The organism is Shewanella sp. LZH-2 (assembly GCF_016859145.1).
In the GTDB taxonomy this organism is placed as follows: domain Bacteria; phylum Pseudomonadota; class Gammaproteobacteria; order Enterobacterales; family Shewanellaceae; genus Shewanella; species Shewanella xiamenensis.
On sequence record NZ_CP069350.1, the window covers coordinates 345,770 to 403,219 of the forward strand.

Sequence of the window (57,450 nt, forward strand, 5' to 3'; positions counted from 1 at the left end):
AAGTTTTATCAAGATCCCGCCTATTTCTCCGAGGTATTTGCCCGTGCTTGGTTTAAGTTAACTCACCGCGATCTGGGGCCTAAGAGCCGTTATTTAGGGCCAGAAGTGCCGAGTGAAGAGCTGATTTGGCAAGACCCCATCCCAACCGTTGATTATCGTTTGGATGCCAGTGAGATTGTCGACCTGAAGGCGAAATTATTAGCCTCGGGACTCAGTGTTTCCGAATTGGTCGCAACCGCGTGGGACAGCGCGCGCACCTTCCGAGGCTCGGATTTCCGCGGTGGCGCCAATGGCGCACGGATCCGTTTAGCACCACAAAAAGATTGGCAGGCCAACGAACCCGAGCGTTTGCAAAAAGTATTGCAGGTGTTGAGCGCGTTGCAGGCAAGCTTAAGCAAAAAGGTCAGTATTGCCGACTTGATTGTCCTCGGTGGCGCTGCGGCGATTGAAAAGGCCGCCCACGCTGCGGGAGTCAATATCACAGTACCTTTCATGCCTGGCCGTGGTGATGCCACGCAGGAAATGACCGATGTGGAATCCTTTGCCGTACTTGAGCCTTTGCACGATGCGTATCGTAACTGGCAGAAAAAGGATTATATAGTTCAGCCCGAGGAGATGATGCTCGATCGCACTCAACTTATGGGGTTAACCGCCCATGAGATGACAGTGTTGGTTGGGGGAATGCGGGTGTTGGGCACTAACTATGGCGGTACACGCCACGGCGTGTTTACCGACAAAGTGGGTGTGTTAACTAATGATTTCTTTGTGAATCTTACCGACATGGCCTACAACTGGAAGCCTGCGGGTACTAATTTGTATGAGATAGTCGAGCGTAAAACTGGCGCAGTGAAGTGGACCGCTACCCGTGTCGATCTGGTGTTTGGCTCTAACTCGATTTTGCGCTCCTATGCTGAGGTTTATGCGCAGGATGATGCCAAAGAGAAGTTTGTGCATGACTTTGTGGCCGCTTGGACTAAGGTAATGAATGCCGACAGGTTCGATTTGGCTTAGTCACTGGCACTCAAGCTTATCGTGACCATAAAAGGTGCAGCTTAGACTGCACCTTTTTTATGTCTCTTATTAACAAATCAGAGAGTTAATGACCCACTCGGTCAATCACTTGGATAAGTTCCATGCGGATAGCGTCCGGTGTTTGGCTATGCCAGAACCCGGCTAAATAAGCGCCGAGTGGCAGGAGGAAGAGCGCCAATAATAACAAGACTAACAATCCTTTATGGCTAACTCTGTGACCCGATTTAAGGCCAAAACCGAGTGCCGCCGATTTAGGGCAGGCCGCCACACAGCGCATACAGGCTTGGCATTCGTCGCTGCGAACCGTGGTTTTGGTATGCACTATGATGTTGGCTGGGCAGGCGCGGGTGCATTTGTCGCACTTCATACCCTTGGTTTCGATCAGGCAATGCTGAGTATCGCGGCGGATTTTGAGTGGGCTGGCAAAACTTAACAGTCCGAGCATGGCACCATAGGGACACAAGTAGCGGCAAAAACCTTGGCGACGCCATGCGGCGAGGACGAGGATAAGAGCAAAGCAGGCTAAGGTAATAAGCCCTGGTGTGACAAAAAACAGTGCCATCTTAAGGTCGGCAATCTTGTGGTAGTTACCCTGCAGATAATAGGGAATCGACTCGCTTGGCATACCGATCACTACATAAAACAGTCCCAGCAGTAATAAGTATTTCAGCATCCGTAGTGGCCAGTCTAGCCATGCTGGGGGCGCAAGTTCTGCTTTGATAAAGCGTTTGCGTAAGGCGTAGAGGTATTCGCCGGCGAGTCCTAAGGGGCAGGCCCAGCCACAAAAGGCGCGTTTACAGAGTAGGCCTGTGAGTAGCACAGCGGCGAGCATCACTGCGGCGGCGGGATGGGTTTGGTCCCACAGGTTGAGCGTCAATATGGCTTTTAATTCAATCCCGCCGGCGATGGGCAAAAAGGCATCGACAACATCAGGGCGCATTAACCAAGGCGTGACCCCTTGTTTGAGTTGGATAGCATTAATGCAGTATTGGATGGCGACTAAAAACAACGAGAGTGCGAGCAGGTGTTGGCAACCTTCACGCAGGGCGTTGATTTTTATCTCGGCCTTATACTCCACCGGAGCAAACTTATGGGCAATAAGTGCAAGGGGCAAGGCAATGATTAGGGCGAGCGCCAAGGGCCAGTAGAGGCTAATCGCCACTGCGCCAACACTCAGGAGTAAGGTGGTCACTGCTCCCCATTTTTTACCGCTCCAATAGCTTAGGGAGGCGATATACATTAGGGCCAACATTAGGGTAAGGGATTCAATAAAGGTCATGTTAATACTGCAAATAGAATACACGTATTCAATCTGAGCAATCTTTTGTAGATAAGTTTATGAGCCTAAAGTGAATTTGTGCGTTAGATCCAATATTGATTGAATCATCACACTAAAGCGCGCCATCGCTCACAAAGCTAAAAATCTTAGCCTTGCACAAACGAAACTGGGAATGCAGGGAGGATAAAATCAACAGCAAACCGCCATCGCAGCTTGCCGAAGTGTTTAGAGGGTTAGAGCATCAGTGCTAAGCTGTTAATTCAGATTGGTTTGACGGAATTAACAGCCAGTTTGAGCAAGCTAAATGGCCTTACCCTTTTGAGTTCTCAAGGGCCTCGATAAATCGAGTAGACTCATTGATAGATTTATTCATTTCTTTGATTAAGCCTGAGATATCCGTTTGTAAGTTGGCAAATTCCCCTTTAATCGCGCCTATCGCTTGGGCATTTAAGTTATGCTTTAAATACAGCATATTGTCTTTCATGGCGGTGAGAATGGGCGGCATTTTAGATTCGGCGCGGCGCATGGTTTTAATCAGCTGCTCGTAGGAACGGCGGGTTTCCTTGAGCTTAGTTTCGCTGTTGCGGCGTAGGCTCGCTTTGCTGATCTCGCCGATTTCGGCTTGCCACTCATCGAATAGCGCCTCGGCAACATCTTCGACCTTGTTGATGCGATTACTTACATCATCGGCGGCACTTTGGGCTGACTCGTATTCATCTTTAGCCTTGTTATAGGCCTTTTCGAGGTTGCCACCATTGTGGTTGAGTAGGGCTTGCATCTCCTCGAGTGCTGAGCTGAACTCTTTTTGCGCATCCTCTTGGGATTCTTTCGCGGCTTTCACTCTGTCGACCATAATGTCGCGCTTGTGGTAGCCCACTTTTTCCATGGCACCGTAATAGGCACTCTGGCAGCCCGTCAGCAATAGCGTTGCCGCTATCAGACTAGAGGTGATCAATCTTTTCATTGGGTATTCCGTCACTGAGTCAGATGAAGTTAGTCGGCTTTAAAACGCGCCGCATCGATAATGCTCCAGAGGTGAAAGATAGCACCAATTACCGCGGGCACAATTAACCACCAAAGGGCGTAGCCGACTACAGTGACCACGAAGAATAGCAATGCTGCCAAAATTCGCCCTTGTAGCAGTTGGCCTAGGCCGGGGAAAAACAGACTAGCGATTGCGGCGATAACATTGCCAGTGGATCCTTGTTGTGACATCAATTCACTCCTTAGACTTGTAAATTAAGTGTTTATTGTACGAAGATAACGAGTCTATACCAACAGAATCAAGAGAAACCCGTGACTAAGAAGATAGATCTGGCACAAATTCGAGTCTTACTCCTTGGGATTTGGCACTTCCTGCTGCATTTACGCCAGCGCCTAGTAGAAGATCAAATCAATATTCGTGCGGGCCACTTGGCCTATGTCACCCTATTATCGCTCGTTCCTATGGTGGCGGTGACTATGTCTATGCTGTCGGCGTTTCCTGTGTTTAAGGGGATCCGCGGCCAAATTGAAGCCTTCGTTTACGAGAATTTTCTGCCCGCAGCGGGCGATACGGTACAAGTCTATATCAATGAATTTGTGGGTAATGCCTCTAAAGGCACAGCGGTGGGGATTGCGGCCTTAGTGGTGGTGGCGATTATGCTGATCTCCGCCATTGATAAGTCACTGAATAATATTTGGCGCACTAAGGAAAAACGTTCTGTGGTCGTGGCCTTTTCCATGTATTGGATGGTGATTACCTTAGGCCCTGTGCTGGTGGGGGCGAGCCTAGTCGCGACCTCCTATGTGGTGTCGTTAAAGCTGTTTGAGGGCGACACCTTATCTGGCGTAATGCCGCTGTTTATCGAACGTTTGCCGCTGTTATTTTCGGTGGCTGCGTTTTTACTGCTCTATATGGTGGTGCCGAATCAAAAGGTGAAGTTTTGGCACGCACTACTCGGTGCAGTGGTGGCGGCCTTGCTATTCGAGTTGGGGAAAAAAGGTTTTGCCTTGTATGTGACGAAATTTCCAAGTTATGAAGCCATTTATGGTGCGCTGGCGACCATTCCTATTCTATTTGTTTGGGTATATTTATCTTGGATGATCGTGCTGCTGGGCGCCGAAATTACCGCCGCCATGCCCGAGTATTTGGACTATGAGTCCAGTAGCGATATCAACGAAATTAACCTCGATGATCAGCCTTTAGCGGCGCAGGATACACCCGCCGCGCAGCCAGAAACCACATCCGCCCAATCAAACCAAGTGCTTGAGACGACAGGTGAACTTGCGGCAAACGCGCCTTCATCGACTACACTGGATAAGCCGTAGCTAAGTTATCATTCACCAAGACATTCAGCGAGCCTTATCCCACCTATGATCACTGATGCCCATCCGCTTGCTGCTTTTATCCGCCGTGATTGGCTGATGATGGGCAATGGGCAGCAGTTGCATCTCGCTCAATATGGTAATCCGCAGGGTATCCCGCTGCTTTATCTGCATGGTGGTCCTGGCGCAGGCGCTAGTGTGAGTGAGCTCAGTTTATTTAACCCCGAGCACTATTGGATTTTACTGTTAGATCAACGAGGTGCGGGGCAATCGCTGCCTGCTGGCGAGTTGGAACACAATCATTTAAATGGACTCATCAGCGATATTGAGGCGATTCGCATTCACTTAGGCATAGCGCGTTGGTGCTTAGCGGGTGGCTCATTTGGCGCCACCTTAGCCTTAATTTACAGTGGGTTATTTCCGCAGCGGGTAATAGCTCAAGTATTATGGGCGCTGTTTATTCCATCAAAAGAAGGGATTGAATGGCTCTATGCGCCCTCGGGCGCAGCGCAGTTATATCCACAGGCATACCGTGAATTTGCCGCGCCTTCTATTGGATTGGCGGATTTATTTACGCATTATCAGCTAGGATTTAACGCCCAAGATGAAGCAACTCGCCACGAATTTGCCCGCCGTTGGATCCAATGGGAATTAACCCTAGCGGGCGTACCAACTGGCCTACCTAAGCGGCTTGCGCCGCCGCTATTCGCCTTAGCTCAAATCGAGCTGCACTATGCGCAAAATGATTACTTCAATATGTTCAGTGTATTACAACGGGTGACATCTCAAGTCTCTGCGCGTACCCTGCTATTACAAGGCACGCAGGATGCCGTCTGTCCGGCACGCTTATTAGCCGCATTTGGGGCAAAAATTGATAACCCCAGGATACAAATCCACACTATTGTTGATGGCGGGCATTTGTTGAATAGTGAAATACTCTCACTTGCCGTCACACTCGAAATTCAAGCCATGTGGTCTTGGATAAAGCGACAGGAGTTTGCATGAAATTAGCTATGATTATTGCCGCCATTTTAGGATTAACGGCCTGCGCGGCCACCTCATCCTCAACCCCAGAACCTCAATCGTCATCTTTAGCTGTCGAGTCGACTGAGGCTCGCGCCCCTGTGGCGCCTAAAGTGGTGCAATTGGCTGGAATGACCAATGAGGTTGCTGCTGATGCTTTGTATCAGGCTTTCATCAATGCCAACTATTTAGCCACTAAAGTCGGGGCGGATAAGGTTGCGGTGCAATTTGGCAATAATGATTTTATGCTCGAACCCAGTATAAATGCTGCGGGGATTGACCGTATTCTGATGAACCGTTTTTATGCGGTGCATCCACAGTTGCAGGCCAGCCCCGAACTGCCTGCGGTGATTGGTGAGCTGAATGCCAAGCTCAATTTTGCTAAATTCGTGCTGCGTGAGCAGGGCGCAGTGGTCCAAATCCAAGGCACTGTGACCTTTGCCGATAAGGTCGAAATCGAGGAGCTTCGCCGTTTTATGCTGTGGACCGATGGCGGCTTGGCAGAAATCGCTAAGTCCTTGCCGGAGGGAATTGAGCAGTATCTGCGCCCAATTCCTTTGATGCCCGTTGTAAAGTCTTAATTTAAAGGAAAAGTTGTGATCGCTTTAATTCAAAGAGTCAGCCGCGCCAGTGTGGTTGTAGATAATCAAACCATAGGTGCAATCGATAAAGGCTTGTTAGTTTTACTTGGGGTTGAGCGGGAAGATAATCGCGAGAAGATGGAAAAGCTAGCTACTAAAGTAATGAGTTATCGAGTGTTTTCTGACGAAAATGGCAAAATGAATCTCAATTTGACTCAAGCGGGAGGCTCGCTTTTAGTGGTATCACAATTTACCTTGGCCGCCGATACGGAGCGTGGGCTAAGGCCGAGCTTTTCGGGTGCGGGCACACCAGAACAAGCGCTTGGCCTGTATGAAGAGTTTGTCGCCTTTTGCCGCGCCAAGGGCGTGACCACCGAAACAGGGCAATTTGCTGCTGATATGAAGGTTGAACTCGTCAACGATGGCCCAGTGACCTTCCATTTACAGGTTTAATCTCAATACGCTTGCACTAGTAAAGGAAAATGCCCATGGACGAATTATTAAACCAATTGCGCCAGACCTGGCACCGCACTATACCTGTGAGTGAGTTTATGCAGATCGCGCCGCTGTCATTTTCTGATGGTGAATTGAGCGTGAGTGCGCCACTCGCGCCGAATATCAATCTGCATCACACCATGTTTGCGGGCAGCATTTATACCCTTATGACGCTCACTGGTTGGGGCATGGTATGGCTGCAACAGCAACTCCTCAATGTGGATGGCGACATAGTGTTAGCCGATGCCCATATCCGTTACTTGGCGCCCATTCGCAATCAACCTATTGCACGCGTGGTATGGCAGGATGCCAGTTTAGCGGGCTTATCTATGGGGCGAAAAGCCAAAGTTCGACTTGTGGTTAAGCTTTACTGTGAAGATCTGCTCTGCGCTGAGTTTTCAGGCCTGTATATTAGCCTTCCAGGCATTAAGAAATAGTTGCGACTGTTTGATTTTTGTAAATTTTCATCGTTGATGTTGCCTTTAACTTGCAATAGAATCTTTGGCTTAATGCAACTTAAGTTGCATACGCCATGGTCCGTACGGTTATCACGTTTATGCTGTATGGCGCTATTTGCATTGATATTAAGGATAACCGATGCGATTTCTCTCCTGTGTGCTTATTGCTCTATTTTGTTTTCATCTCAGTGGTTGCGCCAATACCAAGTTAAATGCCAATAAATTACCAAAGGGTGTGGTGCTAAATAAAGCTATTACGCTCCCTGTGGATGTGAGTGTTGCTTATTATTTGCCCCATTCGCAGTTAAATAACCGTTTTTATTTAGAGAAATGGAATATTTGGGTCGATCTAGGAAAATCACTCAGTGATGGCGTGAAGGATGGTTTTGGTGCTTATTTTTCAAATGCTAAGTTATTAGACCGCACGCAAGCGAGTCAGTATGGACTGCTGATCGATATCGATCCTGAGTGGAAATTTGAGTCGGGTAAAGCAGAAATGATCATGAGCTATCGGGTATTTAATGGCTCCGATAAGCCCATTCGCGAAGGGCAAAAATCCTTTAAGGCAGATATTGGTTATTTAGGGGATGGTTTAGGTCTTTATAACGCCGCATTGCGTGCGACTCAATTAGTGATTGTCGATGTGCTAAACACGTTGACGCCGTCGGCTAGCTCCTATCCTGCACAGTATGCAATGAAGGATGTCTCGGCGAATTTGCTGGCAAATATGCAAAAGCCAGTCAGTACAGGAACAGGTTTTTATATTAATCCTCAGGGGCAAATTGTCACTGCGGCCCATGTACTCAAAAATTGCATGGTGACACAGGTGAATGTTGGCGGTAAATCCTTTGATGCGGCCGTAGAGGCTAGCTCGACCTTATTGGATTTAGCGGTCGTGAGTACGGGTACGCCAGTGGAGCAATACTTACCATTGCGTAAAGGTACAGAGATTTTCCTGGGCGAGGCGATTACCAATGTTGGCTATCCCTTGCAGGGATTATTGGCGGCCTCCCCCAATTTAACGCGCGGAAATATCAGCTCACGCGAGGCATTAAAGGGGGCGGTGGGGCAATTCCAGTTTTCGGCACCGATCCAGCCCGGCTCAAGTGGTGGCCCAGTTGTCTCTGACGGTGGGGAGCTATTAGGTATTACCGTCAGTACCTTAAATGTGACGAGTCTACGTGAATCGGGTGCATTGCCGCAGAATGTTAACTTTGCCCTTGATGCAAAATATGCTGCCCGCTTTTTAGATAAGCACCGCATTAGTTATCAGTCGGTTGAACCCAATATGAAGGGCGATATTCGAACGGCAAATGCGGCTGCACTTGGTGCTGTTGTTCAACTGAATTGCTATCAATAAGGATGTTTCCAATGCCATTTATGCTTCGTATTTTGATGCTGGGTTTGTTGCTCACTAGCCCGTTTGTTAAAGCGCAAACCACGGCACTTCCACCAGTATTTTTTATTAGTACCATTGATTCAACTGACTTTTATAACAAACTCAAGGGCACGCCATTATTTGAAAAAATGGATAAAGAGAATATCGGTAATCCATTGAAACTGATTGTGACCTATAAAATGGAACCTACAGCAGGGGGAGAAGCCGCGGGGCTAACCTCGGCGATTTTAGCCGGTGGCTCCCTAGGGTTGCTACCTATGGTGACTAATAATGATCTGGTGCTGACCTATGAGTTTAGGGTCCACAATGAGGTGGTTGCCAGCGTCAGCTACCGTGAGAATTTCACCAAGGCTCACAACATGTACTCCAATGAGGGAATGTATAGTCTAGATAAAGAGAGTTTGGCATGGGCGATGACCACGACTGATAAGTTTATGGTTGATATTCAAAACTCGCCTGAGCTTTCCCAGCTAATCAGTGAATACAACTATTATTTTGCTCAATAGTTCGAGTGATGCATCTCCATAAATGAAGGGCTAGCTTTGCTAGCCCTTCATTTAACCATTCTATTTTTTAGAAAGTAATCTCAAATTTTATCCGCTTTTTTTCTTTTTTATGGGCTAATAAACTAAGCCCATAGAGTCGAGAGCAAGCTGAAAGACTCTCAAGAATTTCAATTTTCGGAGCAGATTATGTCTAAAGTCCTAGTGTTAAAATCCAGTATTCTTGGCGGTTATTCACAATCTGCCTTGTTAGTTGACCACCTGATCGGTAAATGGGAAGACCAAGGCGCGACCATCACAGTTCGCGATTTAGCGGGTAAAGATGTGTTGCCAATGGTTGATGGCGAAATCGCCTCTGGCCTACGTGGCGGCGCTGAGTTAACTGCGCGTCAGCAAGAGATGCTCGACCTGTCGAACGCCTTAGTTGAAGAGTTAAAAGCGAACGACACTATCGTGATCACCGCGCCGATGTACAACTTCAACATTCCAACCCAACTGAAAAACTGGATTGATTTTGTGGCCCGTGCCGGTGTGACTTTCACTTATACCGAAAACGGTCCTAAAGGCTTAGTAGAAGGCAAACGCGCCGTGTTGATCACCACCCGTGGTGGCGCCCATAAAGATGGCCCAACCGATCACATTGTGCCTTTCTTAAAAACCTTCCTCGGCTTTATCGGTATCACCGACGTGGAAGTGGTATATGCTGAAGCGCTGAATATGGGCCCAGAAGCCAACCAAAAAGGTATCAGCGAAGCTAAAGCCAGTATCGATAAGTTAGCGGTTTAATCGTAAAGATAATAAAAAATGCCAGCGTAAATGCTGGCATTTTTGTTTACACAGAACGCGATTATTCGCACAGTTTGCAGCCAAGGTATATGGTGTTGGTTTCGATATAGCGAACCTTAGTGCTTGCTTGGCCACGGTTGCGGCTCACGCTGTAGCGGGTTTCGCGAACCACTTTGGACTGCGGCGGTTGTTCGCCGCTAGTTGGGCGCGGGCACTTTGTTGTCATCTGCACCTCCTCACGTATGGTTGCTTTGCTTAGGTTTTAGCTTGGCTGGCAGCAGACTAAATCTTTTAGCGAACCACCGTTGATCACACATTCAAAACCATTGGCCCTTAAAATATCGCAGCCCTTTTGGGCACGGATACCTGCGCCGCAGTAAAGCACAAACGGATGCTGTTTATTGTCAACCTGATGCAACCATTGGTCGAGTGTTGGCAGCGGCACGTTGATGGCCTGAGGCAAATGACCTGAGGCAAACTCCTCTGGTGAGCGCACATCGATAACGCGCGCACCTTGATCAATCAATTGCCAACATTTTTCACCGTTGCTGCTACCAGATAATTTAGCCAGTAAAGATTGAAACATAGCTTTGCCTCTATGATTAGAAAATTTTCAATAAGTTTATTCTAATGAATTGGTGAGCGCAAGCGGCAATCTGTTGGGTGCTTGGCTTGTCGGCGTTACTCGGTGGCAGGCGTTTCCCTGTGGTAATGGATAAGATCATGAAACACCACGGGTTGATCGCTTAAGTTGCGGTAACCGTGGGGTTTATCGGCGGCAAAGCGCACGGCTTCGCCCTGCTGTAATGGCTGCCACTGGCCATCGACTAACACTTCCATGGTGCCGCTCAGTACAATCACATGCTCGGTCACGCCCGCCTCATGGGGCTCGGAAAGGCGCTCATAGTGCGGTAATAGGGTGAGTTCAAACATCTCAAAACCAAAGCGTGGCTCAAAGGGAAATAGCGACGCCACTAACATACCATCGGTTGCAGGCTTTTGGCGTAATGCATCGGCGTTACGAAAGACCGCGCCTTGGCTCTCGGGTGTCGGTTCCAGAAAAGTTGAGAGTGAGGTATTAAAACCGCTAGCGATTTTCCACAGGGTGGCAATGGTGGGGCTAGATTCGCCGCGCTCAATCTGGCCTATCATGGCCTTGCTTACGCCTGTCTCGAGTGCCGCTTTATCTAAACTCCAACCCTTTTGGCTGCGCAGTTGTTTTAGGGTCGCGGCAAGATAGCTGTTGATGGTCTGCATTGTGGTCTGATGCTTAAAAAATTATTTGTACGTTATAACGCACAGGTGCTATCTTGTCCATCTTGTGCGTTATAGCGCACGGGCAATGGTGCGATGCTCGAGGCAAAGGTAGGAGTAGGGATGATGTGGCGCGAGGCTTTGGGACTATCAAAAATATCGGCGGGCTTTATTGCCGTGCTGGTGGGCTACAGTAGTTCTGCGGTGATTATCCTGCAGGCGGCGGATGCCGTGGGTGCGACATCGGCACAAATGAGTTCATGGCTGTGGGCTTTGGGGGTCGGCATGGGGCTCACCAGTATTGGCCTGTCTCTCTATTATAAAAATCCGGTGCTTACGGCATGGTCGACCCCCGGGGCGGCGCTAATGGTCACCAGCCTGGCGGGATTGAGTATCCACGAAGCCGTTGGTGCCTTCCTGATTAGCTCTTTGTTGATCGCCCTCTGCGGCTTGGCGGGCTGGATGGATAAGCTTATTCGTATCATGCCGCAGTCAGTCGCTTCGGCCATGTTAGCTGGGATTTTACTGCAGTTTGGTTTAGGACTGTTTCAAGCAATGCAGACTCAGCTGAGCTTAATCCTATTGATGTTATTAGTGTTTGTTGTGCTTAAGCCATGGGTGCCGCGCTACATTATGTTGCTCACCCTCGTTGCGGGAATAGGGATGAGTTATCAATTGGATCTACTGCAACTCGATAAGCTTGAACTGCAATTCGCGGCTCCCGTATGGATAGCGCCTGCGTTTTCGGTCACCAGCGTAGTGGGCGTGGCGCTGCCCTTATTTGTGGTGACTATGGCCTCACAAAATATGCCAGGGGTGGCAGCGCTGCACGGCCATGGTTATCGCCCGCCTATCTCGCCATTAATTACCGTGACGGGTCTGATGGGCGTATTGTTTGCCCCCTTTGGCGGTTTTGCCTTTAACTTATCCGCCATTACAGCGGCCATTTGCATGGGAAAAGAGGCTGACCTTAATCCTGCCACCCGTTACTGGGCGGCGGTATGGGGCGGTGTGTTTTACTTTATCACTGGCTTACTCGGCGCCACTGTAGTTGGGCTCTTCGCCGCGTTTCCGAAGGAGTTAGTGCTCGCGATTGCAGGATTAGCCCTGCTTGGCACCATAGGTAACAGTCTAACCGCAGCGCTCGCGGATAACGACGAGCGAGAAGTGGCGGTGATTACGTTTCTCGTCACCGCATCAGGGTTTAGTTTATTGGGGATTGGCAGTGCCTTCTGGGGATTATTACTCGGATTTTTAATGCATTATTGGCACAAGCATCGCGCCTTAACCACAACTAAACAGGCAAAAGCTTAGCTGTGGCTAGGTCTAGATTGAGGTTTGCTACCTTAGTGGATTGATGTGTGCAGAGGCCTAGAGCTTTTTGGTCATAAACAGGCTATTGGGGTCGAGCGTGTAATCGGCAAAGGGGCCACACAGCTCGAAGCCAAACTTAGCGTAGAGAGAACGTGCAGGCTGAAAAAAGGCCATCGAGCCGGTTTCTAAACTGAGGCGCTGCACGCCTGCGGCTTTGGCGTCATTGATCAAGTGCTGCAGAATCTGGGATGCCACGCCTTGTTGTTTGTAAGTCGCTGCGGTGCGCATCGATTTGATCTCCGCATGCTCGGAATCTAACCATTTTAGTGCACCGCAGCCCGTCAGATTTCGGCCATCCCACAGTGTCCAAAAGCGAATATTGGGTTGGCGCAGGCCATCCAAGTCTAATGCGTGCACACTTTCCGGCGGCGAGGTTGCTCGCATATCTTCAAGGTGCTCAGTTAAAAGTGCTGCAATTTCAGGCCCTTTTAGATCATCTAGTATTATTTTCATCGTTGCTCTCAAGATTAAAATTCCCTGTGTTGTCACTTATCCATCATAGCGTTAACGTGCTTGGTTGTTTTTAGGGTTAAAACGCAGCGGTGACTAAGCAAAGGGTAGGCCAAGAGTTTTTGCTAAAAGGGATGATGCTTCATCCCTTGGTTTGTATCGAGAGGCGAGCAAGAAAGCTTGTGCTTACTTTTGTTTGAAGGCAAGGCAAAAACATATTATGTTATTGTCTTATATTAAGCGTTTTAATTTTTACTAAAACTACAGGGATTGTTATGTTAAGGAAGATCGTTTTCTTTTTATTTGTTCTACTCGTTTTAATTTTTATTACATTGTATTTTTTTGAAAATAATAATGAAGCTAGTGTTAACGATACATCCTTTATGAAAGATAGCCATATCGTTTTGGTCGATGATTCTAACTCTGCTAATGTTAATTTTGATGTATCAACAAATATAAAAGAGCCACGAGCAAGTGATAGTTCCTTGCACTCTTTGACTGAGCATAAAATGGAGCTTAATGGAGGTTATGATACAGGGATAGTTAGTGATGACAATGTTGTTGATAGTACTAAGCTAAATTCAGTTTTGGCTTCAGCTAACTTTTACGAAATTATAGATGTTTTCTCGACGATGCCAGACAAGTCGTTTGAAACAATAGTTTTTGAGAACAGTATTAGTGAGTTTTTAAATAAGTCAAAATATAGTTCTATTCTAAATGAGTACCGTGTGTCATGTGATAATAAAATTTGTTTTGGATATTTTATATTTTCAGAGCAAGATGACTTTACTCATTTCTACAATGAGTTTAGCGTTAGTAATAATAGTCCAATGAATAAGTCTGGTTATGTAAACTATTTAATGGTTACAAACAATGCTAAAGGGGGAAATGAGTATAGGATATCATTTAATTCAGACCCTTTAGTTAAATCAATCACTGCACCGAAATAGTTGCACCATTGGCAAAATAGGACGGGCAGAATTGGATGGTGATTGGCGAGGCGACCGCCCCTGTATCCTCGGGAACTGAAAAAGTTATGCCTGTCCGATCTTATTCCTTGGTTCCTAACGCCTGCGTAATAGGCGCGAGCTTGCGAGCGTCCTAATTGACGCGCTTGTTAGCTGCTTAAACGACCTGAACATTTTGATATTGAGCCCTGGACGCATAAGCAATTGTATTTGGTGGCGTTGATGAAGTTGCCACCCATGTGAGCATATGGGTGAAAAGTGTAAATAAATTTTTATCGCTTTGATCTACAAAAGCCCAGTTGTTGTTTTGGTTGGCAGTGCTTATTTGTAAGGCAGGAAAAGACTTTAACCTCCATAGCACTCCTTTACCAAGGACTACGACCATATCTACAAGCTTGTCAGGTGAAACGTTATTTTGCTGAACGTAGTTCACTAGCCAATTCGCAACAGTACTCATATTCGCAGGCCCATCAAATGCCACTGCGTAGGATATTACTTCCTGAGGAGTTGATCCGACAGACATTCCAGAGAATGGCTGTCTAGTGAGCGACTTGTGGACGTTTGTGGCCCTGCAAGTGTTATCTAATTCAGCCTGCGTTAAAACAGACTTGCTCTCTATAACAGCCATTGCGCCCTCTACAAGATATGCAGAATCTGTTGAGGAGTAAGAAATTTTTGGCATATCACGTCGATACACTACAACATCTGCTTGAGGTCGATAGCTACCTCGAGGAGGGTTAGGTTGGGAATTAACATCAATAATTTCACCTTGCCCTATTTCCAAAGTGGAGGGTAAGTGACTGGAAAGAAAGTCTCTAATGAACCACTCTCTAGGTCCACCTCTTAGATTAGGGTGGCCAGCATTAGTCGCCGTTCTGCTTTGCGCTAATAGAACTTCCTCTATTGCATTTATATGAGAAATTAGCATATTACTCCTTGCAGCTAACAGTGTATTACCCGCACTTCTAATGAAACCCAAACCATAATGGACTCGAAGTTTGAGAAATAAGAGTAAATAATTCAAATGTGCCAGTAACTTAGCATCCATTACGGTGAGTTTCCAATCTTTTTTCATGCAGAAAAAGCGAGACTTTATATACCAAGAAGTATTTTGGCGCGGTATGTAAATCAGAAAACATGAAAAGACTAATATTTTTAGTTGCTTAATGTTTTTTTGAAATTAAAAAACGATACTCCTTTGGCTCGTTTTCCCCGAGGGTTGTCACTTTTCTATTATACCTGTACTTATACAGTCATAAGCGGGACGTAAATTGCATTTTTAAACAACTGAGAAAATCTAAAGCGGTAAAAATGATAAGAAATTCTAATGTAATTTAATCGGCCACCCACAGTTAATTCTTTTGGTACGCAGATATAACTACTTAAATTTCATGGTGTTATTTTGGTTTAGGCCGTATAAGCCAGCAGGTTACGCTGATGCTCGAAAGGCAAACCATGGTGATTGGCGAGACGACCGTCCGCCCCATGGACGGGGCGGTCGAGCATCCAAGGATGGACTGGCTGCGTGTCGTCGAGCCTATACCATGGTTGGCCTCACTCCGTGGCGTGTCGTCGAGTCACTACCATGGTTGGCCTCACTCCGTGGCGTGTCGTCGAGTCACTACCGTGGTTGGCCTCTCTCCGTGGAGTGTCGTTGAGTCAGTATCATGGTTGGTCTCACTCCCACGGAAAATACATCAGTTCTATAAAAAGAGTGAGCTATTTCAGATGATGTTGGGGTAGCTGTGGTTGACCTAACAGGGCAACGATGAGGATGAAGTCGTCTTCTTTGGTGAAGTAGGCGGTGTGTTTACCGATAGGAAAGTAGAAACCGTTGGGGTAAATATCGTTGCAGCTTCTGCCTAATCCGGGGTTATCGGCTAACATTTGCAAGCCGGATATTAGGCTTTCTTTGTATTTGTGCCACTGCGACTCAGAAAAGTGTTGAAGGGTGTAGTCTTTAATCTTTAGTAAGTGAGTCTGAGCTAACTTACTCAGTTTATAGCGTTTATTATTCATGTGAGCTGCTACAGGGCGCTAAGAAAATCTTCGCCATCAACCACATTGCCCTTTGCTAAATCTTCTTTGGCTGCGTTGAAACAGTGCTTCAGATAGTCGGCTTTCATCGCCTCAAGCTGTTCGTAATCGTGGATAGACATAACCACAACTGCATCTTTACTGTTTTTGCTGATCTTGATGGGTTCACGTTGAGCGTTTAGTAGCAACTCACCAAAATTTCGTTTGGCGTCATTGGCGGTTAAGGTTTGCATGAGTTAAGCCCCGTTTTGGAAAGACAGTGGCAGTATAGTTTATTGAGCGAAATGGTCAAAATGATTAAATCGTGCGATTTGTGCTAATGATGGGTTATCTTGATTCGCTTGATGGTGACTTGCCTACAAATGAGATCAACAAGCCGAGATGATTCTCGGCTTGTTGTTAACGCTTTTGCTCATCTAAAGTGGATTAGTAGTACTTCTTCAGATAGCTCTCGGCGTAGCTTTTCAGCTTTTTGTTTGGGTTGTTGTTGGCAATATTTTCAATCACTTCACGGTATTGGGGATTACCGGATGCGGCGAGGGCCTTGGCCATATTGGCGTAGGTGTCGATGGCTAACTTGTCGTTACTCATCAAACGTGGATTTTTCAGCTCAACGCTCAGGCATTCTAGCAAAAAGTCATCGTAGTTTTGATCGTCCATCATGCGTTTGGCTGCGAGGCGCATTAGCTCTAAATCATTGCTTTTAAAGGCGTTGGCATAGGCATTATTTTTAGTACTTTGCTCGGCCACATATTGGCTTTTATCGCCTAAAATAGCATTCCATTTTTTATACTGGTCAAGATTTTCAAGGGCTTGGGTGGCGTATTTTTTCAGCTTCTTATGGTAGTCGCCATTGATAATATTGTTGATGGTGCCGCTGTATTTATCGTTCCCTGAGTAAGCTAACCCTTTGACTAACCAAGCGCTGTAGTCGATAGCATTTTTCTCGGTGGCTTGTGGCAGCGATGCGATAAGTTTGGCCTCTAACACATCGTAAATGGCGGGATCGGATAATCCGGCAAGCGTCAGGGCTTCGATAGCTTGTTTTTGCTTAAATTGATTGTCGCCTTTAAAAATTTCTTGATAGGTTTCAACCGTATAATCCTGCGCCCACACCGGCGAGGCCAGTAAACTGATACCGAGTAAAATGCTTGCAACTAATGGTTTCATTGATATGTCCTTATGTCGTTTTCCAGCGTTTAAAAATCAGTGAGGTGTTGATACCACCAAAGGCGAAGTTATTGCTCATCACATAGTCGGTGTCGAGTGCACGTGGTTCGCCACGAATGTAATCGAGCGTGGCGCATTCTGGGTCGATATTGTCGAGATTGAGTGTCGGGGCAAACCAACCCGCATTCATCATCTCAATGCTGACCCAAGCCTCTAGCGCACCGCAGGCGCCTAAGGTATGGCCGGTGTAGCTTTTAAGGGATGAAATCGGCATATCCGCACCGAATACCGCGTGGGTCGCATGGCTTTCGGCAATATCACCGCGGTCGGTGGCGGTGCCGTGGGCATTGACATAACCAATGGCGTCGGGCGTGAGCGCCGCATCCTTAAGGGCTAAACGAATGGCGATTTCCATGGTATCGCTATTGGGCTGAGTCACATGCTGACCATCGGAGTTAGTGCCAAAGCCGACGATCTCGGCGTAAATTTTCGCGCCGCGCGCCACGGCGTGTTCTAACTCTTCAAGCACCAGCGTACAAGCGCCTTCGCCAATTACTAAACCATCGCGCTGGGCATCAAAAGGGCGTGGCGATAATTCTGGCGTGGTGTTTTTCGTGCTGGTCGCAAACAGCGTATCAAAGACTACGGCCTCGGTGGGGCAGAGTTCTTCGCCGCCACCCGCGAGCATTAAGGTTTGCTGGCCATATTTAATCGCTTCATAGGCGTAACCTATGCCTTGGCTACCTGAGGTGCAGGCGCTGCTGGTGGTATGAATGCGCCCTTTAAGGCCAAAGAAAACCCCCACGTTTACCGCTGTGGTGTGGGCCATCATGCGGATATAACTGGTGGCGGTAACGCCTGACATATCGCCAGTTTTCAGCATATCGCCAAAGGCGGTAATGGGATCGGTACTGCCCGTGGAAGATCCATAGGCAATACCCATCTCTCCCGAAGTGACGATAGGGTCGTCCAAGAGTCCTGCATCGATAAGTGCAAGTTCGCTGGCGCGAGTCGCCATAATCGAGACGCGTCCCATGGAGCGGATTTTTTTGCGCGAATAATGGCTTGGCACTTCAAAGTCGGTCACGGGGGCGGCAAGGCGAGTGTTTAGCCCGTCATATCTGTCCCAATCCGCCATCGTCACGACACAGTTTTTTTGTGCCTTAAGGCGGTTTGCGATACTCGGCCAGTCGTGACCTAAGGCGGTAATACCACCAATGCCGGTGACAACAACTCGTCTACCCAAGCGGGTCGGGTTTGTCGGCTCAGTCATTTAGATCATGCCTCCATTCACCGAAATCACTTGGCGCGTGATATAGGCAGCATCGTCCGACATTAAAAAGGTTGCTAAGGCGGCGATTTCATTGGGTTTGCCCATGCGGCGCATTGGCACTAACTGCTCGACCATATCCTTAGGAATATCCGCCACCATATCGGTTTCGATTAAACCTGGGGCGATACAGTTGACGGTGATCTTACGTTTGGCCAGCTCTAAGGATAGCGCCTTAGTCGCACCAATCAATCCGGCTTTAGAGGCGCTGTAATTAACCTGACCACGGTTACCCGCGATACCTGAAACGGAAGCCAAGGTGATAATTCGTCCGCCCTTGCGCGCTTGCACCATAGGCATAACGCAGGGATGAATCACATTATAAAAACCATCAAGGTTAGTGTGGATTACGCTATCCCATTCGGCTTCACTCATCGCCGGAAAAGCATTGTCACGGTTGATGCCCGCATTAAGCACCACGCCATAATAAGCGCCATTTGCCTCGATATCGGCCTCAAGGGCGGCTTTGACGGCAACGCGGTCGGCAACATCAAACTTTAGTAGGCTGACGTTAACCCCAAGGGCGCGAAGCTCTGCGGCGCTGGTATCGGCTGCGGCCTGATTGCTGTGATAATGCAGCGCGATATCATAACCTGCCGCAGCCAGTTTAAGGGCGATGGCTTTGCCAATACCGCGGCTCGAACCTGTGACTAATACTCTGTTATTCATCTTTATTTCTCCACCCGTGATGCTCGATGAGTTGTTTGTGCATCAAAGGGCTAAATCCTTTTGTGATAAGACTTGTTGCTGCCAAGCATGACTCTTGGCATTAAGCCTGCTGGCTTGAGGCGATATACGCTTGGGTGTCCTGGGGTTGGAACACATTCACATTGGCCTCGGCCACTAACAGTGGTGTTTGCTGCGCTCCCGCTTCGGGCAATAGATAAATCTGGCAATCAAATACCGCCAGTCCCGACTCTTCCTGATAGAGGCGTTTAACCTGAGTGCGGTAGCAGCGATTGAGTTCGTATTGCGCCGTGTGTAAGGCTAATTTACGCGATCCCAATAAAAATCCCACGCGGATTTTATCGTGACGCAGTTTAGCCTCAACGCCCGCTAAAGCGGCAATGCTCTGTGCCATATATTCGATACCCACATAATTGGGGACGGCTTGACGATGCTCGTCAAAATAAGCGCTCTGCGGAGTGATCAGCACTTCAGTTTCGAGCACATCCGGCTGATGGCTAATAATCTTATCAATCAAGATCATTGGCGCACGATGCGGAATAAAATCGGCAATATTCTGCTCGGTTAAGTGTTGCAGCCAAATCGGCTCGGCGGCTGAAATTGCGGTATCGATAGAACTGGACATCAATCTTAAGCCCCTTTACGGCAAAAAATCAGGCTGGCATTGCTGCCGCCAAAGGCGAAGGAGTTGCTCATCACATAGTTAAGCTTGCCATGCTCGGCAAATTGCATGGGCGCGACTAGCGCAATGCTTGGGTCCTGTGGATCTTGCTGCCCATCAAACCTATGGGGCGGCAGGGCAAAGCTGTGATTATGCTGTGATAGCAAAAGGTAACAAAATGCGGCTTCAATCGCGCCCGCAGCGCCTAAGGTATGGCCGACCAGCGGTTTGGTTGAGCTTGCAGGGGGCGGCGTGTCGCCAAATACCGAGAGTACGGCGCGGCTTTCCATTGCATCATTTTTAGGCGTTGCTGTGCCATGTAAGTTTATATAATCAATATCTTGCGCAGATATTTGTGCATCATCAAGCGCGGCCTGCATGGCGGCAATCGCCCCTGCGCCTTCAGGATGCGGCGCCGACATATGGTGCGCATCGCTCGACTCGCCAATACCAGCGAGTAATACGCAGGCTTCATTTGCTGTGTTGTCTGTCGCTAAGGTCAGGGTAAATAGCGCGGCGCCTTCACCGATATTGATGCCATCGCGATTGGTGCTGAAGGGATTGCAATGCCCCTTGGAAACCGACTCTAAGGCGTGAAAACCGTTAACTGTGAGTTGGCACAGGCTGTCGATACCGCCGACAATCACCATATCGCACAGCTTGGCCTCAAGTAGGCGTTTGGCGCTGGCAAACACTTTGGCGCTAGAGGAGCAGGCGGTCGAAATGGTGTAGCAGGGACCTTGGAGCGCAAATAACTGGCGCAAAAAATCGCTGGTGCTGCCAAGTTCCTGCTGGAAGTAATGGTAATCGGCGGGGAAGTGGCTGTGCTGATTGCGATAGGCCAAGGCAGCTTCGCCCTTCGAAATCCCCGAGGTACTGGTACCTAAGACCACGCCGATGCGGTCGGCGCCATATGTCTGTTTCGCCTGTTCGACCGTGTCGGTAATTTGCTGCGCGGCAGCAAGGAGTAACTGATTATTGCGACAATCGAATTGCGCCAGTGCGGCAGGTATTGTCGGTAATGGCTCAGTGACGGGCGCAACCAGTGTCGACTCCCCAAATAATAGGGTGTCATTGGTTTGCATGGCACTGGTATCGCCTGCAATTAAGCGGGCTAACACCTGCTCGGGCGTTTGCCCTAACGGGGTACACAATCCAATCTGTGTAATGGCGACTCTGTTATTCATTGTTGCTTGCTATACCTATTACCGAATCTGGGTGGTAAATATCAGTGGCTAATATGATTAGTTTTAAGTTTTATCTTTGATTGGCAGCCTATAACTTAACGCTTAAATGGGTTGTATCTCTAACTCAAACTTTGCCTGCGGCATGGTTAAATTAATATGTGCCTGCCAAAGGGAATCGTCGGTTTGGTGCTGATAACGAATTTGTATCACTTGGGTTTGGTTATCGTTGTAACTGATAAGCGTGTCTTGGCTATAAAACTGGCGGCAGGGGATGGCGTCACATAGCCCTGTCACTAAACTTCCACCTTCTAAATGACTACGAATACTCTGTTCTGGCCAATAGATAAGTTGCATCATCGCCATCAGATATTCGGCTTTAAACTCATTCCCGAGTAGCTGACTCTGCTCACTGCTGAGTGTATTCCCATCGTAAACCAAGGTAAACAACGCTTGCCCTAGCGGAGCGAGCCCAACCAGCGTCATGCGTTCCCCTTCAAGTTCAAGCTGGGTGAGCAGCTCATGGGTGTTATCGCCCACTTTTATGCTCACCTTCTGACTAAAAGATTGGGAGGATACCTTTGCTTTGCTGTCGCCTTGCTGACTCTGGTTCGAAGAGTCTGTGCCAGCTGGGTTTGCGGCTGGCGGATTGCTGCTTGGTTTAGCGGGCGGTTTATCCGTTGCGGGGCCAAAATGCTGTGGCAGTGGCGCTAAGCAATAACGCATATCTTTTGTGAATCCGACGCAGGTTTGCCGATAGAGCAGCTCACTGCAGCCCATCAAGCCGAGGCTTGAGAGCATTAGGCTTACTGTCACTATCGCTTTTGTGCGACCTTTGGCGTTAGGGCGACCTTTGGCGTTAAGGCTTAAGCGCATCGAATTACACCTCGGCTAATTCGCTAATGGCTGGTTCGGCGGTGATGAGTTCAGCATCCTGCCGACATAGCTCGACCACCATGTTTAGACGTCGCTCGGATTCTTTAACAAAGGGATTTTGCGCATCCCAAGCATAGCCCGCCAAAATCGAGCAAATCATCTGCTTGATTTTAGGATTCGGATTTTCATAAAAAATCACATCTTGGAAGCGGCCATCGTACCAAGCCTGCACATAGGTGCGGAAGGTGTTCACCCCTTGCATTAACGGCGCTGAGTACTCGGTAGGCCAATCCACTGTGTCACCATTAAGTTGTTTGGTCACGCATTTTGCTGCCATGGATGCCGACTGCATCGCGATAGTTACGCCCGATGAAAACACCGGATCGAGGAACTCGCCGGCATTGCCCAGCAACGCAAACTTATCGGTGGCGAGGCGTGACACGTTGGCGGAATAGCCCTTGAGCGTCGCACAAGGTTGGGCGACTTTGGCATTGGCAAGCAGTGCGTTAAGGCCGGGCTCTTCGTTGACTATGGTCATTAACTGCTGCTCTAAATCACCTTCGAGGCGCGCGAGTAATTGCGGCTCTGCCACGACGCCGAGCGAGCAGCGGCCATTGCTGAAGGGAATTAACCAGTACCAAATATCCTGATGCTGCGGATGCACGCTAATTAAAATCTTATTCCGGTCGAAGTTGGGATCGCTGATGTTATCTTCCACATGGGTGAAGATGGCGCTGCGGGTCGGCAGTGAGGACGGTGTTTCGAGGTCGAGCAGTCGTGGTAATACGCGGCCAAAACCGCTGGCATCGAGCACATATTTGGCCTCGACTTGATAAAGTTCGCCCTGCTCGTTACGCACAGTTAAACGTGGTGCGGCAGTTAACTCTATCGCCTCAACGGTTTCACCGTAACGGATCTCCACCCCAAAGCTTGCCGCAGTATCGGCGAGTAATTTATCGAAGTTTCCCCGTTGTACTTGAAAGGTTGTTCCCGGCCCTGGGGTAAATTTGTCGGTAAAGTCGAAGGTGGTATATACCCCATTACGGCGGAAGGCCGCGCCATTTTTATATTGGAATCCCGCGGCATTCAGCGCCTCTAACATGCCCGCTTCTTCAATAAATTGCATACAGCAGGGCAGCAAACTCTCACCAATCGAAAAGCGCGGAAAGTGTTGTTTTTCGAGCACGATGACACGTTTGCCTTGCTTATGTAGCAGGCTAGCGGCAATCGAGCCTGAAGGGCCCGCGCCAATAATGGCGACATCGACGCAAAGGGAGTGAGACGGTGTGGCGCTAGCCGCAGTAGATGTGGACATTTAAATAACATTCCTTGTAGGTATCGAGACCTTGTTGGTGGTTAAAACCTGACGAGTGGTCAAAATCAATGGCGAAAGTACAAAGGTAAAGCCTATGCCGAGGGATAGGGTTAATCCAAAGTAATGAATAGCTTGGGTTTGGCTAAAGGCGAGTAAGCCAAAGGCCAATAGCGTCGAGCAGGCGGACATAAACACCGCCATCATCACCGCCCTGCCATGTTGCGCTGCGGCGGCAAAAAACAAGCTGTAATCTATCCCAATCCCGAAGACTAAAATCAGCGCCAGCGCATGGAATAAGCTTAAGGGGGAGCCGACTAAGCCTAAAATGGCTAAGGTAAGTACCGCGGCGAGTGCTGGCACGGCGACAACCATAGTGGCCTTTTTGAGTCCAAAACTTAGGCTAAATAGCAAGAGTGCGATAACCAGTGCTAGCCCCAATAATTTAAGGGTGAGCAGGCGATAATGCCCCATCACGGTGGAGATATCCGCGACTTTATCGATAAGTTGTACCTGTGGATCTTTGGCAAAGCGCGCTTTGAGAGCCGCAATATCTTCAATACCACCGAGCAACACTATGGCGCCATGGCTGTCGCTTCCTCGCTGTGTATTATCTGGATTGGCCGTTGGCTCCGTTGAGTGTTCAAGCGGCGCTAATCCCATTGGTGCAAGCCAAAGTGGCGCTAGCTGTTTACCAAAGCCCAGTTCGAAAAAATCCGTCGGGGTGATATAGCTATCCTTGGCGCCAATATAGGCGGCAGAAAGGTTTGGCGCTAGGCTCTCATCAAGGCCAATGTTGCTTAGTACTGTGGTTAATTGCGACTGGTAAATCTCGCCCTGTAATTGATACGCTGCATCTTGCTTTTGCTTGCTCGGTAGGTAACGGCTGAGGCTGACATAATTGCCCAGCTCTTGCTGTTTTATGGCGGTATCGAGTTGTGGGCCTAGGGCTTCGAGCCGTTGCAATAAGGCTTCTTCACTCGATGCGCGCACCAATAAAAACTGGTTATCGGTACCGCCACTGAGGAGTTTTCTGAGCTTATCTTCAGGCTCTGTCACGCTCGCAGGGCTTTGTTGTAAATGGCGAATATCATCATCCACCTTAAGTTGGCTGATACCCAGCAGACAAACACCTACGAACACTAAGGTGAATAGACTCAATCCCCATGGCGACACCAGCTTGTTTGAGAATCCGGTGAGTTTTGTAAGATAGGCCTGTGCAAGATTTAGCGGACGCTCTCCCGAAGGCAACTTGCTGCCCGCTAAGAGTGGGTAAGCCAGCACTAACGTCAGGTAGGCACCGAGTAAACCAGAGGCGCAGAAAATCGCCACCTGCTGCATGCCGGGAAACGGCGCGAGGCCAATGCCGACATAGGCCAAGGCGCTGGTGATAAAGGCGAGCGACACTGTGGGGAAGATATAGGCCACGGTCGCCTGCGCGCTACGCTCATTATCGCTTAACCGCTCGCAGTAAAAGTGGAAACTGTAGTCGATGGCTATCCCAATCAGGCTGGTGCCAAAGACGAGAGTAAGTAAATGCAGTTCCCCGAACACGCTTAGGGTAAATGTCACCGCCAGCAGTAGGCCGCTGGATATTGTCACTATCGCCAGCAGCAGCGGCATGACGGAGCGAAACGCCAGCCAAACCAATAACACTACGCCGAGCAAAGAGGCGAGACCGAGGACAGAGATTTCACTCTTAGCGGTATTAGTTGCTTCTATAGCATGAAATAGCGCGCCCGCCTGTAACACTTGTATGCCGGCATATTGCTCAGTCACTGTGGTAAGTGCTTGTGTTAACGCTGCTTGCTGAATGAGTTGGGCATTGGGATTAAAGGCGCTGTCTTTGCCCTTTGCCATCACAATAGCGGCCACGCCTTCACTGCTATTAACACCTTGTTTGGGGTGAGCAAGTAAAATCCCTTGCTTGGCGCTCAGTTTCGAGCTGGGCGCGAGGGCGAGCAAATTGGCGGGAAATAACAGCAAAGGATCTTGAGTGAGCAGTTGGCTATTGGCGTAACTAAAGGCGTTGTAGAGCTGTTGTGTGGCCGAGGCAACTAAGCTATCGAGGCCATTATGGCTTAACGCATCGGCTTGCTCTGGGGTTAATAGTTTAAATCGATGGGGAAAATAATATTGGCCTAGGGCTTCACCCATTTGCATGTCGGCACTGCGAATATCGGTAAAGGCGGTATTTTGAGTCTTAAGCTGCTTAATCAAGAGTGTTGCCGCCGCAATTGCTTGCGTTTCATCCTTGGCAATCAGGGCAAGATACACTTGATCGGCAAGTGTTGACTCTACTTGCTCGAGGGCGCGCGCTGTGAGCGCATCCTGCTGCAGATGGGGTAACATGGCGAGAATATCGCTTTGAACCTTAGCTCCATTTTGCCACAGTTGCAGCGTCCATAGGCTCGCCGCCAGCATCAGACACAGCCAAATCGCAAGGCGTAATTTGCTTGATGTGTGCATCAGTCTGTGACCTATGCGCGTGGCAATCTTGGGCGCCATGATTTTGCCTTACTCCCTTGAACCCGCGTCTTTAGGACTCGTCTGGCTGATGGCATATTGGGCTAACTCAGCCTCGCTCAGTTTACCTTGGCGCAGCTCGCGAAAATCGATACGGGTGATATCCTGCGGACTCACGCTGGGTGCGGCGCTGAGCAGCACTAAGGCATGAAGAGTATCGCTGCCTTCGAGCACCATGTTAGCGATGGCTTTTTTCATTAGTGGATCTTTAGGGGTTAATCCTAGCTGCCAGTTTTCCTTAGCTAATTCGTTCGTTAACGTTTTTTGAGCTAAGAAATGCAGCTCAAAATGATTGCTTAAACCCGAAATATCACCGCCCAGCATGGCACTCACCAGACTTGGTAATAAATCCCCCATGGCTGCGGCACTTGCCGAAGCATCGGCGCTGCTGACTTGCACTCGTCCTTGGCTATCTCGCTGAATAAGTTGCTTATCTTTTAAAATCAGCAAGGACTCAAAGGGCGTAAGCTGCTGCCAAATCAGCCCTTGGTCTTTGTCGAACACAAACTGACCTTGGCTAATGAGGGGCTTTTTTAACACTTTAAGTTGGCGGGATTGCACAAAGTGGCCGCGTACTGTCTCGCCAAGGTTAAGCTTTTGGCTGAGGGCGAGTAATGCGGCGTTATCGGCTCCTTGGTTAAACAGGGGCTGATATTGGCTCGCTTCTGTAAGGTTAGGATTAGCAAGGTCTTGCGCCTGCACAGAGCCAAGCAGCATGCAGCTTAACAGTGCGCCTTGGCAGACGCATTGCACCCACTTAGCTCGCGACCAGGTTTTGAGGAGGACATTCATTCGTTATCAACCTTTGCCAGCAGCGGTGCGATTTTGCTGCGAAACACCTCTGGCGTCACAAAGCACATTTCTTGGCTCGTCATATCCACCGCCGCCTGAATGGTATAACCCTTAGTAATACGCTCGCCCGTTGCGGTATCACGGATTTGATAATTGATTTTTAGACGATTTTCCCACTCGACCAACTCGGCGCGCACGGTAATGTATTGCTCGAAGGTGCTGGGCTTAACGTATTTGATCTGCACATCAATAATCGGCCAAGCGTAGTTCGAGGCCTGCATTTGGCGATAGTTGTAGCCTAACTCGTCGAGCAATTTGCAGCGGGCAATCTCGAAATAACGCAGGTAATTACCATGCCAAGTGATCCCCATCGAATCCACATCGTGGAAGGGGACCTGCATGTCCATTTCTATGCAGAGCAAGGCTTTCATCGGCACACTTCCCATTCGCCCGCTTGGATTTTCGCAACGGTTTGGCGCAGCACGGCTTCGAGCGGCCTGTCTTCGACTAATGGCTCAAAGTCAGCGCGCACTTGGGCGAGCGTGGTCGCAAGCGATGGCGTCAGTGAAGCTTCGTCTAACTCGTTTTGTTTAACACGCAGACCAATGCCTTGGGTCATGGCGAGCAGGGCTGCGGCGGCGACTTGTTCTGTCAGCTGTAATACACGCATACAGTCACGGGCGGCGATAGTGCCCATGCTGACTTTATCTTGGTTATGGCATTCGGTTGAGCGTGAGAAAACGCTCGCGGGCATAGTGTGTTTCAGTGCTTCCGCCGTCCAAGCTGAAACGCCGATTTGCACCGCCTTAAAGCCATGGTTGATGGCGCGACGTGCACCAGTCGAACCCGAAAGGTTAGCGGGTAAACCGTTGTTAAATTTAGGGTCCATCACTAATGCCATTTGGCGATCAATCAGATCAGCGATATTGGCCACAGTATTTTTTAAGGAGTCCATCGCAAAGGCGATATGCCCGCCGTAAAAATGGCCGCCATGGAGAATATGCTCGCCTTCAGCATCGACAATCGGGTTGTCGTTGGCGCTGTTAACTTCGGTCTCGATAAATTGGCGCATAAAGGGCAGCGCGTCTTGCAACACGCCAATAATGTGCGGCGCGCAGCGGATGGAATATCTGTCCTGCAATCTGTCGGAATTGCGCGGGTGAACATGGTGGTTCAAATCTTCCCGTATCCAAGTGGCGATTTGGTTTTGCCCTGGATGGGGTTTGGCAGCAAACAAAATATCGTCGAAATGGTTCGAGTTGCCTTTGAGGGTTAACGACGCCATGGCGGTAATGCGGCTGGCTAAACGCGCTAAATATTGTGCGCGATCAAAGGCTAAACAGGCTAATGCTGTCATCACTGCCGTGCCATTCATCAGGGCTAAGCCTTCTTTGGGGCGCAGCACATGGGGCGTGATATTCAGCTCTCGGTAAACCTCTTGGGTGGCTCGGCGCTCGCCGTTATAAATCACTTCTCGCTCGCCAACTAGCACGGCGGCGAGATAAGACAGTGGCGTTAAATCGCCACTGGCACCGACTGAACCTTCCTCTGGGATCACTGGCACGATATTGAGATTAAGCAAAGTTTCGATGCGATTTAATAGCTCATATGTCACGCCGGATTTGCCAATGGCGAGGGAGTTTAAACGGCAAGCCATCACGGCGCGCGCCTGCATTACGCTTAAGACTTCGCCAAGGCCACAACCATGAAAACGGGATAAGTGCAGCGGCAGTTCGTGCACTAAGTCAAGACTCACATTTACTGTGCAAGAGTCGCCATAGCCGGTGGTGACGCCATAGACCACGCCTTCTTCGTGCAGCAAACTATCGATAAAGCGGGCGCCTTTTTGGATATATTCTTGATAATCGGCATCATCACAGAGTTTGACCTTGGCGCCCTTAGCCACGGCGACCACCTGCTCTAATGTGAGTAACTGAAGGCCAAATTCGATTGGCGACTCAACGGTTGTCGTGTGAGTAACTGCGTGGATCATAAATGCTCTGTCCTGTCTGTAGTGCGCTCCTGCTCCGGGAGTGCTGCTGTCGTTTTGTGGGCGGATGTCGCGCGGTTAACCTGGTTATCATCCCGCCAAAAATCAAAGAAGTTAAACCATTGCAAGGGCTCACGCCTTGCGTAGTGTTCGAGGCGTTCGCTGTAGCGAGAAACGGCCTGTTGGAGTCGTTCCATTCTGCCCGCTCGTGGGCCTTTAAGTGTCTCGGCGAAGCGCTCTAAATGCACTCGATAACGCCCTTGCTCACGCAGGCAGAACATCAGATAAACCGGGCAATCTAAGAGTCCGGCCAGAATAAATGGCCCCTGCGGGAAGGCAGCATCTTGACCCATAAATGGCGTGTACACGACTCGCCCTTGGGCGTGGGATGAGGTTCTATCCCCTGCAATCACCACTAACTCGCCGTCTTCAATTTTTTGTTGTAATAGCATGGAGGTGGCGGGATTTAGCTCGGTCACTTGGATCAAATTCAGCGTGCTATCAGGATTTAACTGCTTGAGTACATTATTAAAGTTTTCGGCATGGCTGGTTAACACCATGACATTGACTTTGACCTTGCGCTGGTGGATTGAAATCGCGCGGCACAGCTCGAGATTGCCTAAGTGGGACACCAGCAGCACGGCACCTTGGCCGCTTTCTAGCTGATCGGCCAGCACTTGGCGGTCAGGAAAATCCACTTGGTTTAATTGAATGCGATCGCACCAAGCATCGATTCTATCGAGCGCCGCATTACCAAAGGCGATAAAGTGGCTTAAGCTGTCGCGCCAGCCAACGGGCTGATTTAACTGAGGATGCCGTGGCTCGAGGCGCTGCACGCGGCGCAGAAAATCCAATGAGGCTTGGCGGCTGACTTTTCCGGTCAGGAAGAAATAGCAAATCACGGGATACATAATGGCGCGGCATAGCCAATGGCCACCAAAACGGTAGCTTTCGACTAACAGTTTGATGCCCCAATAACTGCCGCGCTCCTTCATGGCTGACCAATGGGTCGCAGTATGAGCAGATGACGTCGATTTCGCCGCTTGTTTACGGTGCAGCAACTGCGGCAGACGCTTTAACATGCCGAAAAATAACCGCGTGTGCAGCTTAGAGATACGCACATTGTCGGCCACACCTTGAAAGTGGCTGACGCCATTTTCGGGATAAATGACCTTGGTGGGGTGAAACAGAATTTCTACCCCTTGCCAGTAGAGTTTGACTAGGATTTCGATATCAAAATCCATCCGCTCTGTCAGTGCTTGCTGGCTGAAGAGACGCTCGGTGGCAGCTAGGGGATACACCCTAAATCCGCACATAGAATCTTGAATATCAAAGCTTAAGGTTTCGACCCATACCCAAAAGTGGGTCAGATAACGGCCGTAGAGTCGCCCCTTAGGGACGGACTCATCGTACTCGGGTTTACCCGAGATCAGTGCATCTGGCTTGGCCTGCGCTTTGGCGAGCATGGCGGGGATGTCACTCAAATTATGCTGGCCGTCGGCATCCACCTGTAGCGCATGGGTAAAGCCATCGCGATAGGCGCGGCGAAGCCCTGTCATCACCGCCGCACCCTTTCCACGGTTGTAGGGGTGTTGCAGCAAGGTCACCCAGTCGTGTTGCTCCGCTAAGGATTGCAGCAGATAGCGGGTCTCATCATGACTGCCATCGTCAATCAAATAGCAGGGCAGATTGAGGACAGCGAGCTCGGCCAAGGTCTGGGCGATCGCGGCACTGTGATTGTAATTGGGGATCACCAGTGCCAGCTTGATTGGGGCTGGGCACATCAAATCACTCGGTGGGGCTAACATTATGTCGTTCATACCGTCGCTCACTGAGCCGCTCCATCACCTTGCTTGCTGGCAAAGCTGATACGGCCTGAGGCATAGCGGTGGTCGCCATCGCTGTAGGCAAAGGTGAGTTTTTCCTTGGCGGCATTGTGACTGATAACTAAGGTCACTTCCTGCCCAGGCAGAATAAGTTGTTGAAACTTTAGTACTTCTAAATTAGCGACCGCAGCGTTGTAACCAAAATGCTCACAACCTAAGCGCACGGCCCAATCGAGTTGGGTCACGCCGGGGAGTACTGCTTGCTCAGGGAAATGGCCGTTAAAATACTCAAGATCGGCGGCGACCAGCAGGCGTAATTCAATGCTATCAGGGCCGATCTGCGACGTGAGTATCGGCGGTAAACTCGACTTAATCATGGTCAAATAACTCAACTAGCTGGGCGGCGACACGCTTACCCTGAGTGTTTAACGGTAAGGTGTCGGGATAACGCCAGCGGCGCGGTAAGGTTACTCGCTCAAACTGGGTCAGTAGATGCGCTTTTAAGGCATTGTTGATACTGAGTTTTCCCTGCTCTTGATGCACGCTGCGGCCCAATGGCGATAGCGTAATAACGGCTCCTAACTGGGATTTAAACTGGGGCAATACCACCAATGCCGCCTGCTCGACATAGGCATGACTACAGAGCAAGGTCTCCATTTGCGCCAGCGACAGGCGTTTTTCTTCAATCTTAACGATGCGATCGAGCCTGCCCTTGAGCCTGAATTGGCCATTGGTCGTCGGCTCAATTTTATCTTCGCAGCGTAACCATTGATCGTCGGCCAAATAGGGTGACTTAAGCAGCAGGGCGCCATCGTCAGCATCTTGGTCTATGGTAATTTGTTCAAACACTTGCCATGGTTCGTCGGCCTCATGTTGACGGCGATAGGCAATACCGCCGGTTTCGGTGCTACCAAAAATCTCTATGGGTAAATGGCCGTAACATTGGGCGACACCCTGGGCGGCGGTGAAACTTAAGGGGCCGCCAGAGCTAAAGACCAAGCTGGGTGAACGTAATTGGCGTTCATGCTCCAGTGCCTTCGGTAAACGGGATAATTGTGCTGGGCTACTGATGAGGCACAGGTTTGGTAACAAGGCGGTGTAGTAGCTTAAGGTCTCTGGGTATTCAATCTGCTCACTTAAAAAGGGTCTACTGGCGGCTAAGGGCCAGAGGATTTTAAACAGCAAGCCGTAGATATGCTGATGGGAAACGGTCGATACCACACTGCAATGGGGCAAATGTTCGGCGAAGGTGTGCTCGAGCACTGTTACTTCGGCATCGAGCTGCCTTAAGCTCTTGCGAATGGCCTTAGGCTCGCCACTGCTGCCCGAAGTAAACAGCACCAGTTCACCAAAGGTGTCGCTCTTGGGCCAAGATTTTGTGGGCAGACTCAGCTCTTTATTCAATAGGATAAAGGCGTGACTCTCGCACAATGGCTTGTCGGACAATATGCCTTCAAATTGGTGTGTTAATTCGCTCAAGGTGCCGGTTTGGGTGTTGGGCGGCAAAATAATTTCTTTACCCGCCAAGAGTGCGGCACATAGGCCAACGGCAAACAGATCGCTGGTATCACTCGCCAGTAGCCATTTTCGCTCAGGCGCTTGGCGCAGCTGCTCATAAAAATGGGTCACCTGATTGGTAAACAAGGTACCTGTGACTATGTCATGGTGGTTAAAGCTGATCAGTTGTTGGGCGAATGGCCCCTGGATTAACCAGTTTTTGAGTAGCTGTGTCATGTTTTCTTCAACCAAAAGCTGCGATATAACCATTCCCCACCGAGGAGCAGTCCCATGAGTAAGTATGCAATCAAACCGTTGTACAAGGTCCAAGTTGCTAAGCTGGTAAATGCGGCGGTATAGGCCGCCATTGAGCCATTAAGGATAAATAAGCCGCACCAAAGTAGGGTGACTTTTTTAAGGTAGCCTATGGCTTCATCCGGCAAGTCGGGTTCTTTTAACCGCGCGAGCCGCTCTATCATGCTTGGGCCTTGGTATAGCGAGTAGCTAAACAGGGCTAACATGGTGAGATTAATCACCACCGGGTAATACAACAGCCAGTCACTACGTTTTGCCGCAAAACTGCCAGCAGTGAGCGCGATCCCCACAAGCAAAGGCAAGGCTAATGTCTTAACTCTTTGCTTTTGCAGCATTAAACGCACTACTAACAACAGGCAAAGCACTAGGGCGATTGTGCCTGTGGGTAGATAGTTTAGCCCCAAATACACGGCAACTGGGTAGGCGATCAGCGCGAGTGCGGTGAGCACCTGTAGCAGGACGCGCATTAGTCTTTTACTAGGCCTTCAATGGCGTTGACCACATCATTGACGGTACGAACTGATTTAAATTCATCGGGTTGAATTTTTTTGCCTGTCAGTTGTTGCAGCTTAATCACCAGATCGACGGCATCAATACTGTCCAGATCTAACTCTTCGTAAAGATTGGCGTCAGGGGTAATCGCATCGGCATCGATTTCAAACTCATCCACTAAAATCGTGGTCAGCATAGCGAGGATTTGTTCACGGTTTTGCATCTTCCTCTCCTATGGGCGCTGTGATTCGATAAATTTAGCAAGGCTGGCCACACTGTAAAAATGTGCTTTAGTGCTATCCGAGTTGGCTTCGATTTTGACATCAAACTTTTTCTTGATGGCTAACCCTAACTCGAGGGCGTCGATAGAATCGAGTCCGAGTCCGTCACCAAATAGGGGGGCATCGGTTTCAATATCATCAATACTGACATCTTCTAGGTCGAGGCAGTCGATAATTAACTGTTTAATTTCGTTGTGTAAAGTCATAATTATTTTCGAGTTGTTGTTGATAATATTGTTCAAGGTCCCGAGTTAATTGTCGGGCCATTTTCGCATGCTCACCCAAAGGGGCTTGATAGGCTTGGTGAGGAATTGGATTGCCGATTTCGACGGCCATTCCCATGGTTTGCCTTGGGATCTCATACCAAGGCTGTTCCTTTGTCAAACCTCGTACATTGGTGCGCAAAACCACAGGTAAAATATCGGCTTGGGTACGAATGGCAATATTGGCGGCGCCCCGGGCAAACTCATTGATTATTGAGCCAAATACTGTGCGCGTACCTTCAGGGAAGATAATTAAATTAGTGCCTCTGGCGAGCACTTCGCTGCAATCTTCGAGCATCAACTCTGCGCCGCGATTCGGGATATAACCTGCGCAGGAAACCACACCACGTAAAAACGGATTACGCCAAAGGCCTTGTTTAACGATACAACCCGCATTGGGCATGAGACTGATCAACACCACCACATCGACGAGACTCGGGTGATTGGCTATGACGATCACCCCTTTGGCGCTATGTAACTGCTCGGCATTGTGGGTGCTAACGTTGATCACCCCAGCCCACGTCAACATAGCGACAAAGCCTTTAAACATAGTGTGCACGGCTTTTTGCACGCGGATAATCCTCGCCTCAGGTGTGCCGGGCCAAAAACGCAGTAACGGCAATATAGTGAGCGAACTTAACAGTCCACCTAAACCAAAGGCAATATAGCAACTGACGCCACCGAGCCAACGGGGAATATAGTTGATTCCCGTGCGGCGTTTTTCGGGCAGCGTATAAGCGACATTGAACTGTGCACCCTGTGGAGCGGGATTAGCCATGTTCTACGCTCCAGTGCCAATGGGATAAACAGCCAGCAATGTTTTGTGAGGTCGCTAGAGCATGGATCAACATGCCGTAGGACAGCGCAGGAGTAACTTGTTGCTGTGCTTGAGTCAGTTGGCTTAGCGTGAGCTTTACGGACGAGCGATGACAAGCGGGCGCGAGGGTAAAACCTAAGGCTAAGGGGAGTTCATACTCTTGGGTAAACTCATCGTATACCGGCGGCACAGGATCATCGCCAAAGATCAGTAATAACGGCTCTGCTGATTGATGTAGCTGGGCGAAAGCTTCCACCATGGCTTGGGAAAGGGTTTCAGTGCCTGCGGCAATTGAGGTCGAAGGAGCGGTGTTATTGTGTAAAATGCCAAAAATACCACTGCCAGTGTTATGCACGGATTGACTAAAACCCAAGGGAGAAAGCGGTTGCTTAGCGATAATATCTTCGAGTAAGCCAATAGTGCGATGCAGTTCGCCGTGGCGGGAAGCAAATATCGAACGGCAGTTTGGTGGCGTATCACATTGAAAACTGACATCCAGCATCATTTTTGTTAAACGGCTAAAGCGTCTACGCTGCATGGCTGGCACTTGGGGAAGTGCCGGAGATATGCTGTCAGTGGGTGAAGCCTCTTTGGTCGTTTCAGCCGAGTGCTTGCACCAAGTTTGCCAGTCATCATGCTGCTGATAGTTTGGAGCCCACGCCCCCCAAGAGAGGATGCTGAATCTGAGTTGCACTACTTTGCCTCGACACTATTTAAAGCTGTCTTAGTTATCCCTAACTAAGCGAAAACATTAATGAATTGACTGGCTTATCGCTGTTTGCTCGTTGGATGAACGAACACAATTCCCCCATTTATTGAACGGCACATTCTACACTAAGTCCTTAGTTTTAATGAAGTCATTTGCATATGCAAGGTTAATAAAATGCAATGAAATTTCGCTTTGTCACTGTTGGCTAACATAGTTTTCAGAACGGGATAAAGACAGGGAGTGTAGACTAAGTGGCTTAACCTCAGTTGAACAGGCTCTGATATCAATAGTAAACAGACGCTCGAGGCGCCTGTTTATTATTAATAATGCCACTATTGATTGAATATCAATCTATTGTGCGAGTTGGCTTTCCATTTTACGCAGTGCAGTTTTCACTTTACGAGTGTTCTCTGGTCCCATACGAACAAGCAGTTTTTGGGCACTGGGTAAGGCTTCCAAATTGGGATCAACGAAGCGATAGTTGACGCTAATTGAACTCAGCTCAATGGGCTCTTCAATAATTGGCGCTGCGAGCATTACCTTAATTGCTTGTAGCATTCTGTCATTGAATTTGGCATTGCTATAACCCAGTTCAGCGAAGGCTTCATCAAATAGCGGAGTGAGTTGCTTGTAGGTGTGCATTAAGCTTTGCTCATCCATATTGGCAATGACGGTCGCGTAGGCATCGTATCTGTGGTAACTCTCTGGATTTAAATACACTTTGTTAGTGATTTCCGCCACGGTAAAGAGTTTTTCAGGGCCCTTAATTGGGCTGACTTTGCGGGTCAATTCGCCCTGCGCCAAGTTATCCACGAAGACTACAAACTGACGGATCAAATCTTGTGTGACTAAGGATGAACCTACGACATTATTACTGATAAGTGCCAGTGCTTTTTGATGCACAAAAGCATCACTCTCAGGCAAGTTTGGCACCGTTTCTACGGGCGCTTGAGGCTCAACGGTGGTGGTTGAGTCAGTTTCCGTCGTGGTCGTTTGTGGTGTTACGTTTTCCACTGGAGTGGTTTCAGGCTCCGGGTTTGTTTCCAGAGTAAGTGGTTCTGACGATGGTGGCTCTGGTAGTACTATCGGTGCATTAGGAATGAGTTTGGGTGAGTCATCTTTACTATAGTAGTAATAACCTGCCGCAGAGAGCAGGATGACGAGCACAATCGCAATCAATGCAAAGCGATTACTGCTAGACGAGGTCTCTTGAGGTGTAATTCTATCATCTTGATTAACTTGCATTTTACATCCTTCGCTTCAGTGTCAAGGTAATGTGGTGAATATCATGCAGCTAACATTAAAGTGCAAGTGCCGCCTTTTAGGTTGCAAGTTCATTTTGCAAGTTTACACGCGCTTGTCCATAGCGGTTAGCTGAACAGGTTGAATTTATTTTACCTTGAAGGGGTTAGCTTAAGGTTTACGCTTGAACATATTGTTGCCTATGCCCAAGCCAACGATGAATAATGGCATCAACCGCATCGGGTGCTTGCGACATCACATGATTCGCAAGCTTTTGGATATGCGGTATAAGCGCTTGATCTCTAACTAAATCAGCTATCTTTAGTTCGGCTAGGCCAGTCTGTTTAGTGCCTAACACTTCACCGGGACCACGTATCTCTAAGTCTTTCTGTGCGATAACAAAACCATCATTACTCTGCCGCAGGACATTCAACCGCTGACTTGCGGTTTGACTCAGTGGCGCCTTGTAGAGTAACACACAATGACTGGCTACGGCACCGCGCCCTACTCGTCCTCGCAGTTGATGCAACTGTGCAAGTCCCAATCGTTCGGGGTTTTCGATTATCATCAGGCTAGAGTTAGGGACATCGACGCCGACCTCAATTACCGTTGTTGCCACCAATAAGTTGATGGTTCCCGCTTTAAAGTCCGCCATAATTTGTTGCTTTTCAGCACCTTTCATCCTGCCGTGGACTAAACCTATGGTCAGCTCCGGCAGCGATAGTCGTAATTCTTCGGCAGTATCTTCGGCGGCTTGGCACTCGAGGACTTCGGATTCTTCAATCAAGGTACAGACCCAATAGGCTTGGCGCTTGTCCGTGATCACGCTGTTGCGGACGCGCTCGAGTACTTCATTACGGCGCGAATCGGGTATGGCGACTGTGGTGACGGGTGTGCGCCCTGGGGGTAACTCATCGATAATCGAGGTGTCGAGATCGGCGTAGGCCGTCATGGCTAACGTCCGTGGGATCGGGGTTGCCGTCATAATCAACTGATGGGGATGAAACCCTTGATTGATACCTTTTTCCCTGAGTCCCATCCGCTGGTGGACACCAAATCGGTGCTGCTCGTCGATGATAATTAAGGCGAGCCTATGGAAGATAACCTGTTGCTGAAAAATGGCGTGGGTGCCGATCACCATTTGTGCCGCGCCAGATTCAATATCCGCTAAAGATTGCGCCCGAGCTTTACCTTTAAGCTTACCCGCAAGCCAACCGACTTTTAATCCAAGAGGTTCAAACCACGCGGCAAAGTTAGCTGCATGCTGCTCGGCGAGTAATTCGGTGGGCGCCATCATGGCGACTTGATAGCCGTTTTCAATCGCTTGAAGGGCGGCGAGGGCGGCGACTAAGGTTTTGCCTGAGCCGACATCCCCTTGCACTAAGCGCATCATGGGGTGCGGTTGTGCTAAATCTTTACCTATCTCGGCAACGACACGTTGCTGCGCGCCTGTGGGTTTAAAGGGCAGTGAGGCGAGAAAAGGCTTTAGTAATTGCCCCGTGGCATGCATGGTTACGGCGGCGTCGAGATTGCTGCGTTGTCTAAGGCGCAGCATGCTCAGGTTGTGGGCGAGTAATTCTTCCTGCACCAGTCGCTGCTGCGCGGGGTGTTGACCAAGCTCTAAATCAAATTGTGAAATCCCCGCATGGGGGCGATGCAGGGTTTGCAGCGCCTGTTTTAGGCTCATGTTGTTTGGCTGCAAATGGGCGGGTAATAACTCGGTCAAGCCGCCATCTTCTAATAATTCAAGTGCCTGTTCGGTGAGCTTAATCCAACTCGCCTGTTTTAAGCCCTCGGTGGTGGGATAAATCGGCGTAAGTGTATCGCTTAGGTGAATATCCTCACCCGGATAGACGATTTTATATTCGGGGTGCACGATTTCCGCTTGATGACTTCCGCGACGAATTTCGCCATAGGCACGGATCATTAATCCATTTTGCATCGCATTGCGCTGCGCCATTGAAAAGTTAAAAAAGCGTAGGCTCATGCTGCCAGTATCGTCACGCACATTGCAGACGAGCATGCGTTTACGGCCTTGAAGGATTTGAGTCGACTGGATTTCGGCCTCAATGGTGCCGTAATTTCCGGGCATGAGTGCGGCGATGGGATAGATTTGAGTGCGGTCTTCGTAGCGCAGGGGCAAGTGAAACAGCAGATCTTGTACTGTTGTGATGCCGAGTTTGGCGAGTTTTTCCGCGACTCTTTTGGCGACGCCCTTGAGTTCGGTGATCGGAACAAGATCCAATTGCTGCAAGTCGTTAGCACTCAATCACTGTTAATTTATACATATACTAACAGAGAATAAACGTAAGGCAATCTTGGGGGATAGACTGTGGTTAAGTGCGCTATGTAAAGAGGCTGAATGAGCAATATTGGAATTAAAAATAGCCTCTTATCTTATACGTCGAGTTATCTTATTAATATTAAATGAATATTCTATAATTTCGAGCCTAAAACAGGAGCAAAAATTAATATTCTTTATTATAAAGTACACTTTTTGTTATTTTGTGGTTTAATCGAAGTGTTGGTTGCCATTGAGTTGTTTTGGTAATTATGCGGTAACAAGGTTGTGAATCGATAATAATAAAGTGACCTCTGTGATGGATCACATGCGGGGAAACACGGTCGAGGAGTACTCGCCTTTGCATCTATTATGTTTACGTTGTTTATGGATAGGCATACTGTGTTTTGCTTTGCCTGCGTGGGCTAAATTGGATGTGGTTTTTTTTAATCCAGGCGCGGTTACGGATAGCTTTTGGGGTGATGTCGATAAATTAATGCAGGTGGCTTCATCAAAGCTTGATATTAATTTGCAAATCATACATTCAGATCGCAATCACTTTAAAATGATTGCTCAATTAGAAACGTTATTAAAATCTCACCCATCACTTCCTACTCATATTATTTTAGTGAATGAGAAGCAGTCTGCGATAAAAATGTTGCAGATCCTTTATCAATATCCAATATATGTTCAATTGATTTTAAATGATATTTCTGTCGCCGAGCGAGAACACTTATTGGCAGATCCACATTGGCAAACTTATTTATTACCAGCGATTATCCCAGATAACTATGCTATTGGTGCTGATACCGCTAAAAATTTGCTAAGTCGTTTAGAAAATAAAAAGGCTAAGGTTTTATTAATCTCGGGCGATAAATCTACGCCCGCATCAGTGTTAAGAACTCAAGGCGCTAATGATTATTTCTTTATGCAACCCAATGTTATTGTTACTCAAACGGTATATGGTCAATGGCGTGAAGATATTGCTTATGATCAAACATTAACCTTGCTCAGCCGTTATCCGGATTTAACCTTAATCTGGACGGCGAACGATAAAATGGCTATCGGAGTGGTAAAAGCACTCCGCGAAAAGGGCCTTGAACCTGGACGTGATGTACTGGTCAGTTCGATTAATACTTCCCCTGAGATTTTGTCGCTCTGCCAAGAACGTAAAGTGAGTGCTCTGGGAGGTGGGCATTTTTTAGCGGGTGCTTTAGGGTTAATTCAGCTCAAACAATACCAAGAGACCCAACGTTATTCCTCCTATGAGGAGATAGAACTCTTTAGGGTACTTAATCCCGATTCAGCTTTTTATCAGAAGTTAGTTGCAAGGGATTGGGCTGGGATTTTTAAGACACAAATAGTGGATAAGTTATCAAAACAGTAATTAATAGGTATTCATGAAGCATCGTAATCATTCCATCAGTCATAGAATGACGCTCACTATTATTGGGGTGAGCTCATTTTTTGCTGTCCTGACCATGCTGGTGCAGTTAGTCTGGAATTATCAAGAAAGCATTGATAATACAACTGCCGATATTCGTGAATATTCCGAATCGATCTTACCCACTATTGCTAAGTCACTTTGGGATGTGGACCATGGTCTGTTATCTGATTTGCTTTCAGGCTTGGGCATGATGCCGATGGTGTCGAGTGTCAATTTAGAGAGTATCGATGGCGTAGCCATGCAGTTGGGCAAGGCGATTCACGCTAAGGATTACCGACAAACCCTGTTTCGTTACCCGATTATGTATCAGGAACAACAGATTGGTATGCTGACTGTCGGGCTGGATACGGACAAACTCTATTACGAATTATGGCAACAATTGATCATTATTGTCTTAGGCAATGGCCTTAAAACCTTACTGATGATTTATCTTATCCTTACGCTGGTGCGTTTATTGGTGACCAATCGTTTATCGGAATTGGAGCGGTTTGCTAACCAGATAAATCTGAATGCATTACCTAAGTTAACCGTACCCGATAGTGTGGTGAGAAATCCTGATGAAATTGGTCATGTTGCTCAATCGCTTCAGGCTATGTATCAAAGAATTCGCAACGATCTCGCGGTTAATAAACGCCAAAAGCGTGCATTGCAGCAACAGCAAAGTCAGTTAGCACGTTTAGTTGATGAGCGGACTCAAGCGCTCAATTGGCAGTCCCAAGCTAGCCAACTGTTAGCTGAAATATCATTGCAATTTTTAACAGTGGAGACCCTTAATTTAGACAACAACCTCACTGAGGTTTGCCGTAAAATCGGGCTATTATTTGATGTCGAAAGGGTAAGCCTAATAGAGTTTAGCCAACGACAGGTAAATTACCGTTGCGTTTGGTCTAGTGAATCTAATGTATCTGAAATTATTAGTATTTCTGCGGATGTTGTTACTTTGCTGGCACAAAAATTTGAGCAGGAATCGACATTAGTTATCGAGAATGTCGACTCATTGAAGCAAACATCGCCTGAAGAATACGGGTTACTTCGAGGTATTGGTATTTGCTCTATTGCCGCATTTGCCATGAAAAATGCCGATGAAATTGTCGGGCTATTATCGCTCTCAATGGTTTCTCGACCACTAAATTGGACTAAACAAAAAAAAGTGATGTTGACTCAGTTTTCCGCAGCGCTGAACGAGTTATTGCTGCGTGAAGAAAAAGAGCGACAGATGCTTAACTTACAGCAAGCACTGGTAACGGTGAATACGCAACTCAGAGTTATGGCTGAAACCGATGAGTTAACTGGGCTGAGCAATCGACGCCCCTTTACACAAACACTCGACACATTACTCCATGGCAACACAGCAGTCGGTGTGTTGATGTTGGATATTGATTATTTTAAGAGTTACAACGACAACTACGGGCATATTGAAGGCGATGCTGTACTTAGGCGAGTGGCTCAGGATTTAAAAGGCTGTGAAATTTTACCACCCAATGCGCTGCTGGCGCGCATTGGTGGCGAAGAGTTTGCAGTTGTTTTAGCGAAAATAACACCAATCCAATTGGAGGCCATTGCTACCCAACTGTGCAATCAAGTCGCTGCATTGAATATTCCGCACTTGGGTGCACCTACCGGTAAGATTACTCTTAGTATTGGTGGAGTGTATTTACCGCCGGATGCATTAAATGAACTCACCATTTCGAATGTATTACGCCGTGCCGATATCTGCCTTTATCGCGCTAAAGAGCGTGGTCGCAATACAGTGGTGATGGAGTCGCCTCAAACAGCGCTAGCTCATTCTTGAGCTTGTATTAGTCAAGCCTTGGTTCCGTCTGTGACCACAGATTTATTTCTATTTGGGGCCTGTTATAATTGCCGCCCTTTATTGTTTATCTGAAGGTTTTGGTGTGTCAAAACGGAGCAAAAATACGGTAAATTCGGTATCGATTTTTAATATTGATGATTTATCAACTTGGCAAAAATATCGCAAAGGCCTGTGTGATACCTGCCATGCAACCTGTTGTACTTTGCCCGTTGAAGTGACCGTAAGTGACTTAGTGCGCATGGGTTTGGTGGATGACTTTGAAGCTGAAGGCGATCTTAAGGCGATTGCCAAGCGCCTGCAAAAAGCGCGTATTATTGACAACTATAACCATAAAACGGCGATTTTTACCCTTGCCCGTATGGCGAATGATGATTGCCTATATCTAGATGGTAAAACTCGCCGCTGTACTATTTATCACCAACGCCCTGAAACCTGTCGTAACCACCCACAAATTGGCCCTAAAGCGAATTACTGCCCTTATCGTCCCCGTGAGTAAGTTTTTGAATATGAAATTGATAGAGGGTTTCGAGTTGATGATTCTCCTGCATCGTTTTTACCTGCCGATTAAACTCATGAGCAATCAGCTCCTTATGGGCTGAATGTTTAGAAATCAGCATGTAAAACGCTTCTTGCTGAGCATTAGGAGAGATCTTTGATGCTAGTGCTTGAGGGAGTTGTGTAGCATGCGCCAAAGCTAGCGTGCCCGCCAGTATTTCTTTGCGGGCGAGAAAGAACTTACATCTTTGTTTTAGTAGCATTTCCGGTAAATGTCCTAGGGAATGTATTTCGCTAAGCGGAGTCTCTTTACGCCAGCCAAAATTATCGTAGTTGAATCCTTTAATGCCGCAAACCTTGCCAAAGTGAGCTAATTGATTGATATCATCGATATGAAACAGCGGGTCCAATTCAGCTTTTAAATAAAAATAACTTGGAGTGAGGTAATAATAAGCGATAGATGGGATATAATCAGTCGCTCTTTGTCGGTTGAGCGATGCGCTCATCGCAGCATCTATGCTGCCATTTTGGACGTCTTTTAAACAGCGGAGCCAAGGCAAAGCCAGTACTTCATAATCAATTCCAATGGGCTTAAAGGTGCGCTCTAGCAGGTCAATGTCGTAGCCGCTAAGCGTGGAAGTCTTAATACCATCTTGTCGAACAAAGTAATTAAATGGTGGATATTCAGTCTCTTCGACACAAAAGCGTAACCTAAATGGGGAAAGCTCATCGGCGCCATAGGTAACAGGCGAGAGCAGAATCACGCATAGTAAAGCGATTAGCGGATATAATGAACGCATCATACTCTTTAAGCTCAATGGCGATTATTAAAGTGTAGCAAAGGGTTATTTGCTGTACTGGCTCTTTATCGCGACATTCCAACCCTGTATCTGGGTAATATTTAACTGGCACGCGAAAATCACTGCGCGGGTTGGTGCAAGTAAGTCAAGTGTGAAATAAAAGGTGTTACATGAGTCTCTTAGATAACGTGATGATTATATTGTGTTTAATTGGTGCAAGTTGTTTCTTTTCCATGTCGGAAATTGCTTTGGCCGCATCACGGAAAATCCGTTTACGTCAGTTAGCCGATGAGGGCGATGCCAGAGCTGAAAAAGTGCTGCATTTACAGTCGTATCCCGGCAGCTTTTTTACTGTGGTTCAAATAGGCTTGAATGCTGTTGCCATCATGGGTGGTATTGTGGGTGAATCAGCATTTCGCCCCTATTTTTATCAATTCCTTTCACCTTGGTTGGCCGATCCTTGGCTGAGTCAGGTGAGCTTTGTGATGTCATTTGTGCTTGTTACCAGTGCTTTTATTTTGGTCGCGGATTTAATGCCTAAGCGTATTGCGATGGCGATGCCAGAGCAGGTTGCTTTGGCCGTTGTTGGCCCGATGAGTTTTTGTATTACCGTGTTAAGACCATTAGTTTGGTTTTTTAATGGTATGGCCAGCGCGATTTTTAAGCTGCTACAAATTCCAACGGCTCGAAATGATGAAATCACCTCCGATGATATTTATGCGGTAATGAACGCTGGTGCTGAAGCGGGGGTGCTCGACAAGGGCGAGCAACAAATGATGGAAAATGTGTTTGAAATGCAGACCGTTTCAGTCACTTCTGCCATGACAGCTCGGGAGAGCTTAGTGTATTTCTTGCTGCAAGATAGCGAGGAGGATATCAAGCGTAAAATTGCTGAAGATCCCCATACTAAGTTTTTGGTCTGCGATGGCCAATTGGATATGGTCAAAGGTTTTGTTGACGCAAAGGAGCTGTTGATCCGTGTGATTAACGGCGAAAAAATTACCTTAAAAGACACCAGCCTTGTTCATACTTCGTTGATTATTCCTGACACTTTAAGTCTTTCTGAGGCGATGGAATACTTCAAAAATAGCCGCGCCGATTTCGCCGTGGTGATGAATGAATACGCCCTTGTGGTTGGGATTGTGACCACCAACGATTTACAACGTGCGGTGATGGGCGCTTGGTCGCTACACGAAAGCGAAGAGCAAATTATTGCCCGCGATGGTAATTCTTGGTTAGTGGATGGGGTGACGCCGATTACCGACGTCATGCGCGCCTTCGGTATTGAAGAGTTTCCCCACAGTCAAAACTACGAAACCATTGCCGGCTTTATGATGTACATGCTGCGTAAGATCCCCAAGCGTACCGACTTTGTTAACTATGCTGGTTATAAGTTTGAAGTGGTTGATATCGACGCCTACAAGGTCGACCAGCTGTTGGTGACGCGTATTGAAGCCAACGATAAATTACAGTCGCCAGATACCTAATCTTATCAACACCATAAAAAACGGGACTCAGTCCCGTTTTTTATATCGCCACTAAATTTAGATCGCTTCTAAAAAGGCATTCACTATCGGATCGTCCAAGCGTTTGACCTTGCAGCAGCAGCCCAGCTCAAAGGGGGCAATTTTGACAGGCGAAGGTAACAACTGAATACGATCCCGTACTGGACTGTTATTGATCACCACCTCAGGGCTAATGCTCACGCCACAGCCAAGTGCCACCATAGATGCTATGGCTTCCTGTCCCGACACTTGGGCATAAATATTCGGACTAATCCCCATCTGTTTGAACCAATTATCGGCTCGGCGCCGCCCTGGTCCATGGTCAGGAATGATAAAAGGCACTCGTGACCAGTCTATCTGAGCTTGGTTAATCTGTTGCTGCACCGCACAGCGCATAGTGGGAGCGATTAATGAAAGCGGCACATCATCAATCTTGGCAAAATGCAGTGTGGCAGGAAAAGGATCCGGCAGCGCGGCAATGGCAATATCGGCACGATTTTGTTGTACCTCGGCCAGTGCATTAGCCGCATCTCCCGTGGTAAGCGCAATTTCGACAAAGGGATGCTCTTGGCGAAAACGCTCCAATAATTGCGGCAAATGGCTGTAGGCGGCGGTGACTGAGCAATAGAGATTTAAGGTGCCGCGCAGTACATCCTGTTTAAGATCAATACTATGCCGCAGGTCGCGCCAATGGTGCAGCGTCTGCTCGGCGAACAATTTAAACTCACGTCCCGCATGGGTTAAGGTCACGCTGCGGTTATCCCGCTCAAACAGCTTTGCGTTCACTTCATCTTCGAGCCGCTGCAATGCGCGGCTTAAGGTCGAGGGACTGACATGCATCTGCTCCGCCGTCTTGGCAAAGTGCAAACTGTCACATAAGTGTAGGTACAATTTGAGGGTGCGTATGTCCATAACCTCGTCCTATTGGCCGCTTATCTGCGGTATTGAAACTGAAAATGACATTGCAAAAAACGCAATATGAGGTTTCGAATATATCATTTTAAGCAACGATAGCCATAGGTTATAGTGATTTCAATCACAACCAATCGTTAACAATAGGTTGATATTGGTTGAGTCCCCAATTCCCGACTGAAAGGTGGTATCTCAGATGGCTAACTATTTTAACTCTCTGAATTTGCGTCAACAATTAGCACAACTTGGCCAGTGCCGTTTTATGGACCGCTCTGAGTTTAGTGATGGCTGCAATTACATCAAAGATTGGAATATTGTGATTTTAGGCTGTGGTGCTCAGGGCCTTAACCAAGGTCTGAATATGCGTGACTCTGGGCTGAATATCGCTTACGCCCTGCGCCCTGAAGCCATTGCCCAAAAACGTGCCTCATGGCAAAAAGCCACAGACAACGGCTTTAAAGTTGGCACCTTTGAAGAGCTAATCCCGACCGCCGATTTAGTGCTGAACCTAACACCTGATAAGCAGCATTCCAATGTAGTGAGCGCAGTGATGCCGCTGATGAAGCAAGGCGCGACTCTGTCTTACTCCCATGGTTTCAATATCGTTGAAGAAGGCATGCAGATCCGCCCCGATATTACAGTGATCATGGTTGCGCCTAAGTGCCCAGGCACCGAAGTGCGTGAAGAATACAAACGCGGTTTTGGTGTGCCGACCTTGATTGCAGTGCACCCCGAAAACGACCCAAATGGGGATGGTTTAGACATCGCGAAAGCCTATGCGAGCGCCACAGGCGGCGACCGTGCTGGCGTGTTGCAATCCTCTTTTATCGCTGAAGTAAAATCGGATCTGATGGGTGAGCAAACGATCCTCTGCGGTATGTTGCAGACGGGTGCCATCCTCGGTTATGAAAAAATGGTGGCCGATGGTGTTGAGCCTGGCTATGCAGCTAAGTTAATCCAACAAGGTTGGGAAACCGTGACCGAGGCGCTTAAGCACGGCGGTATCACCAACATGATGGACAGACTGTCTAACCCTGCCAAGATTAAAGCGTTTGAAATTGCAGAAGATTTAAAAGAAATCCTGCAACCATTATTTGAAAAGCACATGGATGACATCATCAGCGGTGAGTTCTCTCGCACTATGATGCAAGACTGGGCTAACGATGATGCGAACCTGCTGCGTTGGCGCGCCGAAACAGCCGAAACGGGCTTCGAAAATTCGCCTGTTTCGAGCGAACATATCGACGAGCAAACTTATTTCGATAAGGGTATTTTCTTGGTTGCGATGATCAAAGCGGGTGTGGAACTGGCGTTCGACACTATGGTGTCTGCGGGGATTGTTGAAGAGTCGGCTTACTATGAGTCACTGCATGAAACACCGCTGATCGCTAACACCATTGCCCGCAAACGTCTGTATGAGATGAACGTGGTGATCTCGGATACCGCAGAATACGGTTGTTATCTGTTCAACCATGCCGCCGTGCCACTGCTGCGTGACTATGTGAATGCCATGTCACCAGAGTATTTAGGTGCGGGTCTGAAGGACAGTTCTAATAGTGTTGATAATCTGCAATTAATCGCGATTAACGATGCGATTCGCCACACAGCTGTGGAATATATCGGTGCCGAGCTTCGCGGCTATATGACTGATATGAAAAGTATTGTTGGAGCTTAATGGATAAAAGCCTAGCCTCTAAGGATGTGAGGCTTGGCGTGACAAATTGATTCCTGCTTCGTTGGTTGTCGAGCGGGCAAAACTGACATGGGTTAGTCGGCGTTTTTCGCCACTAACGCGATTTTGTTAACGTTTTACTTTGTTGTTTTGCATTGTCTCGGCAGGGAAGCTGAATTTTTTTGACATTAGAAAATTTTTTATTGTGTTTGGCTGTCGCTTTATGGTAAAGCTAATAGCTCGCGGCGGGGTAAGCCTCCTGCCGTAAGCCGTCTCAGTCAGGGACGCAAGAATTAACGCGATACTCATATAGAATACCGATTAGGAATCCATATTGATGTTTAACCAAGCTGCCAAGCTCATTCTCGTGATTATTACCGTCGTGATTATTAAATCACAGCGGGGGCGGCGCATGGCAAACTGGTAGACCTAAAAGGTTAAAAGTTTCGAAAGAACCCCCCGCTCCGAAAGGACCGGGGGGTTCTTCGTTTTCAGGCCCCAGGTTTTGGGACTTACATTTCGAACCAGCACAGATTACGAGTCGATTTTCGACAATTCAGAATTAAGGTAGCGAGAGAAAATATGGAACCAGGGCAGATGATAAGAGGCGCAGACGCGGTTATAAAAGTGTTGGCAGCACATGGTGTTACCACAGTATTTGGTTACCCAGGTGGTGCCATTATGCCAATCTACGATGCCCTCTATGGAAGCCCTGTCGAACATCTCTTAAGCCGCCACGAACAAGGCGCAGCCTTTGCCGCCGTAGGTTACGCCAGAGCCAGTGGTAAAACCGGCGTGTGCTTTGCCACCTCTGGCCCTGGCGCCACTAACTTAATTACTTCGCTTGCCGATGCGCTATTGGATTCAGTGCCTGTTGTCGCTATCACAGGTCAGGTTTCAACCGCTGTGATTGGCACAGATGCGTTTCAAGAGATTGATGTGTTGGGGATGTCCTTAAGCTGTACCAAGCACAGTTTTATGGTGACGGATGTCAACGATCTTATCCCAACCTTGTACCAAGCTTTTGAAATCGCCGCATCGGGTCGACCCGGCCCAGTGCTAGTGGATATCCCTAAGGATATCCAAATCGCTCACCTTGAATACCGCACACCGTTACTGGCCGTGACCAATGAACCCCAAGCTGAGATGAGCGATATCGATGCTGCCCGTGCGCTGTTGGCGCAAGCAAAGCAACCTATGCTGTACGTGGGCGGCGGTGTGGGGATGGCGGGGGCGGTCGATCAGTTGCGGGATTTTATCAAAGCCACGGGTATGCCATCGGTCGCGACGTTAAAAGGTTTGGGCAGCATCGCCCATGGTACGCCCGGTTATTTAGGCATGTTAGGTATGCACGGCGGTAAGGCGGCCAACCTCGCGGTGCAGGATTGCGATTTATTAGTGGTTGCTGGCGCGCGCTTCGATGACAGGGTTACCGGTCGTTTAGCGACCTTTGCCAACAAGGCCAAAGTCATCCATTTAGATATAGACGCCGCCGAGCTGGGCAAACTGCGCCAGCCCGATGTGGCCATCGCCGGTGATTTACGCCAGATTTTCCCTGCTTTAGCTATGGCACTGAATATCACGCCTTGGCAAGCAGAGGTTGAACATCTTGCCCGTAAACATCAATGGGATTATCAACATCCCGGTAGCTTAATCTATGCCCCCGCTATGCTGCGCCGTCTTGCTAATAAACTGCCCGAAGACAGCGTAGTGTGCTGCGATGTGGGCCAACATCAAATGTGGGTCGCCCAGCATATGTGGTTCCGTCGCCCTGAAGATCATTTATCCAGCGCGGGCTTAGGCACTATGGGCTTTGGTTTACCTGCCGCTATCGGTGCTCAAGTGGCCCGCCCTGATGCAACTGTGGTCACAGTGTCTGGCGATGGCTCTTTTATGATGAACGTACAGGAGCTGACCACCATCAAGCGCCGCAAATTACCGGTGAAGATCCTGCTGATTGATAACCAAAAGCTGGGGATGGTGAAGCAGTGGCAGCAGCTGTTTTTTGAAGAGCGCTACAGCGAAACCGATTTGTCTGACAACCCTGATTTTGTGCTACTCGCCTCGGCCTTCGACATTCCCGGCCGCACAATTTTCTCTTCCGACGAAGTGGAAGAGGCCTTAACCGAAATGTTAGCAGCTAAGGGACCTTATTTGTTACACGTAGCAATCGACGATGCTTTTAACGTTTGGCCACTGGTGCCCCCCGGCGCATCAAACAGCGATATGATGGACGAAATGGAGAAACAAACATGATCCACTCCCTAGAATTAACGGTTCAACAACGCCCAGAAGTGATAGAACGTGTACTACGGGTGACTCGTCACCGTGGTTTTACGGTCACCCAAATGCAAATGCGGATGAACGACGATGCGAGTCTGTCGCTAGATATGGAAGTGGACAGCGAGCGAGCCATCGAGCTGCTCAGCAATCAATTGAATAAATTGATTGATGTCACTCAATGCAAGGTCTTGTTACCGCTAAACTTGCAACAACAAAAAGTACACGCATAAGCATCCAGTGGCTGCGGCGCATCGGCTCCGTAGCAACGCCCCAAGGGCACGATTTTCGATTTGAGATAAAGGATAGAGTTAATGCCAAAGTTACGATCTGCTACCAGTACTGAAGGCCGCAATATGGCGGGTGCCCGTGCGCTATGGCGCGCCACCGGGGTGAAAGACAATGATTTTGGTAAGCCGATTATTGCGATTGCCAACTCCTTTACTCAGTTTGTCCCCGGCCATGTGCACTTAAAAGATATGGGCTCTCTGGTGGCCAGTGCCATCGAGGAAGCGGGCGGTATTGCCAAGGAATTCAATACCATCGCCGTCGATGATGGTATCGCCATGGGCCACGGTGGCATGCTCTACAGTCTGCCTTCGCGGGAGCTTATCGCCGATAGCGTCGAGTATATGGTCAATGCCCACTGCGCCGATGCGCTGGTTTGTATCTCTAACTGCGACAAAATCACCCCCGGCATGTTGATGGCGGCGCTGCGCCTCAATATCCCTGTGGTATTTGTGTCGGGCGGGCCGATGGAAGCGGGTAAAACTAAGCTGTCGGACAAGCTTATTAAGCTCGACTTAGTCGATGCCATGGTGGCCGCGGCCGACTCAAGTGTGAGCGATGAAGATAGTGCCAAGATCGAGCGCAGTGCTTGCCCTACATGTGGTTCTTGCTCGGGCATGTTTACCGCTAACTCGATGAATTGTTTGACTGAAGCGTTAGGTCTGTCGCTGCCGGGCAATGGCTCCATGCTCGCAACCCATAGCGACCGACGCGAACTGTTTTTAGAAGCGGGCCGCCGTGTGATGGCGCTAACCAAACGTTACTACGAACAAGATGATGCCTCGGCACTGCCGCGCAATATCGCCAGCTTTAAAGCCTTTGAAAACGCCATGGCGCTGGATATCGCCATGGGCGGCTCCTCTAATACTGTGTTGCACTTATTGGCTGCGGCGCAGGAGGCGGATGTGGCATTCACTATGGACGATATCGACCGTATGTCGCGCCAAGTGCCGCACCTTTGTAAAGTGGCGCCGTCGACCGCTAAATACCATATGGAAGATGTGCACCGCGCCGGTGGCGTGATGGGGATCTTAGGCGAGCTAGACCGCGCCGGACTGCTGCATACCGATGTGCCACACGTTGCTGCCGATGCGGGCGGCAATCTCAAGTCGGTGCTCGCCAAGTACGATGTCATGCAAACCCAAGATGACGACGTAAAACAATTCTTTATGGCGGGACCTGCTGGCATTCCCACCACTAAAGCGTTTAGCCAAGACTGCCGCTGGCCATCACTAGACGATGACAGGCGTGAAGGTTGTATCCGTAGCCGCGAGTTTGCCTTTAGCCAAGAAGGTGGGCTGGCCGTATTGTCGGGCAATTTAGCTGAAAACGGCTGTATTGTTAAAACGGCGGGTGTGGATGAATCGAATCTGACCTTTGTTGGCTCAGCTCGGGTGTACGAAAGCCAAGATGATGCAGTCGCTGGCATTTTAGGTGGCGAAGTGGTGGCGGGTGATGTGGTGGTGATTCGTTACGAAGGGCCAAAAGGCGGCCCAGGCATGCAAGAAATGTTGTACCCCACCAGTTACTTAAAATCCCGCGGCTTAGGCAAGGCTTGCGCGCTAATTACCGACGGACGTTTCTCTGGTGGGACATCCGGCTTATCCATCGGCCATGTGTCGCCTGAGGCGGCGGCGGGCGGCACGATTGCCTTGATTGAAAACGGCGATCGCATCGAAATCGATATTCCTAAGCGCAGTATCAAGCTTGCGGTAAGTGATGCCGAGTTAGCGGCGCGCCGTGAAACCATGCTCGCCCGTGGGCCAATGGCGTGGAAACCGCTTTCACGTCAGCGTTATGTGTCGATGGCGCTCAAAGCCTACGCCATGCTTGCCACCAGTGCCGATAAGGGCGCGGTGCGCGATCGCAGTAAGTTGGAGGACTGATATGTTATCTCTCGCATCGTCGCAAACGGAGCAGGCTGAGGTGCAGGCCTCTCAGTCGAAGCCGGCCACTTCTGCCTTAGAAAAGAGTCAGCTTGCGCAAAGCTACCTGCAAAAAATCCTGCTGTCGTCGGTTTATGACGTTGCGAAAGTGACACCACTCTCGAGCCTGAATAAACTCTCGGCGCGTTTAGGCTGCCAAGTGTTTTTAAAGCGTGAGGATATGCAGCCAGTGCATTCCTTCAAGCTGCGCGGCGCCTATAACCGCATCGCCCAGTTAACCCAAGCCGAATGTCAACGCGGCGTGGTGTGCGCCTCGGCGGGCAACCATGCTCAAGGTGTGGCCATGTCGGCGGCCAGTCGTGGTGTGGATGCGGTGATTGTGATGCCCGAAACTACGCCGGATATTAAAGTCGATGCGGTGCGCCGCTTGGGCGGCAATGTGGTGTTGTACGGCCAAGCTTTCGATCAAGCCAATGGTTTTGCAATGGAGATGGCCGAGCAGGAAGGTCGAGTGTATATCGCCCCCTTCGATGACGAAGCCGTTATCGCAGGCCAAGGCACAATCGCCCAAGAAATGTTGCAACAGCAGCGCGACCTCGAAGTGGTATTTGTGCCCGTGGGCGGTGGTGGCTTAATTGCCGGGATTGCTGCTTATTACAAGGCGGTGATGCCACAGGTCAAAATCGTTGGGGTTGAACCTGAAGATGCGGCCTGCTTAAAAGCGGCGATGGAGGCGGGCGAGCCTGTCACGCTGGCGCAAGTTGGCTTGTTTGCCGATGGTGTTGCGGTTAAACGTATCGGCACTGAGCCATTCCGCTTAGCCAAGCTGTTTGTGGATGAAGTAGTGACGGTCACGTCCGATGAAATCTGCGCCGCCGTTAAAGATATTTTTGAGGATACCCGCGCCATTGCCGAACCTGCGGGCGCTTTATCCCTTGCTGGGCTTAAAAAATATGTCAGTACCAATGCCGCAGGCGAGAGTGGTAAGGGTGAAAAAGTCGCGGCGATTTTAAGTGGCGCGAATGTGAACTTCCACAGCCTGCGGTATGTGTCGGAGCGTTGCGAGTTAGGTGAGCAAAAAGAAGCTGTGCTGGCGGTTAAAGTGCCCGAGCGTCCCGGCAGCTTCCTGCGTTTTTGTGAGTTGCTCGAAAAGCGGGTGATGACCGAATTTAACTACCGCTTTAGCAGTCGCGATATGGCAGTGGTGTTTGCGGGTATTCGCCTGACCAAAGGCCATGGCGAATTAGAGCAGATCATCAATACCTTAGAAGATAACGGCTTTGAGGTGCAGGACTTATCCGGTGATGAAACCGCGAAATTGCATGTGCGTTATATGGTCGGTGGTCATCCACCAGAGCCGTTAGAGGAGCGCCTATTTAGCTTCGAGTTTCCTGAGCATCCGGGGGCGCTGCTGAAGTTTTTAACTACCTTGCAGAGCAAGTGGAATATCAGTTTATTCCATTACCGTAATCACGGCGCGGCCTTTGGCCGAGTGCTGGCAGGTTTTGAAGTCCCCGAGGGCGATGCCTTGCCGTTTCAGCAGTTTTTAACTGAGCTGGGATTTGTCTATCAAGAAGAGACCCAAAGCCCTGCTTATCAACTGTTTTTGAATGCCGGAAAAGGAAAAAAGAACCTGCCTTTGTAATCACTTAGCTTTAGGTTACAACTTAGGCTAAAGGAGGGGCGCACAGGCGCCCCTTTTTGTGGTAGTTTGGTTTAACAAATCAAGAGTGAATGCTCTAGTAATCAGACCTCGACCCTACGCATTAAGGAGACATGATGTTACCTGCACCGCATTTTTCTGCCTTTAATCCGCCTCGCCGCATTTTGATGGGGCCAGGTCCATCGGATGTTTATCCTGAAGTATTGGCCGCGCAGGCAAGACCGACCGTTGGTCACCTAGACCCATTGTTTGTTGGCATGATGGATGAGCTTAAGAGCCTGATCCAATATGCGTTTCAAACCAAAAATGAAATGACGATGGCTGTGTCGGCACCCGGCAGTGCAGGCATGGAAACCTGCTTTGTTAACTTAGTCGAACCAGGCGAAAAGGTGATTGTGTGCCGCAATGGCGTGTTTGGTGAGCGTATGCGCCAAAACGTCGAGCGCGTCGGTGCGATTGCCGTGGTTGTGGATAACGAATGGGGCACGCCGGTCGATCCTGCTGCCGTTGAAGCGGCGCTTAAGGCCAACCCCGATGCTAAATTCCTTGCCTTTGTGCACGCCGAAACCTCAACAGGCGCATTGAGTGATGCTAAAACCCTGTGCGCGCTGGCAAAACAATACGGCTGTTTATCCATTGTCGATGCGGTGACTTCCCTTGGTGGCGTGGAGTTAAGGGTTGATGAATGGGGAATCGATGCCATTTATTCTGGCAGCCAGAAATGTCTCTCCTGCGTGCCGGGGTTATCGCCCGTGTCTTTCTCGCCTGCTGCGGTAGAAAAGCTTAAAAACCGTAAAACGCCGGTGCAGAGCTGGTTCCTCGATCAAAGTCTGGTGATGGCCTATTGGACCAGCGCTGGTGGCAAGCGCAGTTATCACCATACCGCGCCCGTTAATGCGCTTTATGCCTTGCACGAGTCGCTGCGTTTATTGGCCGAAGAAGGTTTAGAACAGGCTTGGCAACGCCACAAAGATATGCATTTAGTGCTGCGCGCTGGGCTTGAAAAACTCGGCCTGAAATTTGTGGTCGCCGAAGCGTCACGCTTGCCGCAGCTTAATGCCATTTATATCCCTGAAGGCGTTGACGATGCCGCCGTGCGCGCGCGTCTACTTAAGGATTACAACCTTGAAATCGGTGCCGGTCTTGGTGCTCTAGCGGGTAAAGCTTGGCGTATCGGTTTAATGGGCTTTGGTGCCCGTCGTGAGAATGTCGCGCTCTGTTTGCGCGCCCTAGAAGAGGTGCTGAACTAATATGTCAGTTTCGCGTATAAGGATGTTACGCAGAGTGAGTTTGCGCTCAGTGAGTTCACGTTTATTGATTGGCGGTTTGATTCTGATCTTAAGTGGTTGTGCCTCCAGCAATATGAGCAATACCAGTTGTGATTTTGTGCGAGGTACAGCTGGCAATCAGAGTCAACGTGAGGCTAGCGGTGATGATAGCAATGCCCGGCAGATGGATGTGGGCATTGGGATTTTAACCGCTATCTTCGGCAGTATTAGCCGAGCTCTTTCTTCCGATGATAAATCGGATGAGAAGTGTGTTTAATCGGTGAGTTTTAGTCGTATTTGGTTGTGTGTAAATCCCCGTAATACGGGGATTTTTTATAGAGACAGTGCCGTTCTTTAGTGCTGGGTATATTGATTAAGCACTATCATTTCAGTGACACGCCGTGAATATGTCCCTATAGGCTCGACGGCGGCATCCATGCCGCCAACGGTCACTTCCATGACAGTGCTTAATCTAGTTAAGCCCTTGGTATGTCTGATAGTCTGTTATTTACAAATAGGGCATTTCAAGAGTTTAACAATGGGTATCTCGCTTAAATTGCCCATCATGCTGGTTTACATAGAGTAGTTTCATATATACCCATTAACTCCCCGAGAACTTTTGCTAATATTTTCAAGTAATTAAGATTATCTTTTATACTATCTTGTGATGGCCAATCAATACTACCTGATGGATGTGCAATCTTGTTTCTTAAATCCATTAAATCATTCAGTTTTCTTTTAGATTTCGATTCTACAGCACTTACATCATTATCTTTGAAATGTGTTTTTATAGATGCCTGCTGAGCAATCAGCTTCCATATTTCATTAGCACCAACTCTGCCAAATAAATCTGAGAGTACATCTGCCCTCATATTTGAATCGGTAATAGAAAGACATTGATAATTCACGGTATCAATATTGGCATTTGGTTGTAAATTTTGAGCTAATGTAGACACAAATGTACGCACCCCGCCTTCAGCATGCCCGTATTTTCTTGGTTCAGATATGACTCTTGCTGTAAATAAAGGAAGATTTTCCTGCATTTTTGAAGGAAGCCTTTGATAGACTTTTGCAGCGGCAACTAACCTTTGACAAAGATCTTCAAACATAGTCCGTACCATTGATTCAAAACGACCGCACGTATAAAGGATAAGCGTACCTCGCGCAATTGGCAGATTAGTATGACTTTCCTTTATTTTTGTAAGCAGCTCGATAGCTGATGTTAAAAAATGGCTGGAGTCATCCTCGAGAAGAGATGTATCATGACCTATAAACTCTCCAAGCATTTCAAGTAACTCAACTTGAATGAGTATTTTATTTAAATCATCTTCGAACTCTTTAACAATAGGGTCCATCAATATCCCCTTATAATCTTCTTAGCAAGTTCAACTCGATTCTTGATGGATTCTAGTGTATTTCCTCTACCAACCAATATTTCATACTCGTTAGGAGTTTCTAATGAAGAACTCAATCGCAATCTAATTTCAGCTGAATTAGAACTAAGATCTTGAGCTTCTAATTCTGATGTTGCTACCATCAAAGCATCATATAGAGGTCTACTAGGTTGACCTCCTTTAGAAAGCCTATGGAAATCATCCCCCAACGCAGATCTTAACCTTACAAGAGTTAACTTGAAGTCATTTTTTAATTGTTCGATTTCAACGTCACTAGCTTTATTATATCTTGCTAATGTCTTGTTCAATATTTCACGTAATGCCCCTCGAGATATATCATTTACAGCATCTTTTATTGCAAAGTATCGGAGCACTAACTCACAATCCATCATAGATCTATAGAGAGCATTCTTTAATAATATTTGAGATGGATTTTCATCTTCATTATCTGATTTTCTAGGTATATCCCAAATAGCAGTAAAGTCATCACATCTTGAAAGTTCATGTATAGCCTGATTAAAAGGCCCAGGATAAAGCGCATTACGTAACTCTTGAGGATTTAACTTTACACCGCCAGTATTTAATCGACGAAATAGAATCATACGTATATCAAAATCAACATCGGTTCTGGCCGTTTCTGCTAATAATACAACCGCACTTATAGTTCTCCGAAGCAGCCCCCGCTGTATAAGGCTAGGTAAATCATTAAACCTTTTCCCTCGTAATTCAGGCCAAAATTCCAAACCAGTTAAGGCAAACCTATTAGCCAAAAAGTCTGAAATGGCCTCCATACGCTGTCTACCATCCATTATCTCATATTGGTTGTAATCATTTTCAAAAAGAAACAATGGTGGTATCGGTACATTCATAAGAAATGATTCAATCAGAAGCGACTTCTTCTTGCGATCCCATCTCGCCCGACGCTGATACTCTGGAGCCATATTTATATATGTTTTATCAGCAATAGATGCATTCAGAGTGTGAAGAGTAAAGTCCAGTGTAGACCTCACAATTCTAATCTGCATATCAGCATATTTTTGAGAAAGCTCATCATCTGTTAGTTTTTGTGGAGGCACCACATCATCTTCTAACTCAAACCAATCTTCAATTTCAGCATCATCTAAAAAACTATTAACTTCACTATTAATCATTATTAATTCTCATCAAAGAGTAAAATGTTACTTATGCTATTAGAATAAATCAGGCCACCTATTTAAAAACAAGAACATAGTATACTTTTTATATGGGGAAAAGATAAATAAAAGATGGGGCATGCATAACTCTAAAAGATAGAACATGCATTTTTTTCACTATGGCGACTGTGTTAATGACTCTTCCAAAGCTATATCTGCTTAGATGGTACTTAGATCTTGGCTTCGGATTTCGGAGTTCTGGCTATCAGGATACACGGAAGTTAATGGGATTAAGCACTGGCATGTAAGTGACCGTTCGTGACAGGGATGTCACGGTCGAGCACACAGGGATGTGCTTGCTGCGTGTCACTGGAATGACAGTGCTTAATCATTTCTCACATTACATAGTCAGAACTGACGTGTCTTTTGTAGCATTCTTAGTCGAGTCATGTTGAACAATTAGGGACGAAGCCCCACGACTTTGATTTTGATTTAGAAGAACAAACGAAGTTTGTAAGCCTAGACCCCTCTTTTGATAGTTGACATATAATGTCATCCCGCTATGATGCCTGCACCTCTGGTTATACATACAAAGATCTTATAAATGAAAAAGTTATTTATTATGCTGGCGATGATTTTTGCGGTTAGCTTGGCTGCTACTCCCGTCGCAGAAGCAAAAAAATTCGGCAGTAATAAG

General features: G+C 48.2%; 58 protein-coding genes (2 of these 58 only partly in view). 23 read left to right on the forward strand and 35 right to left on the reverse strand.

Annotated features, from left to right (window positions below; all coding sequences use genetic code 11):
* A protein-coding gene (gene katG, locus JM642_RS01675; RefSeq protein ID WP_047539714.1) for a catalase/peroxidase HPI crosses the window boundary here: on the forward strand, window positions 1-1,011 show its 3' portion. The gene continues 1,176 nt to the left of window position 1, outside the view; only the last 1,011 of its 2,187 coding nucleotides appear in the window; the start codon falls outside the window, past its left edge; it ends in the stop codon at window positions 1,009-1,011.
* Between the two features lie 85 nt (window positions 1,012-1,096).
* Here katG and JM642_RS01680 read toward each other — a convergent pair whose 3' ends face one another.
* From JM642_RS01680 to JM642_RS01690, 3 genes are all read right to left on the reverse strand, one after another.
* Window positions 1,097-2,311, reverse strand: a complete 1,215-nt coding sequence (locus tag JM642_RS01680; RefSeq protein ID WP_203432557.1) for a 4Fe-4S binding protein — start codon at window positions 2,309-2,311, stop codon at window positions 1,097-1,099.
* Between the two features lie 310 nt (window positions 2,312-2,621).
* The gene (locus JM642_RS01685) at window positions 2,622-3,275 is read right to left on the reverse strand and encodes a DUF2959 domain-containing protein (protein WP_099457309.1); all 654 of its coding nucleotides are present in this window, start codon (window positions 3,273-3,275) and stop codon (window positions 2,622-2,624) included.
* Between the two features lie 29 nt (window positions 3,276-3,304).
* Complete coding sequence (locus tag JM642_RS01690; RefSeq protein WP_037423215.1) at window positions 3,305-3,526, reverse strand: hypothetical protein; 222 nt, start codon at window positions 3,524-3,526, stop codon at window positions 3,305-3,307.
* A gap of 81 nt (window positions 3,527-3,607) precedes the next feature.
* On the opposite strand from JM642_RS01690, the gene JM642_RS01695 reads away from it, so the two are divergent.
* The 8 genes from JM642_RS01695 (at window position 3,608) to azoR (ending at window position 9,863) form a co-directional block, all read left to right on the forward strand.
* A complete protein-coding gene (locus JM642_RS01695; protein WP_203432558.1) occupies window positions 3,608-4,621 on the forward strand; it encodes a virulence factor BrkB family protein in 1,014 nt (337 codons plus the stop codon).
* A 45-nt stretch (window positions 4,622-4,666) separates the two neighbouring features.
* A complete protein-coding gene (locus JM642_RS01700) occupies window positions 4,667-5,623 on the forward strand; it encodes an alpha/beta fold hydrolase (RefSeq protein ID WP_239000477.1) in 957 nt (318 codons plus the stop codon).
* Window positions 5,620-6,222: a hypothetical protein gene (locus JM642_RS01705; RefSeq protein ID WP_203432559.1), complete on the forward strand. Its 603-nt coding sequence runs from the start codon at window positions 5,620-5,622 to the stop codon at window positions 6,220-6,222. The genes JM642_RS01700 and JM642_RS01705 overlap by 4 nt, the downstream gene beginning before the upstream one ends.
* A gap of 15 nt (window positions 6,223-6,237) precedes the next feature.
* On the forward strand, window positions 6,238-6,675 hold the full coding sequence (gene dtd / locus JM642_RS01710; protein WP_037423224.1) for a D-aminoacyl-tRNA deacylase: 438 nt from the start codon (window positions 6,238-6,240) through the stop codon (window positions 6,673-6,675).
* Between the two features lie 35 nt (window positions 6,676-6,710).
* Window positions 6,711-7,154 carry a thioesterase domain-containing protein gene (locus tag JM642_RS01715; protein ID WP_203432560.1) on the forward strand — a complete coding sequence of 148 codons (444 nt, stop codon included), beginning with the start codon at window positions 6,711-6,713 and terminating at the stop codon, window positions 7,152-7,154.
* Window positions 7,155-7,314: 160 nt separating this feature from the next.
* Window positions 7,315-8,535 (forward strand): serine protease, encoded by a 1,221-nt coding sequence (locus JM642_RS01720; protein WP_203432561.1) that lies wholly within the window; start codon window positions 7,315-7,317, stop codon window positions 8,533-8,535.
* An 11-nt stretch (window positions 8,536-8,546) separates the two neighbouring features.
* Window positions 8,547-9,080, forward strand: coding sequence for a hypothetical protein (locus JM642_RS01725; protein WP_172588044.1), 534 nt, complete (start codon window positions 8,547-8,549; stop codon window positions 9,078-9,080).
* Window positions 9,081-9,266: 186 nt separating this feature from the next.
* Window positions 9,267-9,863 carry an FMN-dependent NADH-azoreductase gene (gene azoR, locus JM642_RS01730; RefSeq protein ID WP_037423238.1) on the forward strand — a complete coding sequence of 199 codons (597 nt, stop codon included), beginning with the start codon at window positions 9,267-9,269 and terminating at the stop codon, window positions 9,861-9,863.
* 61 nt (window positions 9,864-9,924) lie between these two features.
* Here azoR and JM642_RS01735 read toward each other — a convergent pair whose 3' ends face one another.
* From JM642_RS01735 to JM642_RS01745, 3 genes are all read right to left on the reverse strand, one after another.
* Entirely contained in the window at window positions 9,925-10,089 is a 165-nt protein-coding gene (locus JM642_RS01735; protein ID WP_203432562.1) for a hypothetical protein, read from the reverse strand.
* A gap of 36 nt (window positions 10,090-10,125) precedes the next feature.
* Complete coding sequence (locus JM642_RS01740) at window positions 10,126-10,449, reverse strand: rhodanese-like domain-containing protein (protein WP_144376060.1); 324 nt, start codon at window positions 10,447-10,449, stop codon at window positions 10,126-10,128.
* 95 nt (window positions 10,450-10,544) lie between these two features.
* A complete protein-coding gene (locus JM642_RS01745) occupies window positions 10,545-11,120 on the reverse strand; it encodes an XRE family transcriptional regulator (RefSeq protein ID WP_144345219.1) in 576 nt (191 codons plus the stop codon).
* A 123-nt stretch (window positions 11,121-11,243) separates the two neighbouring features.
* On the opposite strand from JM642_RS01745, the gene JM642_RS01750 reads away from it, so the two are divergent.
* Complete coding sequence (locus JM642_RS01750; protein ID WP_203433697.1) at window positions 11,244-12,431, forward strand: benzoate/H(+) symporter BenE family transporter; 1,188 nt, start codon at window positions 11,244-11,246, stop codon at window positions 12,429-12,431.
* A 57-nt stretch (window positions 12,432-12,488) separates the two neighbouring features.
* Here the strand turns inward: JM642_RS01750 and JM642_RS01755 are convergent, their stop codons facing one another.
* A complete protein-coding gene (locus JM642_RS01755; RefSeq protein WP_203432563.1) occupies window positions 12,489-12,944 on the reverse strand; it encodes a GNAT family N-acetyltransferase in 456 nt (151 codons plus the stop codon).
* 272 nt (window positions 12,945-13,216) lie between these two features.
* Between JM642_RS01755 and JM642_RS01760 the strand changes: the two genes are divergently transcribed.
* Window positions 13,217-13,891: a hypothetical protein gene (locus JM642_RS01760; protein WP_203432564.1), complete on the forward strand. Its 675-nt coding sequence runs from the start codon at window positions 13,217-13,219 to the stop codon at window positions 13,889-13,891.
* Between the two features lie 175 nt (window positions 13,892-14,066).
* Here the strand turns inward: JM642_RS01760 and JM642_RS01765 are convergent, their stop codons facing one another.
* The 24 genes from JM642_RS01765 to recG form a co-directional block, all read right to left on the reverse strand.
* Window positions 14,067-14,984: a DUF6602 domain-containing protein gene (locus JM642_RS01765; RefSeq protein WP_203432565.1), complete on the reverse strand. Its 918-nt coding sequence runs from the start codon at window positions 14,982-14,984 to the stop codon at window positions 14,067-14,069.
* Window positions 14,985-15,628: 644 nt separating this feature from the next.
* A complete protein-coding gene (locus tag JM642_RS01770; protein WP_203432566.1) occupies window positions 15,629-15,928 on the reverse strand; it encodes a type II toxin-antitoxin system RelE/ParE family toxin in 300 nt (99 codons plus the stop codon).
* Window positions 15,929-15,936: 8 nt separating this feature from the next.
* Entirely contained in the window at window positions 15,937-16,179 is a 243-nt protein-coding gene (locus JM642_RS01775; RefSeq protein ID WP_203432567.1) for a type II toxin-antitoxin system Phd/YefM family antitoxin, read from the reverse strand.
* 193 nt (window positions 16,180-16,372) lie between these two features.
* On the reverse strand, window positions 16,373-17,116 hold the full coding sequence (locus JM642_RS01780) for a hypothetical protein (RefSeq protein ID WP_203432568.1): 744 nt from the start codon (window positions 17,114-17,116) through the stop codon (window positions 16,373-16,375).
* A gap of 10 nt (window positions 17,117-17,126) precedes the next feature.
* Complete coding sequence (locus JM642_RS01785) at window positions 17,127-18,389, reverse strand: beta-ketoacyl-ACP synthase (RefSeq protein ID WP_203432569.1); 1,263 nt, start codon at window positions 18,387-18,389, stop codon at window positions 17,127-17,129.
* Window positions 18,390-19,115, reverse strand: coding sequence for a 3-ketoacyl-ACP reductase FabG2 (locus tag JM642_RS01790; protein ID WP_203432570.1), 726 nt, complete (start codon window positions 19,113-19,115; stop codon window positions 18,390-18,392).
* A 100-nt stretch (window positions 19,116-19,215) separates the two neighbouring features.
* Window positions 19,216-19,758 carry a hotdog family protein gene (locus JM642_RS01795; protein ID WP_239000478.1) on the reverse strand — a complete coding sequence of 181 codons (543 nt, stop codon included), beginning with the start codon at window positions 19,756-19,758 and terminating at the stop codon, window positions 19,216-19,218.
* Between the two features lie 5 nt (window positions 19,759-19,763).
* Window positions 19,764-20,981: a beta-ketoacyl-[acyl-carrier-protein] synthase family protein gene (locus JM642_RS01800; protein ID WP_203432571.1), complete on the reverse strand. Its 1,218-nt coding sequence runs from the start codon at window positions 20,979-20,981 to the stop codon at window positions 19,764-19,766.
* Between the two features lie 102 nt (window positions 20,982-21,083).
* Entirely contained in the window at window positions 21,084-21,854 is a 771-nt protein-coding gene (locus JM642_RS01805; protein WP_203432572.1) for a DUF3261 domain-containing protein, read from the reverse strand.
* A gap of 4 nt (window positions 21,855-21,858) precedes the next feature.
* Complete coding sequence (locus JM642_RS01810) at window positions 21,859-23,169, reverse strand: NAD(P)/FAD-dependent oxidoreductase (RefSeq protein ID WP_203432573.1); 1,311 nt, start codon at window positions 23,167-23,169, stop codon at window positions 21,859-21,861.
* A complete protein-coding gene (locus tag JM642_RS01815) occupies window positions 23,170-25,674 on the reverse strand; it encodes an MMPL family transporter (RefSeq protein WP_203432574.1) in 2,505 nt (834 codons plus the stop codon).
* Between the two features lie 9 nt (window positions 25,675-25,683).
* Window positions 25,684-26,484 carry an outer membrane lipoprotein carrier protein LolA gene (locus JM642_RS01820; protein WP_144376070.1) on the reverse strand — a complete coding sequence of 267 codons (801 nt, stop codon included), beginning with the start codon at window positions 26,482-26,484 and terminating at the stop codon, window positions 25,684-25,686.
* Window positions 26,481-26,915 carry an acyl-CoA thioesterase gene (locus JM642_RS01825; protein WP_203432575.1) on the reverse strand — a complete coding sequence of 145 codons (435 nt, stop codon included), beginning with the start codon at window positions 26,913-26,915 and terminating at the stop codon, window positions 26,481-26,483. Before JM642_RS01825 ends, JM642_RS01820 begins: the two co-directional genes overlap by 4 nt.
* Window positions 26,912-28,477 carry an aromatic amino acid ammonia-lyase gene (locus JM642_RS01830; protein WP_203432576.1) on the reverse strand — a complete coding sequence of 522 codons (1,566 nt, stop codon included), beginning with the start codon at window positions 28,475-28,477 and terminating at the stop codon, window positions 26,912-26,914. The genes JM642_RS01825 and JM642_RS01830 overlap by 4 nt, the downstream gene beginning before the upstream one ends.
* A complete protein-coding gene (locus JM642_RS01835; protein ID WP_203433699.1) occupies window positions 28,474-30,282 on the reverse strand; it encodes a glycosyltransferase family 2 protein in 1,809 nt (602 codons plus the stop codon). The genes JM642_RS01830 and JM642_RS01835 overlap by 4 nt, the downstream gene beginning before the upstream one ends.
* Before the next feature lie 20 nt (window positions 30,283-30,302).
* Window positions 30,303-30,677 (reverse strand): thioester dehydrase, encoded by a 375-nt coding sequence (locus tag JM642_RS01840; RefSeq protein WP_088586548.1) that lies wholly within the window; start codon window positions 30,675-30,677, stop codon window positions 30,303-30,305.
* Window positions 30,670-32,034, reverse strand: coding sequence for an AMP-binding protein (locus JM642_RS01845; protein ID WP_203432577.1), 1,365 nt, complete (start codon window positions 32,032-32,034; stop codon window positions 30,670-30,672). The genes JM642_RS01840 and JM642_RS01845 overlap by 8 nt, the downstream gene beginning before the upstream one ends.
* Window positions 32,031-32,579, reverse strand: a complete 549-nt coding sequence (locus JM642_RS01850; protein ID WP_169548250.1) for a hypothetical protein — start codon at window positions 32,577-32,579, stop codon at window positions 32,031-32,033. Before JM642_RS01850 ends, JM642_RS01845 begins: the two co-directional genes overlap by 4 nt.
* Window positions 32,579-32,827, reverse strand: a complete 249-nt coding sequence (locus JM642_RS01855) for an acyl carrier protein (protein ID WP_011074023.1) — start codon at window positions 32,825-32,827, stop codon at window positions 32,579-32,581. The genes JM642_RS01850 and JM642_RS01855 overlap by 1 nt, the downstream gene beginning before the upstream one ends.
* Window positions 32,828-32,836: 9 nt before the next feature.
* On the reverse strand, window positions 32,837-33,091 hold the full coding sequence (locus tag JM642_RS01860; RefSeq protein WP_011074022.1) for a phosphopantetheine-binding protein: 255 nt from the start codon (window positions 33,089-33,091) through the stop codon (window positions 32,837-32,839).
* Window positions 33,069-33,926: a lysophospholipid acyltransferase family protein gene (locus JM642_RS01865; RefSeq protein WP_047533957.1), complete on the reverse strand. Its 858-nt coding sequence runs from the start codon at window positions 33,924-33,926 to the stop codon at window positions 33,069-33,071. The genes JM642_RS01860 and JM642_RS01865 overlap by 23 nt, the downstream gene beginning before the upstream one ends.
* Entirely contained in the window at window positions 33,919-34,659 is a 741-nt protein-coding gene (locus tag JM642_RS01870; RefSeq protein WP_037427685.1) for a beta-ketoacyl synthase chain length factor, read from the reverse strand. Before JM642_RS01870 ends, JM642_RS01865 begins: the two co-directional genes overlap by 8 nt.
* A 366-nt stretch (window positions 34,660-35,025) precedes the next feature.
* A complete protein-coding gene (locus JM642_RS01875) occupies window positions 35,026-35,919 on the reverse strand; it encodes a DUF3014 domain-containing protein (protein ID WP_037427687.1) in 894 nt (297 codons plus the stop codon).
* A 175-nt stretch (window positions 35,920-36,094) separates the two neighbouring features.
* Window positions 36,095-38,170: an ATP-dependent DNA helicase RecG gene (gene recG, locus JM642_RS01880; protein WP_055647384.1), complete on the reverse strand. Its 2,076-nt coding sequence runs from the start codon at window positions 38,168-38,170 to the stop codon at window positions 36,095-36,097.
* A gap of 355 nt (window positions 38,171-38,525) precedes the next feature.
* Between recG and JM642_RS01885 the strand changes: the two genes are divergently transcribed.
* From JM642_RS01885 to JM642_RS01895, 3 genes are all read left to right on the forward strand, one after another.
* The gene (locus JM642_RS01885) at window positions 38,526-39,584 is read left to right on the forward strand and encodes an ABC transporter substrate-binding protein (protein WP_203432578.1); all 1,059 of its coding nucleotides are present in this window, start codon (window positions 38,526-38,528) and stop codon (window positions 39,582-39,584) included.
* A 13-nt stretch (window positions 39,585-39,597) separates the two neighbouring features.
* Window positions 39,598-41,436 carry a GGDEF domain-containing protein gene (locus JM642_RS01890; protein ID WP_239000479.1) on the forward strand — a complete coding sequence of 613 codons (1,839 nt, stop codon included), beginning with the start codon at window positions 39,598-39,600 and terminating at the stop codon, window positions 41,434-41,436.
* Window positions 41,437-41,539: 103 nt separating this feature from the next.
* Entirely contained in the window at window positions 41,540-41,953 is a 414-nt protein-coding gene (locus JM642_RS01895; RefSeq protein ID WP_037423422.1) for a YkgJ family cysteine cluster protein, read from the forward strand.
* Here the strand turns inward: JM642_RS01895 and JM642_RS01900 are convergent.
* Window positions 41,916-42,755 (reverse strand): transporter substrate-binding domain-containing protein, encoded by an 840-nt coding sequence (locus JM642_RS01900; RefSeq protein WP_203432579.1) that lies wholly within the window; start codon window positions 42,753-42,755, stop codon window positions 41,916-41,918. The two genes, JM642_RS01895 and JM642_RS01900, sit on opposite strands and share 38 nt — an antisense overlap.
* 167 nt (window positions 42,756-42,922) lie before the next feature.
* Here JM642_RS01900 and JM642_RS01905 point away from each other — a divergent pair, with 167 nt between their 5' ends.
* Window positions 42,923-44,239 carry a hemolysin family protein gene (locus tag JM642_RS01905; RefSeq protein WP_037423329.1) on the forward strand — a complete coding sequence of 439 codons (1,317 nt, stop codon included), beginning with the start codon at window positions 42,923-42,925 and terminating at the stop codon, window positions 44,237-44,239.
* 57 nt (window positions 44,240-44,296) lie between these two features.
* Here the strand turns inward: JM642_RS01905 and ilvY are convergent, their stop codons facing one another.
* Window positions 44,297-45,169 carry an HTH-type transcriptional activator IlvY gene (gene ilvY / locus JM642_RS01910; RefSeq protein WP_037423332.1) on the reverse strand — a complete coding sequence of 291 codons (873 nt, stop codon included), beginning with the start codon at window positions 45,167-45,169 and terminating at the stop codon, window positions 44,297-44,299.
* A gap of 196 nt (window positions 45,170-45,365) precedes the next feature.
* On the opposite strand from ilvY, the gene ilvC reads away from it, so the two are divergent.
* The 7 genes from ilvC (at window position 45,366) to JM642_RS01945 (ending at window position 54,503) form a co-directional block, all read left to right on the forward strand.
* Entirely contained in the window at window positions 45,366-46,844 is a 1,479-nt protein-coding gene (gene ilvC, locus JM642_RS01915) for a ketol-acid reductoisomerase (protein WP_203432580.1), read from the forward strand.
* Between the two features lie 579 nt (window positions 46,845-47,423).
* Window positions 47,424-49,097, forward strand: a complete 1,674-nt coding sequence (gene ilvG / locus JM642_RS01920; protein WP_203432581.1) for an acetolactate synthase 2 catalytic subunit — start codon at window positions 47,424-47,426, stop codon at window positions 49,095-49,097.
* Complete coding sequence (gene ilvM / locus JM642_RS01925; protein ID WP_011621169.1) at window positions 49,094-49,354, forward strand: acetolactate synthase 2 small subunit; 261 nt, start codon at window positions 49,094-49,096, stop codon at window positions 49,352-49,354. Before ilvG ends, ilvM begins: the two co-directional genes overlap by 4 nt.
* 81 nt (window positions 49,355-49,435) lie before the next feature.
* A complete protein-coding gene (ilvD, locus tag JM642_RS01930; RefSeq protein ID WP_203432582.1) occupies window positions 49,436-51,295 on the forward strand; it encodes a dihydroxy-acid dehydratase in 1,860 nt (619 codons plus the stop codon).
* A 1-nt stretch (window position 51,296) separates the two neighbouring features.
* Window positions 51,297-52,940 carry a threonine ammonia-lyase, biosynthetic gene (gene ilvA / locus JM642_RS01935; RefSeq protein WP_239000480.1) on the forward strand — a complete coding sequence of 548 codons (1,644 nt, stop codon included), beginning with the start codon at window positions 51,297-51,299 and terminating at the stop codon, window positions 52,938-52,940.
* Between the two features lie 134 nt (window positions 52,941-53,074).
* Window positions 53,075-54,208 (forward strand): alanine--glyoxylate aminotransferase family protein, encoded by a 1,134-nt coding sequence (locus JM642_RS01940; RefSeq protein ID WP_203433705.1) that lies wholly within the window; start codon window positions 53,075-53,077, stop codon window positions 54,206-54,208.
* Window positions 54,209-54,242: 34 nt separating this feature from the next.
* Window positions 54,243-54,503 (forward strand): hypothetical protein, encoded by a 261-nt coding sequence (locus tag JM642_RS01945; RefSeq protein ID WP_239000481.1) that lies wholly within the window; start codon window positions 54,243-54,245, stop codon window positions 54,501-54,503.
* Between the two features lie 286 nt (window positions 54,504-54,789).
* Here JM642_RS01945 and JM642_RS01950 read toward each other — a convergent pair whose 3' ends face one another.
* A complete protein-coding gene (locus JM642_RS01950; RefSeq protein WP_203432583.1) occupies window positions 54,790-55,581 on the reverse strand; it encodes a HEPN domain-containing protein in 792 nt (263 codons plus the stop codon).
* A complete protein-coding gene (locus JM642_RS01955; RefSeq protein ID WP_203432584.1) occupies window positions 55,581-56,771 on the reverse strand; it encodes a DUF262 domain-containing protein in 1,191 nt (396 codons plus the stop codon). The genes JM642_RS01950 and JM642_RS01955 overlap by 1 nt, the downstream gene beginning before the upstream one ends.
* A 586-nt stretch (window positions 56,772-57,357) precedes the next feature.
* Between JM642_RS01955 and JM642_RS01960 the strand changes: the two genes are divergently transcribed.
* A protein-coding gene (locus tag JM642_RS01960) for a Tim44-like domain-containing protein (protein ID WP_203432585.1) crosses the window boundary here: on the forward strand, window positions 57,358-57,450 show its beginning. 783 nt of this gene lie beyond the right edge of the window; only the first 93 of its 876 coding nucleotides appear in the window; the start codon lies at window positions 57,358-57,360; the stop codon falls past the right edge of the window.

Excerpts from the sequence above, each read along its gene's own strand:
- JM642_RS01680 (WP_203432557.1), bottom strand. The coding sequence starts at position 2,311 with ATGACCTTTATTGAATCCCTTACCCTAATGTTGGCCCTAATGTATATC.
- JM642_RS01685 (WP_099457309.1), bottom strand. The coding sequence starts at position 3,275 with ATGAAAAGATTGATCACCTCTAGTCTGATAGCGGCAACGCTATTGCTG.
- JM642_RS01690 (WP_037423215.1), bottom strand. The coding sequence starts at position 3,526 with ATGTCACAACAAGGATCCACTGGCAATGTTATCGCCGCAATCGCTAGT.
- JM642_RS01700 (WP_239000477.1), top strand. The coding sequence starts at position 4,667 with ATGATCACTGATGCCCATCCGCTTGCTGCTTTTATCCGCCGTGATTGG.
- JM642_RS01705 (WP_203432559.1), top strand. The coding sequence starts at position 5,620 with ATGAAATTAGCTATGATTATTGCCGCCATTTTAGGATTAACGGCCTGC.
- JM642_RS01715 (WP_203432560.1), top strand. The coding sequence starts at position 6,711 with ATGGACGAATTATTAAACCAATTGCGCCAGACCTGGCACCGCACTATA.
- JM642_RS01720 (WP_203432561.1), top strand. The coding sequence starts at position 7,315 with ATGCGATTTCTCTCCTGTGTGCTTATTGCTCTATTTTGTTTTCATCTC.
- JM642_RS01725 (WP_172588044.1), top strand. The coding sequence starts at position 8,547 with ATGCCATTTATGCTTCGTATTTTGATGCTGGGTTTGTTGCTCACTAGC.
- azoR (WP_037423238.1), top strand. The coding sequence starts at position 9,267 with ATGTCTAAAGTCCTAGTGTTAAAATCCAGTATTCTTGGCGGTTATTCA.
- JM642_RS01735 (WP_203432562.1), bottom strand. The coding sequence starts at position 10,089 with ATGACAACAAAGTGCCCGCGCCCAACTAGCGGCGAACAACCGCCGCAG.
- JM642_RS01740 (WP_144376060.1), bottom strand. The coding sequence starts at position 10,449 with ATGTTTCAATCTTTACTGGCTAAATTATCTGGTAGCAGCAACGGTGAA.
- JM642_RS01745 (WP_144345219.1), bottom strand. The coding sequence starts at position 11,120 with ATGCAGACCATCAACAGCTATCTTGCCGCGACCCTAAAACAACTGCGC.
- JM642_RS01750 (WP_203433697.1), top strand. The coding sequence starts at position 11,244 with ATGTGGCGCGAGGCTTTGGGACTATCAAAAATATCGGCGGGCTTTATT.
- JM642_RS01755 (WP_203432563.1), bottom strand. The coding sequence starts at position 12,944 with ATGAAAATAATACTAGATGATCTAAAAGGGCCTGAAATTGCAGCACTT.
- JM642_RS01760 (WP_203432564.1), top strand. The coding sequence starts at position 13,217 with ATGTTAAGGAAGATCGTTTTCTTTTTATTTGTTCTACTCGTTTTAATT.
- JM642_RS01765 (WP_203432565.1), bottom strand. The coding sequence starts at position 14,984 with ATGAAAAAAGATTGGAAACTCACCGTAATGGATGCTAAGTTACTGGCA.
- JM642_RS01770 (WP_203432566.1), bottom strand. The coding sequence starts at position 15,928 with ATGAATAATAAACGCTATAAACTGAGTAAGTTAGCTCAGACTCACTTA.
- JM642_RS01775 (WP_203432567.1), bottom strand. The coding sequence starts at position 16,179 with ATGCAAACCTTAACCGCCAATGACGCCAAACGAAATTTTGGTGAGTTG.
- JM642_RS01780 (WP_203432568.1), bottom strand. The coding sequence starts at position 17,116 with ATGAAACCATTAGTTGCAAGCATTTTACTCGGTATCAGTTTACTGGCC.
- JM642_RS01785 (WP_203432569.1), bottom strand. The coding sequence starts at position 18,389 with ATGACTGAGCCGACAAACCCGACCCGCTTGGGTAGACGAGTTGTTGTC.
- JM642_RS01790 (WP_203432570.1), bottom strand. The coding sequence starts at position 19,115 with ATGAATAACAGAGTATTAGTCACAGGTTCGAGCCGCGGTATTGGCAAA.
- JM642_RS01795 (WP_239000478.1), bottom strand. The coding sequence starts at position 19,758 with ATGTCCAGTTCTATCGATACCGCAATTTCAGCCGCCGAGCCGATTTGG.
- JM642_RS01800 (WP_203432571.1), bottom strand. The coding sequence starts at position 20,981 with ATGAATAACAGAGTCGCCATTACACAGATTGGATTGTGTACCCCGTTA.
- JM642_RS01805 (WP_203432572.1), bottom strand. The coding sequence starts at position 21,854 with ATGCGCTTAAGCCTTAACGCCAAAGGTCGCCCTAACGCCAAAGGTCGC.
- JM642_RS01810 (WP_203432573.1), bottom strand. The coding sequence starts at position 23,169 with ATGTCCACATCTACTGCGGCTAGCGCCACACCGTCTCACTCCCTTTGC.
- JM642_RS01815 (WP_203432574.1), bottom strand. The coding sequence starts at position 25,674 with ATGGCGCCCAAGATTGCCACGCGCATAGGTCACAGACTGATGCACACA.
- JM642_RS01820 (WP_144376070.1), bottom strand. The coding sequence starts at position 26,484 with ATGAATGTCCTCCTCAAAACCTGGTCGCGAGCTAAGTGGGTGCAATGC.
- JM642_RS01825 (WP_203432575.1), bottom strand. The coding sequence starts at position 26,915 with ATGAAAGCCTTGCTCTGCATAGAAATGGACATGCAGGTCCCCTTCCAC.
- JM642_RS01830 (WP_203432576.1), bottom strand. The coding sequence starts at position 28,477 with ATGATCCACGCAGTTACTCACACGACAACCGTTGAGTCGCCAATCGAA.
- JM642_RS01835 (WP_203433699.1), bottom strand. The coding sequence starts at position 30,282 with ATGTTAGCCCCACCGAGTGATTTGATGTGCCCAGCCCCAATCAAGCTG.
- JM642_RS01840 (WP_088586548.1), bottom strand. The coding sequence starts at position 30,677 with ATGATTAAGTCGAGTTTACCGCCGATACTCACGTCGCAGATCGGCCCT.
- JM642_RS01845 (WP_203432577.1), bottom strand. The coding sequence starts at position 32,034 with ATGACACAGCTACTCAAAAACTGGTTAATCCAGGGGCCATTCGCCCAA.
- JM642_RS01850 (WP_169548250.1), bottom strand. The coding sequence starts at position 32,579 with ATGCGCGTCCTGCTACAGGTGCTCACCGCACTCGCGCTGATCGCCTAC.
- JM642_RS01855 (WP_011074023.1), bottom strand. The coding sequence starts at position 32,827 with ATGCAAAACCGTGAACAAATCCTCGCTATGCTGACCACGATTTTAGTG.
- JM642_RS01860 (WP_011074022.1), bottom strand. The coding sequence starts at position 33,091 with ATGACTTTACACAACGAAATTAAACAGTTAATTATCGACTGCCTCGAC.
- JM642_RS01865 (WP_047533957.1), bottom strand. The coding sequence starts at position 33,926 with ATGGCTAATCCCGCTCCACAGGGTGCACAGTTCAATGTCGCTTATACG.
- JM642_RS01875 (WP_037427687.1), bottom strand. The coding sequence starts at position 35,919 with ATGCAAGTTAATCAAGATGATAGAATTACACCTCAAGAGACCTCGTCT.
- JM642_RS01885 (WP_203432578.1), top strand. The coding sequence starts at position 38,526 with ATGCGGGGAAACACGGTCGAGGAGTACTCGCCTTTGCATCTATTATGT.
- JM642_RS01890 (WP_239000479.1), top strand. The coding sequence starts at position 39,598 with ATGAAGCATCGTAATCATTCCATCAGTCATAGAATGACGCTCACTATT.
- JM642_RS01900 (WP_203432579.1), bottom strand. The coding sequence starts at position 42,755 with ATGATGCGTTCATTATATCCGCTAATCGCTTTACTATGCGTGATTCTG.
- JM642_RS01905 (WP_037423329.1), top strand. The coding sequence starts at position 42,923 with ATGAGTCTCTTAGATAACGTGATGATTATATTGTGTTTAATTGGTGCA.
- ilvY (WP_037423332.1), bottom strand. The coding sequence starts at position 45,169 with ATGGACATACGCACCCTCAAATTGTACCTACACTTATGTGACAGTTTG.
- ilvC (WP_203432580.1), top strand. The coding sequence starts at position 45,366 with ATGGCTAACTATTTTAACTCTCTGAATTTGCGTCAACAATTAGCACAA.
- ilvG (WP_203432581.1), top strand. The coding sequence starts at position 47,424 with ATGGAACCAGGGCAGATGATAAGAGGCGCAGACGCGGTTATAAAAGTG.
- ilvM (WP_011621169.1), top strand. The coding sequence starts at position 49,094 with ATGATCCACTCCCTAGAATTAACGGTTCAACAACGCCCAGAAGTGATA.
- ilvD (WP_203432582.1), top strand. The coding sequence starts at position 49,436 with ATGCCAAAGTTACGATCTGCTACCAGTACTGAAGGCCGCAATATGGCG.
- ilvA (WP_239000480.1), top strand. The coding sequence starts at position 51,297 with ATGTTATCTCTCGCATCGTCGCAAACGGAGCAGGCTGAGGTGCAGGCC.
- JM642_RS01940 (WP_203433705.1), top strand. The coding sequence starts at position 53,075 with ATGTTACCTGCACCGCATTTTTCTGCCTTTAATCCGCCTCGCCGCATT.
- JM642_RS01950 (WP_203432583.1), bottom strand. The coding sequence starts at position 55,581 with ATGGACCCTATTGTTAAAGAGTTCGAAGATGATTTAAATAAAATACTC.
- JM642_RS01955 (WP_203432584.1), bottom strand. The coding sequence starts at position 56,771 with ATGATTAATAGTGAAGTTAATAGTTTTTTAGATGATGCTGAAATTGAA.